44 protein-coding genes, 2 rRNA genes and 2 pseudogenes (1 of these 48 running past the window's edge) are annotated in these 51493 nt (G+C 54.0%); 24 read left to right on the forward strand and 24 right to left on the reverse strand.

From position 1 onward, the window contains the following. Positions 1-117 precede the first annotated feature (117 nt). Both ACHHV8_RS29940 and ACHHV8_RS29945 read left to right on the forward strand, forming a co-directional pair. On the forward strand, positions 118-633 hold the full coding sequence (locus tag ACHHV8_RS29940; protein WP_395162921.1) for a hypothetical protein: 516 nt from the start codon (positions 118-120) through the stop codon (positions 631-633). 116 nt (positions 634-749) lie between these two features. Continuing rightward, complete coding sequence (locus ACHHV8_RS29945; RefSeq protein ID WP_395162922.1) at positions 750-1052, forward strand: hypothetical protein; 303 nt, start codon at positions 750-752, stop codon at positions 1050-1052. Between the two features lie 38 nt (positions 1053-1090). On the opposite strand, the gene ACHHV8_RS29950 is transcribed toward ACHHV8_RS29945, so the two are convergent. Further along, a complete protein-coding gene (locus ACHHV8_RS29950; RefSeq protein WP_395162923.1) occupies positions 1091-2941 on the reverse strand; it encodes an ABC transporter substrate-binding protein in 1851 nt (616 codons plus the stop codon). A gap of 161 nt (positions 2942-3102) precedes the next feature. Between ACHHV8_RS29950 and ACHHV8_RS29955 the strand changes: the two genes are divergently transcribed. Beyond that, a complete protein-coding gene (locus ACHHV8_RS29955; protein ID WP_395162924.1) occupies positions 3103-4452 on the forward strand; it encodes an MFS transporter in 1350 nt (449 codons plus the stop codon). 131 nt (positions 4453-4583) lie between these two features. Here the strand turns inward: ACHHV8_RS29955 and ACHHV8_RS29960 are convergent, their stop codons facing one another. Both ACHHV8_RS29960 and ACHHV8_RS29965 read right to left on the reverse strand, forming a co-directional pair. Beyond that, the gene (locus tag ACHHV8_RS29960; RefSeq protein ID WP_395162925.1) at positions 4584-4787 is read right to left on the reverse strand and encodes a winged helix-turn-helix transcriptional regulator; all 204 of its coding nucleotides are present in this window, start codon (positions 4785-4787) and stop codon (positions 4584-4586) included. Between the two features lie 186 nt (positions 4788-4973). Further along, a complete protein-coding gene (locus tag ACHHV8_RS29965; protein ID WP_395162926.1) occupies positions 4974-6002 on the reverse strand; it encodes a Gfo/Idh/MocA family protein in 1029 nt (342 codons plus the stop codon). 252 nt (positions 6003-6254) lie between these two features. Between ACHHV8_RS29965 and ACHHV8_RS29970 the strand changes: the two genes are divergently transcribed. Beyond that, the gene (locus ACHHV8_RS29970; RefSeq protein ID WP_395162927.1) at positions 6255-6941 is read left to right on the forward strand and encodes an FAD-dependent oxidoreductase; all 687 of its coding nucleotides are present in this window, start codon (positions 6255-6257) and stop codon (positions 6939-6941) included. 49 nt (positions 6942-6990) lie between these two features. Then, entirely contained in the window at positions 6991-7899 is a 909-nt protein-coding gene (locus ACHHV8_RS29975; RefSeq protein WP_395162928.1) for an FAD-dependent oxidoreductase, read from the forward strand. A 393-nt stretch (positions 7900-8292) separates the two neighbouring features. Here ACHHV8_RS29975 and ACHHV8_RS29980 read toward each other — a convergent pair whose 3' ends face one another. The 3 genes from ACHHV8_RS29980 to ACHHV8_RS29990 form a co-directional block, all read right to left on the reverse strand. Continuing rightward, on the reverse strand, positions 8293-9330 hold the full coding sequence (locus ACHHV8_RS29980) for a HoxN/HupN/NixA family nickel/cobalt transporter (protein WP_395162929.1): 1038 nt from the start codon (positions 9328-9330) through the stop codon (positions 8293-8295). A gap of 277 nt (positions 9331-9607) precedes the next feature. Then, positions 9608-10132, reverse strand: coding sequence for a YfiT family bacillithiol transferase (locus ACHHV8_RS29985; RefSeq protein WP_395163663.1), 525 nt, complete (start codon positions 10130-10132; stop codon positions 9608-9610). A gap of 86 nt (positions 10133-10218) precedes the next feature. Next, positions 10219-10566 (reverse strand): hypothetical protein, encoded by a 348-nt coding sequence (locus ACHHV8_RS29990; RefSeq protein WP_395162930.1) that lies wholly within the window; start codon positions 10564-10566, stop codon positions 10219-10221. 312 nt (positions 10567-10878) lie between these two features. Between ACHHV8_RS29990 and ACHHV8_RS29995 the strand changes: the two genes are divergently transcribed. Then, positions 10879-11328, forward strand: a complete 450-nt coding sequence (locus tag ACHHV8_RS29995; RefSeq protein WP_395163664.1) for a GNAT family N-acetyltransferase — start codon at positions 10879-10881, stop codon at positions 11326-11328. Positions 11329-11590: 262 nt separating this feature from the next. Here the strand turns inward: ACHHV8_RS29995 and ACHHV8_RS30000 are convergent, their stop codons facing one another. Further along, complete coding sequence (locus ACHHV8_RS30000) at positions 11591-12535, reverse strand: helix-turn-helix domain-containing protein (protein ID WP_395162931.1); 945 nt, start codon at positions 12533-12535, stop codon at positions 11591-11593. Between the two features lie 242 nt (positions 12536-12777). Here ACHHV8_RS30000 and ACHHV8_RS30005 point away from each other — a divergent pair. Continuing rightward, positions 12778-15029 (forward strand): annotated as a pseudogene (locus ACHHV8_RS30005) (FAD-dependent oxidoreductase). A gap of 157 nt (positions 15030-15186) precedes the next feature. On the opposite strand, the gene ACHHV8_RS30010 reads toward ACHHV8_RS30005, so the two are convergent. Beyond that, on the reverse strand, positions 15187-16254 hold the full coding sequence (locus ACHHV8_RS30010) for a PfkB family carbohydrate kinase (RefSeq protein ID WP_395162932.1): 1068 nt from the start codon (positions 16252-16254) through the stop codon (positions 15187-15189). Further along, entirely contained in the window at positions 16218-16823 is a 606-nt protein-coding gene (locus ACHHV8_RS36840) for a PadR family transcriptional regulator (RefSeq protein WP_483874892.1), read from the reverse strand. Before ACHHV8_RS36840 ends, ACHHV8_RS30010 begins: the two co-directional genes overlap by 37 nt. A 190-nt stretch (positions 16824-17013) precedes the next feature. On the opposite strand from ACHHV8_RS36840, the gene ACHHV8_RS30025 reads away from it, so the two are divergent. Further along, entirely contained in the window at positions 17014-17352 is a 339-nt protein-coding gene (locus tag ACHHV8_RS30025; RefSeq protein ID WP_395162933.1) for a DUF1904 family protein, read from the forward strand. Positions 17353-17549: 197 nt separating this feature from the next. On the opposite strand, the gene ACHHV8_RS30030 is transcribed toward ACHHV8_RS30025, so the two are convergent. The 9 genes from ACHHV8_RS30030 to ACHHV8_RS30070 form a co-directional block, all read right to left on the reverse strand. Next, positions 17550-17750, reverse strand: coding sequence for a hypothetical protein (locus ACHHV8_RS30030; protein WP_395162934.1), 201 nt, complete (start codon positions 17748-17750; stop codon positions 17550-17552). A 302-nt stretch (positions 17751-18052) separates the two neighbouring features. Next, complete coding sequence (locus ACHHV8_RS30035; RefSeq protein WP_395163666.1) at positions 18053-18889, reverse strand: HAMP domain-containing sensor histidine kinase; 837 nt, start codon at positions 18887-18889, stop codon at positions 18053-18055. After that, on the reverse strand, positions 18772-20247 hold the full coding sequence (locus tag ACHHV8_RS30040) for a hypothetical protein (RefSeq protein ID WP_395162935.1): 1476 nt from the start codon (positions 20245-20247) through the stop codon (positions 18772-18774). The genes ACHHV8_RS30035 and ACHHV8_RS30040 overlap by 118 nt, the downstream gene beginning before the upstream one ends. Further along, a complete protein-coding gene (locus ACHHV8_RS30045; protein ID WP_395162936.1) occupies positions 20225-20917 on the reverse strand; it encodes a response regulator transcription factor in 693 nt (230 codons plus the stop codon). The genes ACHHV8_RS30040 and ACHHV8_RS30045 overlap by 23 nt, the downstream gene beginning before the upstream one ends. A gap of 366 nt (positions 20918-21283) precedes the next feature. After that, positions 21284-21646: a response regulator gene (locus tag ACHHV8_RS30050; RefSeq protein ID WP_395162937.1), complete on the reverse strand. Its 363-nt coding sequence runs from the start codon at positions 21644-21646 to the stop codon at positions 21284-21286. 350 nt (positions 21647-21996) lie between these two features. Beyond that, entirely contained in the window at positions 21997-22593 is a 597-nt protein-coding gene (locus ACHHV8_RS30055) for a spore coat protein (RefSeq protein WP_395162938.1), read from the reverse strand. A gap of 512 nt (positions 22594-23105) precedes the next feature. Beyond that, entirely contained in the window at positions 23106-23420 is a 315-nt protein-coding gene (locus ACHHV8_RS30060) for a heavy metal-binding domain-containing protein (RefSeq protein WP_395162939.1), read from the reverse strand. Between the two features lie 291 nt (positions 23421-23711). Then, positions 23712-24560, reverse strand: a complete 849-nt coding sequence (locus tag ACHHV8_RS30065) for an alpha/beta hydrolase (protein ID WP_395162940.1) — start codon at positions 24558-24560, stop codon at positions 23712-23714. 227 nt (positions 24561-24787) lie between these two features. Next, the gene (locus tag ACHHV8_RS30070) at positions 24788-26434 is read right to left on the reverse strand and encodes a helix-turn-helix domain-containing protein (protein ID WP_395162941.1); all 1647 of its coding nucleotides are present in this window, start codon (positions 26432-26434) and stop codon (positions 24788-24790) included. Between the two features lie 259 nt (positions 26435-26693). Here ACHHV8_RS30070 and ACHHV8_RS30075 point away from each other — a divergent pair, with 259 nt between their 5' ends. From ACHHV8_RS30075 to ACHHV8_RS30105, 7 genes and pseudogenes are all read left to right on the forward strand, one after another. Further along, entirely contained in the window at positions 26694-27695 is a 1002-nt protein-coding gene (locus ACHHV8_RS30075) for an ABC transporter substrate-binding protein (protein ID WP_395162942.1), read from the forward strand. A gap of 20 nt (positions 27696-27715) precedes the next feature. Beyond that, positions 27716-28719 (forward strand): annotated as a pseudogene (locus ACHHV8_RS30080) (FecCD family ABC transporter permease). Continuing rightward, positions 28712-29743: a FecCD family ABC transporter permease gene (locus ACHHV8_RS30085; protein WP_395162943.1), complete on the forward strand. Its 1032-nt coding sequence runs from the start codon at positions 28712-28714 to the stop codon at positions 29741-29743. The pseudogene ACHHV8_RS30080 and the gene ACHHV8_RS30085 overlap by 8 nt, the downstream one beginning before the upstream one ends. Positions 29744-29882: 139 nt before the next feature. Then, positions 29883-30503 carry an S-layer homology domain-containing protein gene (locus tag ACHHV8_RS30090; protein ID WP_395162944.1) on the forward strand — a complete coding sequence of 207 codons (621 nt, stop codon included), beginning with the start codon at positions 29883-29885 and terminating at the stop codon, positions 30501-30503. Further along, positions 30454-33027 carry a hypothetical protein gene (locus tag ACHHV8_RS30095; RefSeq protein ID WP_395162945.1) on the forward strand — a complete coding sequence of 858 codons (2574 nt, stop codon included), beginning with the start codon at positions 30454-30456 and terminating at the stop codon, positions 33025-33027. Before ACHHV8_RS30090 ends, ACHHV8_RS30095 begins: the two co-directional genes overlap by 50 nt. A 133-nt stretch (positions 33028-33160) precedes the next feature. Continuing rightward, positions 33161-33982, forward strand: a complete 822-nt coding sequence (locus ACHHV8_RS30100; RefSeq protein WP_395162946.1) for a class I SAM-dependent methyltransferase — start codon at positions 33161-33163, stop codon at positions 33980-33982. Positions 33983-34302: 320 nt separating this feature from the next. Then, the gene (locus tag ACHHV8_RS30105; RefSeq protein ID WP_395162947.1) at positions 34303-35694 is read left to right on the forward strand and encodes a hypothetical protein; all 1392 of its coding nucleotides are present in this window, start codon (positions 34303-34305) and stop codon (positions 35692-35694) included. A gap of 194 nt (positions 35695-35888) precedes the next feature. Here the strand turns inward: ACHHV8_RS30105 and ACHHV8_RS30110 are convergent, their stop codons facing one another. Further along, the gene (locus ACHHV8_RS30110; RefSeq protein ID WP_395162948.1) at positions 35889-37172 is read right to left on the reverse strand and encodes a cation:dicarboxylate symporter family transporter; all 1284 of its coding nucleotides are present in this window, start codon (positions 37170-37172) and stop codon (positions 35889-35891) included. A 242-nt stretch (positions 37173-37414) separates the two neighbouring features. Between ACHHV8_RS30110 and ACHHV8_RS30115 the strand changes: the two genes are divergently transcribed. The 3 genes from ACHHV8_RS30115 to ACHHV8_RS30125 all read left to right on the forward strand — a co-directional run bounded on the left by ACHHV8_RS30115 (position 37415) and on the right by ACHHV8_RS30125 (position 40725). After that, positions 37415-38707 carry a sensor histidine kinase gene (locus ACHHV8_RS30115; protein ID WP_395162949.1) on the forward strand — a complete coding sequence of 431 codons (1293 nt, stop codon included), beginning with the start codon at positions 37415-37417 and terminating at the stop codon, positions 38705-38707. Between the two features lie 4 nt (positions 38708-38711). Further along, on the forward strand, positions 38712-39635 hold the full coding sequence (locus ACHHV8_RS30120) for a DNA-binding domain-containing protein (protein ID WP_395162950.1): 924 nt from the start codon (positions 38712-38714) through the stop codon (positions 39633-39635). Between the two features lie 298 nt (positions 39636-39933). Further along, positions 39934-40725, forward strand: coding sequence for an MBL fold metallo-hydrolase (locus ACHHV8_RS30125; RefSeq protein WP_395162951.1), 792 nt, complete (start codon positions 39934-39936; stop codon positions 40723-40725). Positions 40726-40737: 12 nt separating this feature from the next. Here ACHHV8_RS30125 and ACHHV8_RS30130 read toward each other — a convergent pair whose 3' ends face one another. After that, positions 40738-41343: a pentapeptide repeat-containing protein gene (locus ACHHV8_RS30130; protein WP_395162952.1), complete on the reverse strand. Its 606-nt coding sequence runs from the start codon at positions 41341-41343 to the stop codon at positions 40738-40740. 587 nt (positions 41344-41930) lie between these two features. Here ACHHV8_RS30130 and ACHHV8_RS30135 point away from each other — a divergent pair. Beyond that, a complete protein-coding gene (locus tag ACHHV8_RS30135; RefSeq protein WP_395162953.1) occupies positions 41931-42263 on the forward strand; it encodes an ArsR/SmtB family transcription factor in 333 nt (110 codons plus the stop codon). A 75-nt stretch (positions 42264-42338) separates the two neighbouring features. After that, positions 42339-44924 (forward strand): cation-translocating P-type ATPase, encoded by a 2586-nt coding sequence (locus tag ACHHV8_RS30140; protein WP_395162954.1) that lies wholly within the window; start codon positions 42339-42341, stop codon positions 44922-44924. 75 nt (positions 44925-44999) lie between these two features. Here the strand turns inward: ACHHV8_RS30140 and ACHHV8_RS30145 are convergent, their stop codons facing one another. Next, a complete protein-coding gene (locus tag ACHHV8_RS30145; protein WP_395162955.1) occupies positions 45000-45878 on the reverse strand; it encodes a hypothetical protein in 879 nt (292 codons plus the stop codon). A 219-nt stretch (positions 45879-46097) separates the two neighbouring features. On the opposite strand from ACHHV8_RS30145, the gene ACHHV8_RS30150 reads away from it, so the two are divergent. The 4 genes from ACHHV8_RS30150 (at position 46098) to ACHHV8_RS30165 (ending at position 49444) form a co-directional block, all read left to right on the forward strand. Continuing rightward, complete coding sequence (locus ACHHV8_RS30150) at positions 46098-46625, forward strand: DNA topology modulation protein (RefSeq protein ID WP_395162956.1); 528 nt, start codon at positions 46098-46100, stop codon at positions 46623-46625. A 270-nt stretch (positions 46626-46895) separates the two neighbouring features. Then, positions 46896-47582 (forward strand): HAD family hydrolase, encoded by a 687-nt coding sequence (locus tag ACHHV8_RS30155; RefSeq protein WP_395162957.1) that lies wholly within the window; start codon positions 46896-46898, stop codon positions 47580-47582. A gap of 501 nt (positions 47583-48083) precedes the next feature. Next, entirely contained in the window at positions 48084-49190 is a 1107-nt protein-coding gene (locus tag ACHHV8_RS30160) for a TrkH family potassium uptake protein (RefSeq protein ID WP_395162958.1), read from the forward strand. Beyond that, complete coding sequence (locus ACHHV8_RS30165) at positions 49139-49444, forward strand: potassium transporter TrkG (protein ID WP_395162959.1); 306 nt, start codon at positions 49139-49141, stop codon at positions 49442-49444. The genes ACHHV8_RS30160 and ACHHV8_RS30165 overlap by 52 nt, the downstream gene beginning before the upstream one ends. Positions 49445-49487: 43 nt before the next feature. Here ACHHV8_RS30165 and ACHHV8_RS30170 read toward each other — a convergent pair whose 3' ends face one another. The 3 genes from ACHHV8_RS30170 to ACHHV8_RS30180 form a co-directional block, all read right to left on the reverse strand. Then, on the reverse strand, positions 49488-50159 hold the full coding sequence (locus ACHHV8_RS30170; RefSeq protein ID WP_395162960.1) for an MgtC/SapB family protein: 672 nt from the start codon (positions 50157-50159) through the stop codon (positions 49488-49490). 196 nt (positions 50160-50355) lie between these two features. Beyond that, positions 50356-50472, reverse strand: a 5S ribosomal RNA gene (gene rrf, locus ACHHV8_RS30175). A 179-nt stretch (positions 50473-50651) separates the two neighbouring features. Continuing rightward, positions 50652-51493: ribosomal RNA gene (locus ACHHV8_RS30180) — 23S ribosomal RNA — on the reverse strand (it continues 2107 nt past the right edge of the window).

The raw sequence follows: 51493 nt of genomic DNA on the forward strand, positions 1-51493 counted from the left end.
CGCTGCTGCGCTTCGTCCTTTTTTATTGGGCAATGGCGGAGTCAACAGGAGGAGGCGTAACCAAAGGGTTCCTGCCGGCATACGATGTAACAACAGTCCTTGAAGGCGGTGAATCGCATGTTCGGCACAGACTGGAGGTACAAGCTCGGCATATTAACCTATTTGATCGTTTGGTTTATAGGCTGCTTCTGGATGATGGGAGCCATCCGCAGCGGCATTCTCGTTGAGGTGCTCGGTATAAGAATCAGCGCGGTAGAGGACTACGCTTACTATGGCCTGGCAGGCTCGATCGGCGGCACCTTGTATGCGCTCAGGCTGTTCCACGACTATTACCACAAGCTTACCGAACGGTGGCTGTTCTGGTATTTGCTTCGGCCCATCAAGTGCGGCGGTGCGGCAATCATCACGATTATTTTATTCGAAAGCGGCATTCTGCTGCTGCAAACGGGCGATTCGCTGACGAGTAAAATCGCGATTTCTTTTCTGATCGGCTTCGGCTACGGCAAGGTGATGGAAAAGCTGCAGTCTTTAACGGAAACCTTGTTCAACGGGAACAAGAACAAGCCGTCTGTACCCGGTCAAGCTTCCCCCATTCAGCCGGAAACCTCTGACGATAATACGCCCAAAGGCTGACTGGCGGCCGGAGCGCCCCGTTAAAATATTAATTTGTAAAATATTGACTAAGAACAAATGTTTGGTATAATAGAGATAAGAACAAACGTTCCTATTATTTGAGAGGGGTGCAGACCATGACTACGAATGCGGTGAAAGCCAGATTTATCGAACGGGATTTCTATAAGCAAAGGATGCTCGATAACAGCGAGTTTTTGACGGAGACTCAAATTGATAAAATTCTCGATACGGCAGGCGTAGTCTGGGTCGATCTTACCTTCAAATTTTACGATAACGGGACCATGTCGATTATTGATAACGATACGGAGCTGCCCGTCGAGCTGAAGGAGCTCAAGGGCGCCGCATATGATTTTTACGTCAAAGAACGAATCCGGATGATTCGCGGGAATTTGCTGGATAAGATTCTGCAATCCGCTTAGACAAGCTATCGGCCTGCCGGGATGGCTCCCTCAGGCCTTTATTCTTTAAACCATACATACTTATAATTGACCCAGCCGAGAGGACCGATCTTAACTCCCTGCATTGCTGCCGGAAATGAGGCCATTTGCCGCCAGCGATACCATAATACGACGTCCCGGTCATCCAGCAGCTCTCGCTCCAGCCTGATCAGCCCCCGCAAGCGTTCGGTCCGCTGCGGCTCTATAGCCAGCCGCTCGAGCCCAAGGTTCAGCCGCTGCAGAGTTTCCGGCATCAGGCAGCTTCTCAGCGGACTCTGGTCACTGCCCAGAATAGACCACATCGCGGCTTCTTCGTCGGCGTCCACAGGCTGTTCAAGCAGGAGCAAATCGGCTTCCGCAGCAATATCCGGATGAAGGAGCCGCTCATACTCAACCATCCGGACAATTAACGGAATGCCGTGCTTCACCAGCTCCCTTTGAAGCCAGGCGGCGTCCCGCTCATGGCCGGCTCCTGCATAAGTGACGAGCTGTAACGGCCGGATGAATCCCTTGTCTCCATCAGGATCGAACGGGATGGGAGTCTCGATCGCTGCGTAATTCTTATCTTCAAACCGCCAAGAGGCTTCTGCCAGTCCCCTCACAAGGCTGTCAGCGCGCTCTCCCCGGTTCCCCCCCAGCTCCTCCATGGCGTTCCCTTCGCGAATGATCCGGTACAGCAAATCCCTCCACACCTTATGTTGAAGAAGTCCCTCCTTTGTCTGGTTCATAAGCACATACTTACAGCCTCGGTTCATACATTCCACCCGTTCCCAGGAAGCGTCCGTCTGCTGCCCGCCCCAGTAATGCCAGAAGTTCATTCCTTCGACCTCCTGCACTTCGACAGCTTCACGACCATCCTGCTCGTAAATCTCAGGCAAGCACCACATTTCAACCAGATCCAGATTAGCCGGCCTTTTATAATAGAAGGGATTTGCTTTGAGCTGCACCGAGCGCTCTTCCCGGCGCGACAGTACGAAAGGCCCTGTCCCTGCAGGCTTCCAAGACCAATCGTTGGACAAGCCTGCAGGGACAATACTGGCTGCGGGCAGCGTCAGCAAAGCAAGACAGGGATAGCAGCCGCTGTGCCAACGGATCTCGACGGCATGCTCGTGCAGTACCTTCACCTGCGCTATCCCTGCGAATAATTTCCGGTAAGGAGCCGGAATTCCCCGCTTTTCTTCCGGTCCTGGCAGCATCAGCCTTTCCAGCGTAAACCGGACATCCTCCGCGGTAAATACGGCTCCGTTATGAAATTGAACCTGCTTTTGCAAATAAAAGCGCCACCGGCTCGCTGTGCTGTCGCATTCCCAGCTATGGGCCAAGCCTGGACAATAAGCCTGCCGCTCGGCATCATACCTTACCAGCGTATCAAACAGCTGCCGGATCCAGTGCAGCTCAGTACGTCGGGATGCATAGGCAGGGTCCAGCGAGCCCAGCTGACGGTAAGAAGGAAACCGGAGCGCGCTGCGCGGCCCGCCATCCTCTCCTTGGCCTTGATGAAGAGGGCCGAACGATTGCCGGATCGTCTGAAGCAGCTGCGCCTTTCCCTCCTCGGTTAGAAACGAGGTGTGCAGCAGCTGCACCGCTCCTTGGATGTCGCCCGAATGCAGCAGCCCGCGGGCTTGCTCGGCCAGGAGCATATCTGGGACGGCTCGGCAGCACATCTGAGACCGGTGGCCCCTCCCCCTGCCCGGCTGCCAGTCCAGCCATCCTTGTCGCAGCATGGCCTTGACGAGCAGCTTAGCGTTTCGTTCCGTACAATGGAGCCACGCGGAGAGCTCGGGCACCGACACCTCCACGTAGGAAAGCCGGCCTTCGGTCCGCTTCATCCACAAATCATAAAGCCGGGCATAATGCTCCAACAACTGCATAGAATCTAAGCCTCCTTGTTCGTCTGCTCCTCGGAGCGGCATCCCTTTCTTCGCTCTCCATAAAAGGGGAAATGACTCATATTGAGATTACACTTTTTATTCCCCTTTATCTATCTACAATTAGGAAGAAAAGGATGTCTGAAATCCAAAGGAGCGCCATAATGAAAACCTCCACCGCCGGATCGGCAGCCGAACCGTCCCAGCTTGACCGTCACCGTACCTCGATGGAAGCCAAAAAGTCCGTCCGCATCGTCGCATGGATTACGGCCGTCAGTTTACTGGGGGACTCTATGCTGTATATTGTGCTGCCGGTTTACTGGCAGCAGTTCGGGCTTCAATCGTTATGGCAGGTCGGATTCCTGCTGTCCGTCAACCGGTTCGTCCGCCTGCCGTTGAATCCGCTGATCGGATGGCTCTACGGGCGGATCTCCAAGCGTGCCGGCATTGTGCTGGCCGTGGGTCTGGCTGTACTCACGACCCTCGCTTACGGGAGCCTGTCCGGCTTTACTCTGCTGCTCATAGCCCGAACACTGTGGGGAGCCGCCTGGTCGCTGCTGCGTATCGGCGGTTACCTGACCGTGTTGGAGGCTTCCCGTCCCACGAACCGCGGAAGCCTGCTCGGCAGCTACAACGGCATTATCGGCATAGGCAGCCTCATCGGCATGCTGGCCGGCGGGCTGCTGGCCGAGCTGATCGGCGCCCGCTATGTCGCGCTCGTCTTGGGTGTCGCCACAGCGGCTGGCCTGCCGCTCGCCTGGCGTTTCCTTCCGGTATCGCCCACCGGGCAAGCATCGGCAGAGACGGGGGAGAAAGCAGGGCTTGATGCGAAGGAGACGGGAGCGGCATCGGCTGCGCCGAAGCAAGCAACAATGGCCTCCAGCAGGCTCGCGGGTCTGAAATCACTCACAGCCGAAGGCTGGCTCGTGCTCGCCTCCGGTCTGATTACGGGCGTTATCTTCTTCGGCGTTTATCTTGGCACGATGAGCCCTTTGATCGAAGCTCACATGCCTGCATCCGGGACGATTCTGCTGATGGGGGCCGCCTGGGGAGCGGCCTCCGTCGCCGGGATCGTGCAGGCCGTCCGCTGGGCCTGGTCGCCGTTCCTGTCCCCGCGGATCGGGGCCTGGTCCGACGGCCCCCGCGGCAGGCTGCCGGTCTACGGCGCCAGCCTAGCGCTTGCAGCGGCGGCTTTCCTGCTGCTGCCGCTGCAGCCGCCTTTTGCCGCATGGCTGGCCATCCTGATGGCCGCCCAGCTGGCGAATACGGCGATCGTCACGCTCACCGATGCGCTTGCCGCCGATACGGCCGGCGGGAGCTCCCGGGTCGCCTACATGACGACCTATACGACGGTCGTCGATGTAGGCGCGGCCCTCGGACCGCTGCTCGGCTTCGCCGCACTCGGCGCGCTTGGTCTCGGCACGCTGTACGCCGGCTGCGCGCTGCTGCTTATGCTGCTTGGAGCAGCCTGGGCGCTCTATGCCGCAAGCCGCAAGCGCAAGCGGATAAGCTGAACGGCCCGCAGCGAATGCCAAAAATGCCCCAAGGCAAAGAAGGGAGTCCGGCTCCTTTGCCTTGGGGCATTGCTTTATTGTTCTTCTCGCCTGCGCCGTCACTCGGCGCAGGATTATTTTTCCTGAACGCGCTATCGGCCGACCAGCTCGTTCACCTGGTTTAAAGACAGGCCGGTTTCTCTGGCCAGATCGATCACCGTTGCTCCGGGATGAGCCTGAAGAAATGCTTTGATCCGGCTGCTTTGTTCCAAATGCAGCTTAAAGCAATCCGCGCACAGCACATGCGCCCGCTGCAGATGCAGCTTGCCGCAGCCGCGGCAATTCGATAAATTCATCAGAAATCGACCCGCCCGTCATCTCGTATTCGACAGCCTGTCAGAACCTGTCATTTTGAGGATGCTAAACGGATTCGAAGCGCGTCGATATTTTGCGGGGGTCGCCGGTACAAAAGCTTCGTTTGTTCTCTTGGATAAAAGAACATGCGTCGTAGGCTGATGATGTCCGCAAGCTTGCGACTTGATTTACATCAGCTCGGCCAGCTGAATTTTGCGCCCTTCCTTTGCGCTTTGCAGCGCGCCATATACCATCGCCATGCTTTTAATATTGTCCGTGCAGTTCGTCTCCGGCTTCCGTCCTTCCGACAATGCGGCAAACATCTCATCCAAACACCCGTGATGCCCCTGCTTGCCCTGCCAGCTCAAATCGGCTTCAATCCGCTCGAAGGTGCGGGTAAAGGCCGGCTCCTGCTGCGGTACCGCCACTTCGGCAAAAGGCGGAGAGGCTCCATCCCAAATCGCCGTCCCTTGGCTGCCGTTCACCCGCCACTGCGATTCCCAGGACGTAGGACTGCCCTCAGCGCACCAGGAGCCCCGGTAGCAAAACACGCCGCCGTTATCATATTCGAATAGGCAGACGGCCGCTGCATTGCCCGCATACCAGGAGCCCGCCGGATTAAACTCGTGGCAGTAAACCGATACCGGATCTTGGCCTGTAATCAGCCGGGCCTGATCAAACGTATGAATGGCCATATCGAGGATCAGCGGGCTCGCCATCGCATCGCGGAAGCCGCCGAAATGCGGTCCGAGGAAGAAATCCGCATTTACAAATCCGATCTCGCCGATCCCGGCCGTATGCACCAGCTCGCGGAACGCGCGAATTTGCGTGAGGTAACGCCGGTTCTGCATAATGGCGTAAGTGCGGTTCTTCTGCTCCGCCAAGTCGACAAGACGTCTCGCTTCCGCCATTGAGACCGTCATCGGCTTTTCTCCCAGCACATCGCATCCAAGCTCCATGGCCATAGTAGCCACCGCCGCATGACTCTCGGGAATGGTCACATCGAACACGAGGTTTGCCCCCGATTCGGTAATCGCCTGTCTTACATCATCGTAGATGCCGCACTGGATACCATAGCGCTCCGCCATCGCGGCAGCGCTTTCTTTTCGCAGATCCACCAGAGCTGCAATCTCCGTATCCTCCCTCTGCAGCGCATATTCGATCCACGATTTGGACATGCCTCCGCAGCCGATAACGGCGATATGGAATTTGGTCATGTAACTTCCTCCCCTGCCTTGTGGGCTTAATTATCATCCTACGGCTATCATACCGAACGGCGGACCGTTTTGTCTTTACTCCATCCTGTTCAATTGCTGTTTTATTCTGGTTTTATAGGGCCCCTCCCTCTTCGATTCTTAGATTAGGTCTAATTGTCTAATTTTGTCGAAACAAATTGATTTTATTAGTCGAAAAGTCATGGTATAAATAGATTATATTTTATAACAATTTATGACAGGGGAGGAAATGAAATGACGAAAAAAGTAGCCGTTCTCGGCGGCGGCGTTGCCGGAATGAGCGCGGCTCACGAGCTGGCGGAACGGGGATTCGACGTAGCGGTTTATGAGATGAAGCGCATTCCGGGGGGCAAGGCCCGGTCGATGCCGGTTCCCGACAGCGGGGTTCATGGCCGGAAGGACTTGCCCGGCGAGCATGGCTTCCGTTTTTTCCCGAGATTTTACAAGCACGTCATCGACACGATGGAACGGATTCCGTACGGTGCGAATAAGCGCGGGGTTGCCGACAATCTTGTCGAAGGAACCCGATTGGGGCTGGCAAGAACCGACGATGTGCCTGTCGAATTCGTTACCGAATTTCCGACATCGCTTACAGATATAAAGGCGCTCCTGCGCTCCTTATTCGACAATCATCTCGGCCTGTCGGAGGAAGAAGTCGAACATTACCTGGAACGCTGCTGGCAGGTTATGACAAGCTGCAACGACCGCAGGGAAGAGGAATACCAGAACATTGCCTGGTGGAATTTCATCGATGCGGATGCGCAGTCGGCCAACTTCAAGCGGGTGTTTACAGGGATGACGCGGATTCTTGTCGCAGCCAAAGCGCGGGAAGCGAATACGGCGACGATCGGTACGGTCGGCTCGCAGATTATGCTCGATATGACAATGCCGGGCGGAAGCGCCGACCGGCTGCTGAACTGAACCGACCAATGAGGTATGGATTTATCCTTGGCTGGAGCATCTTCGCCAATTGGGCGTCGATTATCATCTGGAGGCAAAGGTGGAGCAGATCCACTGCAGCAACGGAGTCATTACCGGCGCCACCGTTACGGAAAAAGGTGCGACATTCGAGGTGCAGGCGGATTATTACGTGGCAGCGTTCCCGGTGGAGGTCATGGCGCAATTCATCACGGACGAGCTGCTGGAGGGAGACCGGACCTTGGCGAACATCAAGGAGCTGGCCGAAAGCGTCGACTGGATGAACGGGATTCAGTTTTACTTGAAGGAAGACGTGCCTATCATTCACGGCCATATGATTTATATGGATTCGACTTGGGCGCTGACGTCGGTGTCCCAGAAGCAGTTTTGGCCCGATGTCGATCTAAGCGAATACGGCGACGGTCAAGTCAAAGGCATTCTGTCGGTCGATATTTCCGATTGGGAGACGCCGGGCACCTTGTTCGGCAAGAGCGCACGTCAATGCTCCAGAGAGGAAGTTATGCAGGAGGTGTGGGCGCAGCTGAAGGCCAGCTTGAACGTCGACGGACGTGTAGTGCTGGAGGACAGCAACATTCATTCCTGGTTCCTCGACGAGGATGTGCATCTGCCGAATCCCGAGGGCGTCGCTATCAATCTTGAGCCGCTGCTGGTCAACAAGGTCCATACGTGGGCGCTTCGCCCGCACGCTTATACCGATATTCCGAATCTGTTCCTCGCCTCCGACTATGTTAAAACGAACACGGACCTCGCCACCATGGAGGGAGCGAATGAGGCGGCCCGCCGTGCCGTCAATGCGATTCTCAAAGCTTCCGGCTCGAAAGCCAAGCCTTGCGAAATATGGGATATGTATCAGTTCAGCGTTCTCATGCTTCAGCGTTGGCACGATGAGGTTCGCTTCCGCAAGGGTATGCCTTGGGATGGAGGACTTTTACCGGTCTAATTCATTTTTTTCAAAAAAAAGCCTGTACCGTCCCTGCCCGCTTGAAGCGGAGTCTGTGACGTACAGGCTTGTTCTTTTTTTGTAGTGAAGCTGTATGTATTCCTTATACAGGGTGGCAGTGTTGGATTGAGAGCCGCCGGCAGCCGGTAAAAATCTCCATCCGCTGTGCACTGCGAAGCCACTGAAAAAGTCATCGCTGCGAGTATGGAACCTTCTTCCGATCGCTGTTACCCCTGTATTTCTTTGATTATCTTCCGCTTGTAGCGGTTGAAATCCAGGGATAACGGCGAACGCTTTCGCTTCTACAGAACGATTCCGCACTCTCCGCTAGTTTATCGGCGGCATCCCCGCTGCCTGCCCGTTTTGGCGGTATGCTTCCCTTCCCGCTTCAGCCTAGCCCTGCTTCATGCCGATACCGCCCGCAGGCTTCTCGACCTTCAACCATTTCCATGCCAGCAGGGAAATCGCCCAAGCGGCCAGGAACAGCGCAACCAGCACATAGCCGAGAACGCCAAAGTCCAAATCCTGCAGCCACTTAAAGAATGGCGCCTGCGCATCCAGCTTCTCGCTCAGCACCTGCGTCAGTTCTACCATGCCGATCAGCAGAGCCGCAATGACCGAGAGCAGGGTGACGGTCAAGTTATAATACAGCTTGCGCAGAGGTGTCTTGAACGCCCAGCGGTAAGCCGATGTCATCACCATGCCGTCGGCCGTATCCAGCAGGCTCATCCCGGCTGCAAACAACAGCGGCAGCGAAATGATCCCGAATACGGAGATAGACGTCTTCGCAGCGCCCGCCGAAATGGCCAGCAAGCCGACCTCGGTAGCCGTATCAAACCCGAGCCCGAACAGGAAGCCGAGCGGGTACACATGCCAGCTTTTTTTGATAAATCCGTAAAAAGGACGAATCAGTCGGGCGAAGAAGCCTCTATTGTGCAGCAAGTGCTCCACATGCTCGTGGTTGTGCTCACCCCGGCGCCACTGCTGAAATACTTTGAACAGCTGAACAAGTATAACCAGGTTAACCAGACCGATGATCAGCAGGAACAAGCCCGAGACGGAAGCCCCGATGACGCCGCCAATGTCCTGCATTTCCGGCATGTGATTCTGAATCCAATGTATGGAAAAGGCAATGGCCAGCACCATCAGAAAGACGACCGTGGAATGGCCGAGCGAGAAAAAGAAGCCCAGCCCGAGCGGATTGCGCTTCTGCTCCACCAGCTTGCGCACCGTATTATCGATGGCGGCGATATGGTCCACGTCGAAGGCATGCCGGAGGCCGAACGTGTAGGCCAGCAAACCTAAGCCCCAGAAGGCCGGATTGACGGAAGCGGCTGAAATTAAGCCCCAGATTCCGAGAAGATGCAGGATCACGATAACAATTGCGTAGCCTTGCCATTGACGGCGGCTGGCCAATACGGTTTTTAACACAGAAAACCCTCCCTACCGGAATACGGAACTGTTTTACTTGAATTGAAAACGGAAACTTGTATAACAACAAGCTCTAACCCGTGTTACTTTTTCGCTAATTTGTATCACAAAATGTAGTTTAGCACACAATATTTCATTCAACAAGAAATATGTTAGATTTGTTCACACCTTTCTGAGTCCATGAATAAAAAAGGAACCGCTCCCGGCGTCATAAATGACCCAAGCCCAGTCCCTTATCGATCTGACATTTTTCCTGCCGCTGAAACACACAACAGACTTACCAGTTCATCCGCGTCCTCAGGCTTGTAATATGAGCTGTATGATGACGCCCGTGCCAAGCATAAATGCCCAAGTTGACGTCCAACCGGACCACGCCCGATTCCGGATGAATGAAGGTGCGTCCCCATTGTTCCTCCCCCAATGAACGGAACAGGAGTCCCCACCGGGCATGCAGCTGATCCAGCAGCGCTAACGATAATGAAATATCCGCCTGGCTGCCGTCGGCAAGCTCCGCCCACCGCGCTTCATCATAAGGCTTGATCGTCGGCTGTTCTTCGGTCAGCGCCAGCTTGAAGCGAACCAGGCTGTTCATATGGCTGTCAGCCAAATGATGAACCACCTGACGGACAGTCCAGCCCTGCGGACGGTAAGGGGTATCCAGCTGCTGCGGGCTCAAGCCATCCACGGCTTTTCTTAGCAGCTCCGGAGCCTCTTCAATCTCCTGAATCCAGCGAAGCCGCTGCTCCCCGGAAATTGCCCCGTTCCATGAAAATTGCCCTATCGGATATTTCAATGTCTCCAAATCGGATGCTGTCATACGAACCTCTCCTTATCAAGTGACTTGCCTTTATATCCCTCATCCCGTACGGACACGGACGGCTTCGATGCTCAATCGCTTCCGCCGCCGCTGTCTCCCCCGCCACCGCTATCGCCGCCGGATGAGCTGTCCGAGGATCCGCTTGAGCTGTTGTCGCTAGAGTGGCTGTCATGATGCCCGCTGTGATGGTGACCGTGCTGGTGATCGTGATGATGCGAATGATGATGATGGTGGTGACGATGGTTCGAGTCCTCATTGTCATAAGTACTGCTGTCCACAAAGCCCGAGGATGCGCCGTTATGATTCTGGTAACCGCTCCGATCGTAACGGCGGCGGCCGCCCTGCCTTGAATTATTCACCGCCCGTGTAATAATCGAAATAACAATGAAAACAAATATGACAAAAATAATGATACCCATTCCCTCACTCCTGACCTGGATTATTCGTCTCTTCAAGAAAAAACCAACTTCTAACCTTATAGACGCAAGCAAGCCGCTAACGGTTTCGCCGGTCATAAGAAAATCCAAATCAGCAGCCGCTGAAAAATGATTGCTGCGAGCCCGGATGCTGCTCCCGGCCGACCGATGTCCCGGGTTCCTTGGATTTATCCTACAAGCGAATTTGACCAACGGTCATCATTTCAATTTGACGCCGGGCGTTTTTTGGAGTATTCATAAAAGTAGACTTATTGTCATTTGAACTAACATCCCTGCCACAGCAAAGGAGAATGAATCGTGAAGCGAATCGTACTTGTGACCAATAAAGAGCAGCTCCAGCAATGCCTCGATATTCGTATGGAGGTATTCGTTAGAGAACAGCAGGTCGACGCCAGCCTGGAGGTTGATGAATTCGATCAAAGCCCGGAGGCCTGCACCCATATGCTGCTGCTGGTAGATGGACAGCCTGCGGCTACGGGCAGAATGCGGCCCTATGAAAATGCAAACTCGACCATGAAGCTCCAACGCATTGCCGTGCTGAAGCCTATGCGGGGAACGGGCGCCGGCAAAGCGATCGTGCTGGGCTTAGAGGAGCAGGCCAAAAAGCTTGGCTTTGCCTACACGCTGCTCGATGCCCAATGTCAGGCGGAGGTGTTCTACCAGAAGCTGGGCTACGTCACCATCTCGCCGGAAACGTTCCTGGATGCAGGAATTCCGCATGTGAGAATGAAGAAGCAGCTTTAAGCAACGGATTCTTCGTATCATTCATCAGTCAAGCCTACCGGAGCTGCTCCGGCCGGCTTTTTCACATGACTTGCTTCCCACGGTGTTGCCAGCTCACTCTCCGGCACTATGCCAACGCTCTCCCAAGCCCTCTGCCAAAAATTAGTCGGCTCCCCGGCGAATGGGCTGCTGCCTACTGCCGTCCCCCTGTACCCGCATCGTTTGCCGCTTGCGGCATTGGTGTCTAGGCGCCTGTTCTTGCTATCCTGCAGGCTCTCCCCTGTCAAAGCCGGTGCATGCTGCGGTATCGGGAAGGACTGACCTTCATCGTCTTGGAGAACATCCGGCTTAAATAAAAGCCGTTCTCGTAGCCGCACTGTTCGGCGATCTGCTCCAGCGTCATATCGGTTTCGAGCAGCAGCGCCTTTGCCTTCTGAATTCTTAATGAGGTTAAATAATCCATTGGCGTCGCGCCGCAGGCCGCGTGAAATTGCCGCGTCAGCTGCACCGGGCTCAAGCCAAGCCGGGCGCTGAGCTCCTTTAAAAGAATCGGCCCGAACGCCTGCTGCCGCAGCCAACGCTCCGCTTCCTGCATCAACGGATCCTGCTCCTGCTGCTCTCTCGTCTGCCTGGCCACCTCCTGCTCCATCCCGTATAACTGCCATAAATCATGCAGGAAATGATTCCACTGTGCCCGTTTCGGCTCACCGGGACGAAGCCGGGCCAGCTGCTCCATATAGAAGTACGTGCTCGACAGCCGGTTATGGTCTAGCCAGCTTAAATGAACGGGCATCATCTTGGAAGAAAAAACCAATTCCGATGTACTCTCCGCCACTGATAGCTCATCAGGCTGCATGTCACCGCCGGAGCCTCTCAGCCCTCGGGCAGCTCCCGCCGACTCCTTCAGCTTCACCTCTGCGGCACTGTCCCCGGCTCCGCGGCTTAGTTCCACCGCTTCCTCCATGGAGCGTTCCCAGCCGATGGTATAAAAATGAAACGTCACCGGTTCGATAACCTCCCGCTCGAACGCCACCCCCGGCGGGCAGAGCACCGCATCGCCGAAGCCTGCCTCGCCTGAAGCCTCGCCGATCCGGTAACGAAAAGAGCCTGCCTGCACGGCAAACAGCACCCAGTCGGCGTACGTGTCCTCTTTCAGCTGAAATGCCTTTTTCCGGTACCAGAATACGTGACTGATAACGGAGGGAATCCAGAACCTCCATGGTTCCATGCTGCATCTCCTTTCCTATGGTTACAGAAAAAACCTCTATTTTCCACGGACACAGCACACTGCATTCGTTATCCCATGGATTCAGAATGCATCGGTGGAAGCCTGCGCAGGGCACCCGCCTTCGACAAATATATTCACGAAATTTTGTATATGTATGATGTTAATTCAATGCATGTGAAAAGTAAAGTTCCGTATATATAATGAAATTACGGATACAAACTTTATAAATGAGGTGAATCCACATGAAAAATGAAACGGTACAAACCGATATAACCGTCATCGGCGGCGGGTTGGCCGGCCTGAATGCGGCGATTGCCGCAGCCAGACTTGGCAGAACGGTTGCCCTCGTTCAGAACCGGCCTGTGCTTGGCGGAAACTCCAGCAGTGAGGTCCGCGTCTGGGTATGCGGCGCCACCGCGCATGGCACGAACCGCTATGCCAGAGAAACCGGTATTATGGGCGAGCTGTTCGTCGACAACCAATACCGCAATCCGGAGGGCAATCCGTATTTCTGGGATTTGACCCTGCTTGAGGCCGTACGTGCGGAAAGCAACATTCAACTGTTTCTGAACACGGATGTGCATGAGGTCGAGGCGGCAGGCAATGCGGAATGACCGCAAAATCATTTCGGTCACAGGCTGGATGATGGGCTCGGAGCGGAGAATCCGTTTTGAAAGCGCTATGTTTCTGGATTGCACGGGCGACGGTCTGGTCGGCTTCCTGGCCGGGGCCAAATACCGCATCGGACGCGAGGCGCGTCATGAATATAATGAAGACTGGGCGCCCGAGGCAGCCGATGACATTACGCTCGGCAGCACCCTCCTGTTCTATACGAGGGATGCCGGCCATCCGGTCAAGTACGTCGCCCCGAGCTTTGCCAAGGACATCACTCAAACGACGATTCCAATGAAGCGCGTTATTCGCAGCGGCGATTCCGGCTGTCATTATTGGTGGATCGAATGGGGCGGCGAGCTGGACACCGTTCATGCGAATGAGCAAATCCGCGATGAGCTGTGGTCCGTCATCTACGGCATTTGGGACTATATCAAAAATTCCGGTCAGTTCCAGGCCGATAACATGACGCTGGAATGGGTCGGCGCCCTGCCCGGCAAAAGGGAGTTCCGCCGCTTCATCGGGGATTACGTGCTGAACCAGAACGATATTATGGCCCAGCGGGCCTTCGAGGACCCGCGTCGCCTTCGGCGGCTGGTCGATCGACCTTCATCCGCCTCAAGGGATGTATTCGACCGAGAGCGGCTCGAAGCATCTGCATGCGGATGGCATCTACCATATTCCGTTCCGCTCCCTGTACTCGGTCAACGTCTCGAACCTGCTGTTTGCGGGGCGCAACATCAGCGCCTCGCACGTAGCCTTCGGCACGACGCGCGTCATGGCCACCTGCGCGGTCATCGGCGAGGCCGCGGGTACCGGCGCGGCCCTGGCGGTTCAGCACGGCGTGACGCCGCGCGACGTGTACCGCCGGCACCTGGCGCAGCTGCAGCAGACGATGCTGCGCCAGGATGCCTCCATCATCGGGCTGCGCAGCACCGATGAGCGGGATCTTGCACGCCGTGCGTCCGTCACGGCGTCGAGCGAGCTGCGGCGGCTCTCGGTCGAGCAGGCCGCCGAGCCGTTTGCGCTGGCCCAGGACGCGGGCCTGCTCGTGCCGGTGGCGCCGGGGCTGGAGCTGCTGGAGCTGCTGCTCGATGCGTCGGCGCCGGCGACGCTCGAGGTCGAGCTGTGGAGCACCGGCCGCGGAGAGAACTACGTGCCGCACCGGCTCGAGGTCAGCGGCAGTGCGGAGGTTGCGGCAGGCGAGCGGCAGTGGGTGCGCGTGCCGCTCGAGTGGAGGCCCTCTGAGCCGCAGCACGCATTCATCGTCGTGAAGGCGAACGCCAGCCTTACGCTGCACTTGTCACATGAGCCGCAGACCGGCGTGCTCTCTTTTATCAAGGGCCAGAGGCCGGTCGTCTCCAAGGATCTGGAGGATCACCAGCCCGATCAGCCGGTCGTTCAGTGGAGCATGAAGAAGCTGGTGCGCAGGCCGTTCTGCTTCCGGCTTTATCCCGAAACTTCCGCTTTCACCGCCGACAAGGCTATTGACGGCTATCTCCGGCCCTACGAGCAGCCGCACCTGTGGATATCGGAGGCGCTGAAACCCGGTGAGACCGCAGCCCTGGAGCTGAAATGGGAGCAGGCCGAGACCTTCCGCGAGGTTCAGCTCGTCTTTAACGACGATGTGAACGAGGACTTGATTAACCTGCACCATCACAGCACACCGTTCGCGGTTATTCCAGAGCTGGTGCGTGATTACCGGTTGGAAGCTCGGCTCGACGGAAGGTGGACAGTAATTCACGAAGAGAAATCCAACCGTAAGCGCAAGCGCGTGCATACCTTCGCGGCGTCTGTAACAGCCGATCGTCTTCGTCTGGTCGTGGAAGCGACGAACGGCAGTCCCTGCGCCGAAGTCATTGAAATCCGCGTCTATGAATGAGCGGCTTGGCAGGTTTTCCCGCCTGAACTTTAGCTTTGCGCACAATCTCCGATGGACCGCGTAAAATAAAACGCCCGGGCCCCCTTCTTGTTCAAGAGCGGGGCCACGGGCGTTTTTATGGAATTTATCTTCCTGCTAGGTAAATGGGTGAACGAAGCTAGGATTCCTTAGGATGGGAGGCAAAGGGGAATCCGCCTTCTTTGAACAAGCCCTCCAGCTTGTCCAGCTCCTCGATCCCCTCCGCTTCCGTTTCTTCCGTTTCTTCGATCCCCAGCACCTCGGCCATCGTCGGCAGGGCCGGAATGGCTCCCCTGCGCGTCGTTGTAATGGCACCGACCTGATTGGCGAACGAGAACATTTCCTTCACCTTCGCGTCGTCGGAAAAAGCGGACTCAATGCCATCGGCTTCAATGCCCTGCTCTGCAAGCTGGAACAGCATGGCCCCGACAAAGCTGTCGCCCGCTCCGGTCGTATCCACCGCTTTAACCCGTACGCCCGGCACAAGCGTCATCGCATTACGCGTCACGACGCAGCACCCTTCTTCGCCCCGGGTAACGACCACAGCCTTAGCGCCAAGTTCCAGCAGTTGCTGAACGCTTTCCGCCGGGTCCAATCCGGTCAGAAAGGCCGCTTCCTCTTCGCTCACCTTCACGATGTCGGCCAGCCCGATATGCGCCAGCACCTCCTGGCGCATCGTCTCTTCATCCGGCCACAGCGCGGGGCGCAGGTTCGGATCGTAGGAGATCACTCCGCCGGAGGCTTTGACCCGGCGGGCCGCCTCCAGCGTAGCCGTGCGGCACGGCTCGCTGATCAGCGATACCGAGCCGAAGTGATAGACGGCGGCATCGCGCAGCCAGGCGTCGTCTACTTCCGACGCTTCCAGCAGCATATCCGCGGAGGGTCCGCGGTAGAACAAGAAGTCCCGCTCCCCGTCCTCGCGCAGCGATACAAAGGCAAGGCCCGTCCTCGCCGCGTCCGTTTCGACGAGCGCCGTATCCACTCCCGCGGCTTCCAGCGTACCGCGCAAAAAGCGGCCGAACGCATCGCGCCCGATCTTCCCGATAAAACGGGAAGATCCTCCGAGCTTCGCTACCGCAGCAGCTACATTGGCCGGCGCGCCGCCCGCCGCCCGCTGAAAAGCAGGGACCTCTTCAAGTGCCTGACCGTTCTGCTCCGGCACAAAATCAATCAATAGTTCCCCCAAGCATACAATTGTCCCCGCCATCTTACTTCTCCACGCTCCCTATGTGATTCAGATGAATTAACTCCAGCACCCAGCGGCACCAATCCAAATCGGATTGCGCGTTTGCGACTGCCCGTTTCAATAAAATATAACTGCCGAAGCAGGGGTGTTCGATATGTCCTTCCGTAACCGCCGTCTCCGTCTCGCTGCCCAACTCTTCGATCATCCGCCGGTACTTTTCCAGTTTGCCGCGATACATCTGGATGCTGGCCCTCGAACAGCCGGCGAGCCTGATCGGACCCGATCAGCCCGATGCAGTAGGTTTTTAACAGCATCTCATCCCGCTTGACCGGTTCCCCGGTCGGCTCGGGCACCCATTCGCGCAGGGCATCCAGCCCTTCGCCGGTAATCGAGTATACTTTTTTATCAGGCTTGTCCTTCTGTGCAACAGGCACATAATGTACAAATCCTCGCTTCTCCATCGAGGCCAGCAGGGGATAAATCTGACTATGCTTGGCCTGCCAGATCGGTTGAATTTGCTGCATTAATTCGTAGCCTGAACGCGGACCGCGCGTTAACAAGGCGAGCAAACCGTAGGAAAGAGTATTCATTCACGCCTCCATTCACGTCTTTTCCAGATGATTGACATATGAATTGAACCGTAGTACGATGTTCACAAGCTATTATATGTAAATTTGTACATATAAGCTAGTCCCGCAGGTTGGATTAAACCCGTTTGGCACATCCTAGAGGATGCGTCTATTCAGACCTTCTCTATTTCTTATAAGGGAGACAGACATCATGCCTTATTTGCGTTTCAAAGGTTTTCCCCGAGATTTTCTGCATTCCATCGCCCCCAGGGTCGTGGAGGAATTCGCAGCGATTGTACAAATTCCGAAAGAAAAGGTGAAGATCGAGCTGCTGCTGACCGAAGCGATCACCCAGGTTCCGCTCAGCGTCGAGATTCTTATGTTTCCAAGAAAGCAGGAAATTCACGACGCCGTAGCAGCTATGCTCAACCGGATGCTGCTGGAGGCCGATTATCCGAACGCTCATCTCTTCTTCATTATACTGAGTCCGTCGCTCTACTACAAAAATGGGGAGCCTCTGACTGCAGGACAGCCTTACCCGCCGGAGTAACCCGGCTTTTCACAGAATGACCTGATTGTAATTGTATCTTAAAACCCGCTTCCCGCCAAATAACATTTGACCAAAAAATCTGACATCGGTCAGTTTTTGTGCGCAGCCGGCCCCTTCCGTTTGAATGCGTCATGAATTACCCGGCCGGGGGCCATCGATGCACCGGACGGATGAACGCCCGTAAGCCCGAGGACACCCTACAAGGTGTCCTCTTTTTCGTTCCCGGCCCTAAGCTTCAGCTCGTGACGCAGCTGCTGAAGCTCTCTTTTTACCTCCGTCAGCTCTCCTGTCAGCCGGGATGTATTAATCGCATACCGGATCACGAAGACGGCGATGCCTGCAATAATAACCCACGACACCAGCAGCGTGAATATGCCTATCGGATTCCATGCACCCATGTGTATCTCTCCTTCCTCAGCCTATTGTACTGACGCGCATTCTATCCAGTTTGTTCCAGTTTAAAGCAAAAAAAAGACCCCGCTATAGGGAGGCCACTGAAAAAGTCATCGCTATGAGTACGGAACATTCCTACGATCGCTGTTGTCTCTGTATTTCTTTGATTATATGCCGCTTGCAGCGGTTGAAATCCAGGGACAAAGGCGAACATTTTCGCTTCTACAGAACGATTCCGCATACTCCGCAAGTTTTTTCATGGCTTCCTTATAGGGGGGGCCGCTAACAAGCGCCGGTTCACACCGGGCTATTTCGGAAACTGAATCTTTACTTTAAACTGATCGCCGTCGATTTCGATCGTCAGCCGGCCGCCCTGCAGCTCGACAATATTTTTCGCGATAGCCAGACCCAGACCGGAGCCTTCGGTATGGCGCGACTGATCACCCCGCTTAAAACGCTCGAACAGCTCCTCCACCTCAAAATCGATTTCGTAAGCCGACACGTTCTGCATCCGGATTTCGATATGCTCCGGCTGCTCCGTCATGGTGATGTATACCCTGGTATTCGGCAGCGAATACTTCACGGCATTGCTGATGAGGTTCTCGAAGACACGCCAGGTCTTCATGCCGTCCAGCCGGGCATACAAATGCGAAGCGCTCGCATTGACCCGGAAGGTCAGCTTGGCCTCCTCGACCTTCTCGCTGCATTCAGCCAGTGCCTGATGCATGAGCGCCGCAACATCCACTTTCTCATAGTTCAGCTCGACAGCCCCGCTGGCCATTTTGGACGCTTCGAACAAGTCGTCGATCAGCACCTTCAGCCTGTCGGTTTTGCGGTCCAGCACCTCAATATACTGATGCGCTTCCTCGGGCGACGTCCCTTCCCGCTTCAATAGATGAACATAGTTAATAATCGAAGTCAGCGGCGTCTTCAAATCGTGCGATACGTTCGTAATCAGCTCCGACTTCATCCGCTCGCTTTTCATCCGGCCCTCCAACGCCTGCTGAAAGCTGTCCCGCATATGGTTCAGATGATGGGCCAGCACCGACAGCTGTCCGCTGCTCTTGGCCGGTATCCGGGTCTCAAAATTTCCAGCGGCCAGTTGCTCGGTCCCTTCATGATCCGATTCAGAGCAACGATAAATTGCAGCAGGAACGGAACGACCACAAGCATATAGATCACCGCGTAAAGCAGCGTCACCACAACGAATTCATTGGGCTGACCCGAATCCTCCAGCATGAGGCCAAGCAGCAGCCCCAGCACAACCGTGAGCGCCAGTAGGCACAATAGCTTGAACAGCAGGCTCTTATGCTGCCAGCTTTCACGGCCCATCCGGATCAGCGTAGAGCAGAAGCCCTGTTCCCATTCCGTACGAAGCACCTCCCGGTGCCGGGCCTGGAGCAATCGGAACGCTCCTCCCAGCTGTACCAGCACCAAGCCAAGGGCTGCCGCGCTCAGCGTCAGCTGCACGGCCTGATCTGCCCGTACCGGCATATAAAACAGACTGTCCGATAACCCGTTCAGCAGCGGAAGGAAAACGGCGAAAAAGCAAATTGCAGCGCGGATGTCCACAGGAACCTTTCGTTTCACCCAGACGCGGGCTTCCGGATACAAATCAAATCCCCCGTCGCGTCTCCTTAGGACTGCATAAAGGCCAATACCGGCAGCCAGACAGACCGCGCCCAGGACGACCTCCTTCCACAGCCGTTCGCGAATACTGAGAAAGTAGGTGTAGTCCGCTTGAAACCGGCTGATCCCCTTCGCATCGCTTGGAATGACCAGCACCCCCTCCAGCTGGCTGCGTCCGAACGACTGGCTGACGAATTGCAGCGCGCGGAACTTCGCTGAAGCAGCCGGAAGCTCGATTTGAGCCAGCGCATTGCGGTAAGCATCCGTTTGCTGCAGTGCTTCCTCATTTGCCGGAACCGGGCTTACATTCGTATACACCTCGCCTGTTTTGGCATTCCGCACATAGTACAGAATGCTGCTCCTGCGGATATCCAGGCTGCGCTGCAGCTCTCTATATTCCTCATCCTTAACGGCCGCCAGCTTTTGCAGCGACGCTTCAAAGGACTCCTCATTCTGCTTGCGCGCTTGAGCCATACTCTTATCCCGCTCCTCCGTCCATCGGGCGAGGGCGTTCGTATCGGCCGCACGTACGGCCGCATCGATTTTATCGGCATAGCTTTGGTTTAGGCTGCTTTCCTTCTCCTTCCAGCTTTGCTCGGATTTGCTCTTCAGCTCGTTATACCGCTGCGAACCGATCTTCTCCTGCGGCGTTTTTTCCATATAAGGCTTGTCGTCTATGTAATAGGATAAGAACAGCTTGCTGAACAGCTCGATCTCATTGACGAAGGCGGAGCTGCGGAAATATTCGTCCCGGTTAAAATACTTTTTATGCTGAAATATATCGGCCGCCGCATAAAGCGCCACTGTCCATAGATACAGCATGATTACGGTGAGAATAAGGGCCGATCTTTTATTTCTCAATCTTATATCCAATCCCCCACACCACCTTCAAATATTTCGGCTCCTTCGGATTAATTTCGATCTTCTCGCGGATACGCCGTACATGGACGGCAACCGTGTTCTCGGAGTTGAAAGCCGTATCGCCCCATACCTTCTCATAAATCTCATCGATCGAGAACACTCTTCCCTTATGCTCCATCAGCAGCTCCAAAATTTTGTACTCTGTGGGCGTCGCCTTGACCGGCTCTCCATCCACCGTTACGGTCTTCGCCTTTTTGTCGAGCACAAGCCCGCGCACCCGAATCTCTTCCTTATTCGCCGCATAATGACCCAGATTCGTGTAACGCCGCAGCTGCGATTTCACTCTCGCAATCAGCTCCAGCGGATTGAACGGCTTGGTCATATAATCGTCGGCGCCAACATTCAGACCGAGGATTTTGTCGGTGTCTTCCGTCTTCGCAGACAGCATCAGAATCGGGATGTTGTTGCTTTCCCTAAGCTTGAACGTCGTTTGAATCCCGTCGAGCTGCGGCATCATGACATCCAGGATCATCAGATGCACGTCCTTCTCCTCTACCGTCTTCAAAGCCTCCACACCGTTTTCCGCCTTCAAGACGGAAATCTCTTCACTCTTCAAATAAATTTCGATAGCCTCCCGGATATCGGGATCGTCATCAACAACGAGTATATTGTACTTGGACAAGCCTTTGCTCCCCTCTGGGTATACCTGACTGCAGCCAGCCCCCTTTTTTCTCTGTTTTCGCTGCAGCCCCCTTATTGTACCAGCCTTTTTTTACAAACAAGCTTTATAAATCCTTACAAATTTCTTAAGAAAAGAAACTGCCCGGCTTTGTAGACGTTTCCCGGAGACCGGATGTTGCTCTCTGCCGCCGCCCGCTATGCATGCCCCGAAATATTTCATGTCGTTAAAAGCACACTTCGTCCACAATGAGCACCTGCGCCACTTTTCCTAAATCAAGCGCAAAAACCCCCTTCACCCCGGCAAAACGGAGAAAAGGAGGTTTGGTTTACATGTTTACGGCCAACAAGCCGCGCTATAACGAGGCACTTAAACGCCCAAAACCTTGTTTACGGACTCGACCACCCGGTCCTTCTGAAACGGCTTGACCACAAAGTCCTTGGCACCCGCCGAAATGGCATCGATGACCATGGCTTTCTGCCCCATGGCGGAGCACATAATAATTTTAGCCGCGGGATCGTGCTTTCTAATCTCTTTCACCGCGCCTACACCGTCCAGCTCGGGCATTGTAATATCCATTGTGACGATATCCGGCTTGGCCGATATGTACGCTTGAATAGCCTCCCGTCCGTTCGACGCCTCAGCCACCACTTCATGTCCTTCTTCAACCAGCATCGCCTTCAGCATCGTCCGCATAAAAGCCGCGTCGTCCACCACCATAATTCTTGCCATCCCGTTCTCCCCCAATACGACCTTGCATCTTCTGCATAGGCCCATTATCGCAAACCGGCTTCAGAAAAATACAAGGTAAACGCTAATCGCGGATTAAGATTTCTGACACTTCCCTAACAATCTCGACAAAAAAAGGACAGCCCGTAACGATAGTGGCCACTGAAAAAGGCATCGCTCCGAGTACGGAACATTCTTCCGATCGCTGTTGTCCCTGGATTTCTTCGATTATATCCCGCTTGTAGCGGTTGAAATCCAAGGACATAGGCGAACGCATTCGCTTCTACAGAACGATTCCGTACTCTCCGCTAGTTTTTCAGTGGCCTGTAACGATACAGGCTATCCTTCTTGACTCAATGATTAAAATGCGTTTCATACGGCTGCTGCGGCTGCGCTTGTCCGCCCATCCCTTGCAGCATCGTATTCATCGTATGGTCGGCAAGCTGCGGCGCTTGGTAATAACCGCGGTAGTTCATATACTGGAACATTTCCCAGGCCATTTCCTGACAAATATTCGCTGAAGTGGCGTGATACATGCGGAACGGCTGGTTGACACATTCGTTGGCCCAGAGCATGCTGATCGCGGAGCCCGACTTGTGCATGCTTAAGGCGATCGTGCCGATCGATGCATCCGACAGCTGAGTCGCGTTCGGGTTCGGAGGCTGCATCTGAGGCTCACGCAAGCCGACCTGAGGCTGCTCATACATCCGCAGCTCCGGCGTATGCGGAGGCGGGGTTGGTACCTGGATACCGTGCCCTTGAAGCAGCTGAACTCCATAGTCGTAGCCTTCAATCATGCGCCGCTGCTGGTTAAATAAAATATCTTTCAAATGCGGATCCTGCGCCATAGAGAAAAGGACGCCGTACAGCTCAATATGCGCCGCTTTCGTGCGGACGGCCTCCTGGGTTTCCAAAAACTCATGTGCAGCCAAACGTTGCTGTGTATGCATAATAGCCTCCTGATTTTTTCATTTTCATGGATAAAGCACATTTTGAAACAAACAAATATAGAGTATCCAGGACTGCCCATGGTCATGTATGCAGGGAAGCATTTTTTAGTGACAGCGTTTTCTTGAAATGCAATAGAGGTTTGTGACAACTTTATGAAAATTATTTATGTAAATTTAAGCTTCGCTTAAGCTTTCTTGCGGTTTGGAGGAATATAATACATACATACTTCAATGATTAAACAATTGAAAAATAAACTATTTGGAGGGATTCCGATGGAATACGTAAAATCATTTTTTAAAGGCTTCTTCTACAGCTTTATCGCTATTGCCGCACTGCCCATCCTACTCGTACAAAGCTTGATTGATCTATAACATGCACTTATCGTTCTTCCTTCGTCCTTTAGGTAAATCCACTGTTGCTCAGCTTAAATAAGGCAGCCGACCGGAATATTCCGCCGCGCTGCCTTTGTTTTTGTTTCCTTAACTCCCGATTTCGTCGTGACAGTCAGCCGCTAACCGACCTTAACCGCCGTTCCGCTCACGGCCACCATCAGCATGCCTTCCCTGATCACCTCGTAATCGATATCGACGCCGACGATGGCGTTGGCTCCCAATCTCGCGGCATGGTTCTCCATTTCGTGAAACGCGACATCCCGGGCTTCCTTCAGCTTGCTCTCATAAGCCCCTGAGCGGCCTCCGACGATATCCGTAATTGATGCGAAAATATCCCGTACGATATTCGCCCCCATGATGGCCTCGCCCGTCACGATAGATACATATTCCGTAATTTCCTTGCCTTGAATAGTCGGTGTTGTACTCAGAATCATGGTTATGTCCTCCTTTTCGATTGAAGAATAATTAAAATTGCTCTGCTTCTCCTGCTGCCTTATCCGCCGCTGCTTATCTGTGTTTAGCATGTGAATAAGGTCTTGCTTTCATACCTATGTTTACCCGCTTCTGAAGGATGACCCTTCCTTTTTTAAAAATGCGCTGCGGAAATCATCTCAAAAAAATAACCCCGGTCATCAGAATCGGCTTCTGACGATCGGGGCTCCGTTAGCTAAAGGCAGAACGTGCAAGTGTGACGATCTGCGTCTTTATAAGGCTAATGTTTCACCTTATGAAAGAAAAAATCGAAGAGCTCTGCTGATTAACCCGGGAAGCACGGATACATGTCCTTCCCCTTCGAATTCCTTGTACTCGGCGCGTATTCCGCGGTCTGATAAACTGGACAGGCGCTCTGCCATTTCGAAGGCGCTTTCGGTCATCCGTCTTTCATGGCCCTGCTCCAGCTGGCCTGCCGCCAGCAGGATACCGAGCTGCCGGATCTCCAGCTGCATCCGGGCAGTGAACTGCCGTTCCTCTTCAAGAAGGGCCCGCTTGTTCCAATGAATCGACGGACTGCCGGCAATGTACGTGCTGAAAGCCTCCGGCTTGGAGAACAGCGCATGCAGCACGAAAAGTCCGCCAAGCGAATGGCCCATAATGGCCTGCCTGCTTGTATCGATGCTGCATCTGCTCTCGATCACCGGCTTCAGCTCTTTCTCAATGAAGGATAAGAAAGCCTCCGCTCCGCCCTGCACCGGCCACTCGATTCCGTCCGGATGCACCGGAAGCTCCGAGGCCGGTACAGGAAGCGTGAAATCGTAAAACCGGTCGGGGACGAACGGCATATCCGCAGGATAGCCGATCCCGACAACAACGGCGGGGGAAACGCCGGTCTTCTCCGGACGCCGTCCTTGCACCCGTACCGCCTCCACGGCAGTCGCGAATACGGCGTTCGCATCCAGCAAATAAAATACCGGAAATCCGGCGGCAGGCGGCTCTGATAACGGAACGTATACGAAGATTCGGTAGGCCCGGCCGGATTTGGAATGTATATCGAATTGCTTGGCTCCGGGAATGCCGAACGGCTGCCATTCCTTCTTCGAGCCCGCAAATAAAGTCTGTTCTAGCTCAGGCGTCACTGTACGGATCCTCCTCTTTTGATAGATTCCAGGCTTGCTTCTTGAAAATCATGATCAATAAAAGATTATAACGAATCCGCTGTGTGACAGCCATGGACGATATCCGGAACTCCTTTTCACTATTTCCATAAGAAGCCGTCGTTCCCGATAAGATAAACCGAAGGCCCTTCCTCGCATGCGGGAGGAAGGGCCGGCGCTCGCGGGTGATGACTGAATCAGCCGCCTCTCTACAGAAGAGGGAGCGACTCCGAAGAAGATGCGGCGGCATCCGCTCCGCACAGAAGCCTCAGAAGGTCGTCTATCATCCGGCCGCTGGCATGGGCAGAATATTCCCGCCAAGGGTCGGAAGTAATCGGATAGACCCGATTGCTGCGAACCGCCCTCAAATCCAGCCACTGCGGGGAGGTCTCCAGCGACTGCCAATACCGCAGCGTCTCTTCTTCCTGGCATACGTTAAGCAGGATCCGGTCAGCATCCAGCTCGGCCAGCCGCTCTACCGGTACAGCCATATTGTACTGGTCCGGGTTCAGTCCTTGCGGCGGAGGAAGCTCCAGATCGGCATAGAGCACATCTCTCATGCCCCGAACCGGGCTGATCCGGCACTGCTGCTTGTGAATGCTGACCGCAAGCACCGTCTCCCCGCCAAGCAGCCGGTGAAGCTGCTCCTTGGCTTGGCTCACCTTCCTATCGTAGCCGGCAAGCCAGTCATGGGCTTCCTGTACTGCGTCCAGCTGCTGTGCCATCAAAAGCAGATGATCCCGCCAGGTCTGGTCATTCCAGGGAAGGACGATCACCGGAGCGATCTGCTCAAGCCGCTCCCGCTCCAGCGGATGTAAGCTGTCGTCGCGGCTGATGACGATATCGGGACTCGCTTGCGCAAGCGCATGGATATTCGCTTCCCAATCCTGGTTCGCCCGATAGGCGCTCAGGTGAAGAATAATATCGGCCTTGTACAATTTATAGTAATAAGCCGTCCATTTCGGATGCAGCGGCGCTGCATACGGGATCATCTTGAGCGCCAATAATTGCCCCAGCACATGCGGGGAATAAGCGGCAATCCGCCTTTTGCGGTTTTTCATATACGCCGTGGGAGACATGCCGACCTCCTTCTTGAATTTGCGGCTGAAATAAAATTCATCATTATATCCTACTTGATGAGCGATATCGCGCAGGCGGGCTCCGGAATGAACCATCAGCTGCTTGGCCCGGTTCACCCGCACTTCTGTCAAATAATCGATTGCGCTTTTGCCGTACGTCTTTTTAAACAAATCGACATAATATTTCGGACTGATCTGGGCGATACGGGCCAGCTGCTCGATCGTCAGATTGTCGTAGTAATAATTCTCGATAAAAGTCCGCGAGGTTTCGAGCCCCGACCGCGAGTTCATCTCCGGCTCCAGACGGATATTTTTAATCAGCTCGTACATCAGCTCATGAAAAGCCGATTGCCCGCGAAAGCGCTCCAGCCCGCTCTCATGACGCCAGCAGCCGTACATCAAGTCACATAAAAAAACCATCTGGCTCTCGGGATAGACCGGAATCTCCCCTTGATGAGGCGGCTTTATTTCCCCCGCCCCGTCTCTGAACAGATCGAAGGAAACCACATACAGCTCCAGCTCTGCGCCCGATTCCGTCAAGACTCCCATGGTCTGTCCGGGAAGGGCGATATGTACGGCCTCTTTCCTTAACCGATATTCCTGCAGATCTATTGTCAGGCAGCCGGTACCTTGTTTTACGAGAAACAGAACATGCGAATTCGTCATCTGCTGCTCCATATTACTGTTGTATAGCCACTCTACGCTGCGAAGCTTAAACCACAGATGATCCAAACAACCAGGCGTTTGCAACTCCGTATCCGATGGTGTAGTATGCATAATGCCCTCCTATATATGATAATGATTCTCATTATCATATATAAATTTATCATAGAAGCCCCGTTTCGGCAAGCTTCCACGGCGGCCAAGAATTGAATAAAGCTGCAGGCGCGCCTTTTGCCTCCGGGCATTCCTCATTTTTCCAACTGGAGATTGTCCATTATAAATTTCGGATATCGTACATGGTTCGCTCTGTAACGATCATCTATAATGAGCGATGAAAATCATTATCAATAGACGAAAAGGAGCAGCACTAAACATGAGAACATCCCGTTTTCTTCCACTGTTGAGCATACTGGTAGTATTAGCTCTGACCGCCTGCGGCGCCAAAGCACCCGCCGCCGGAGGAACGGCTGCCGGGAATACTGCGCCGGGGAGCGCAGCTGAAGCTTCAAAGCAGACGCCTCCGGCCAATGCGGAGCCCAAGTCGATCACTTATTTGAACAAAACTTACACCGTGAAGGCGCCGACCGATAAAATCGCTATCGCAGGCGCGATGGAAGCCATGGAGGATGCGCTGGTTCTGGGCGTTCAGCCTATCGGCGCCATTACTACAGGCGGAAAATTCCCCGAGCTGTTCAAGCCGGTCACCGGCTCCTCCCAATCCATCGGTGAAAAAATGCAGCCGAATATGGAAGCGATCCTGAAGCTGAAGCCGGATGTCATTCTCGGCTCGACCAAGTTTCCTGCGGAAGTATCGGACAAGCTGGCGAAGCTAGCCCCGATGATTCCCGTTTCCCATATTGCGACGAACTGGGAAGATAATCTGCGGCTGATGGGCGAGCTGACCGGCAAGCAGGCGCAGGCCGACCAGATTTTGAAGCAGTATAAAGAAGATGTCAGTGCCGCGAAAACGAAGATCGGCGAGAAATGGAAAGGCAAGAAGATTGTCACCGTCCGCATCCGCACCGGTTCGCTCTCTATCTACCCGGCTGACGTTTTCTTCAATCCGACGATTTACAGCGAGCTTGGATTCCCTGTCCCCGACGAGATCAAAGCCGCCAAATCGCAGCAAACCATATCGCTGGAGCAGTTCAGCGCCATGAATCCCGACGCCGTCTTCCTGCAGTTCTCTGAGGATGAGAATAAGGACCATTTGAAGACGCTGGAAGAGCTGCAAAAAAATCCGATCTGGCAGAGCACGAATGCGGCAAAAAATAACAAGGTGTTCGTCAATGTCGTCGATCCGCTGGCGCAAGGCGGAACCTCTTGGAGTAAAATCAACTTTCTCAAGGCGGCTGTAGACAAGCTGGGGAACTGAAAGGAGCCTTTCCATCCATGATGCAACGGAACAACTTCACACCGCTTTTATTGGGAATTGCCCCCGTTGCGCTCTTCTGCTCTTTGCCGTCTCCATCCGATACGGAGCCAAGCCGATTGCCCCCTCAACGGTATGGGACGCCCTCCTGCATTTCGATGCAGGGAACGCCGATCATCAGATCATCCGGCATTCCAGGCTTCCCCGCGCGCTGGGCTCGTTCATGATCGGAGCTTTTCTCGCCGTCTCCGGAGCGTTGATGCAGGGAATGACGCGCAACTATCTGGCATCGCCGTCCATCATGGGGGTGACTGACGGGCCGCGTTCGCCATCACCCTCGGGATGATTTTTCTTCCCGGCGCTTCCTCGCTGGAGATGATCCTGTATTCCTTGGTCGGCTCCTTGTTCGGCGTGCTGCTTGTATTCGGAGCGGCCGCTCTGCTGCCGGGAGGCATGTCCCCCGTCCGAATGGCTATTCTCGGCACGATTATCGGGCACCTTTATGAGCAGCGCTTCCGCAGCGTTTGCAGCTTATTTTCAAGTGTCGCAAAATGTCAGCTTCTGGTACAGCTCCAGGCTTCACCAGCTCGAGCCGGCGCTCATTCAGCTGGCTCTGCCGTTCGCCGTCATCGGCCTTGGCATCGCCCTGCTCGTCTCCCGCCAGATCACCATTCTGTCGCTGGGAGATGAAGTATCGCAGGGCCTTGGCATGCGGGGCTGGCTTGTCAAAGCGGCAGCCATGGGCGCTGTCGTGCTGCTGACCGGCATTTCCGTCGCATTGGCGGGTAAAATCGCCTTCGTGGGGCTGATCGTTCCCCACATCGCCCGCTTCTTTGTCGGCGTCGATTACCGGAGGATCATTCCCTGCGCCGGATGGCTCGGCGGCCTGTTCCTTATGCTGTGCGACATTCTGGCGCGGTTCCTTAACTATCCGTTCGAGCTGCCCGTCGGCGTCGTCACTTCGCTGTTCGGCGTGCCCGTGTTCCTCTACCTGATCCGAAAGAAAGGCGGTGGCAAGCATGCCTGAACGCTCGTCCAAAGCAGTGCGGCGCGTGCTGCTCGCAGGCTTCGCCCTCCTTCTGGTGTCCGTCTACATCTATTTGACGAAGGGAGAATTCGAGCTCTCCGTCCGGGACGTCGTGCAGACGCTGCTCCGCATCCACCCGCAACCCGATAACGACTTGATCGTGTTCGAGTTCCGCCTGCCCAGGCTGGTCATCGCCGCTTTAGTCGGCTTCGGCCTTGCCATAGCGGGGGCGGCCGTACAGGGCGTCACCCGCAACGGGCTGGCGGATCCCGGGATTCTGGGCATCCATGCCGGAGCCGGCGCGGCCATCGTGCTGTATATGTATGCCTTCCAGGGACAAGTCATCCGCACGGGCTGGACGGCGATTATGATGATGCCGCTCTTCGGTCTGGCCGGAGGCGCTGCCGCTGCCGCTCTGCTTTTCGCGTTTGCCTGGCAGAACGGGCGGCTTGACGCCCAGCGGATGATCTTGACGGGCATTGCGATCAGCTCGGGCTTCGGCGCCTTCACCCTGTTTCTTTCTTTGCGGATGAATGCCAAAGATTTTGAAATGGCGGCGGTCTGGCTTACCGGCAGCATCTGGAATGCGAACTGGATCTATATCCTCTCGATGCTGCCCTGGTTTATCCTGCTTACGCCCTTGCTTCTGCGGAGGACGCGGACGCTGGACTTGTTCCAGCTGGACGAAAGTATGGTACGTAGCCTCGGCCTGGGGTACGGGCGCGAGCTCGTCATTTTGCTGCTGTGCAGCATCGGACTGGTCAGCGCATGCGTTTCCGTATCCGGCAGCATCAGCTTCGTCGGCCTGCTGGCTCCGCATATCACCAGGAGGCTGGTCGGGCCCCGGCACAGGCACTTGATGCCTGTCTGCGGCTTGATCGGCGTGCTGCTGGTCGTCATCTCCGACCTGATTGCCAAGAGTGTATTTGCCCCCGCCGAGCTGCCGGTAGGCATTGTCATTTCGCTTGTTGGCGTGCCTTACTTCCTGCTGCTGCTGTATAAATCAAGGTCGGTCGGCTCTTAAGCCCGGCCTTGATCCGGCGGTCATTCTTTGGCCGTTACGAAGACTGCCGCCCTGATCATATTAGCTTTTCCATGCGTCACCCTATATTTTTTTGAAGATTCATTGAGAATGATTTTCATTATCTGGGAGGATTTTATACGTGAACAGATTGGCTGCTCTTCTACTAAGTATGATCATGACCTTAATGCTGCTGGCCCCTGCCGCCGGCTGGGTCGAATCGGAAGCCGCTCCTGCAGCGCCTGATGCAGCGAAGCAGTTCGAAGCTTTACGCCAGAAAGGCATCCTGGACGGCGTCGAGGACGGTTCTGCCGGCTTGCACCGTCAGATGACCCGCGCCGAGCTGAGCGCTGTCCTGGTCCGCTTGCTTAAACTCAAGCCGCGCAGCAGTGCGCCATCCTACGAGGACACAGGCTCCCACTGGGCGCATGAGCAAGGCTACATCGAAGCCGTGACGGCATCGAAGCTCATGGAGGGCGTCGCCAGCCGCCAGTTTGACCCGGATGGCAAGGTAACGCTGGAGCAATTGGCGGCTACCCTCGTTCGCGCGCTCGGCCTGCCTGCCGAGACAGACCCTCAATTGACCGGCAAAGTATCCGGCTGGGCCGCAGGCTTCGTAGCTACCGCGCGTAACGCCAAGCTGCTGAGCGAGCACCCGGACTATACGCAAGCCGCGACGCGAGACATTTTGACGATGGCGCTGACGGCTGCCGATGCACGCTTGGCTGTCCCGGCCCTATCGGCCGGACCGGCTGGCGATTGATGAATTCAAGGCGGCCGGAGCACGCAAGCTGCAGGTCACCCTGAACCAGCCCGTAGAGGCGGACAAAGTAACCTTTGAAGTAAAACAGGGCGATACGGTGCTGGACAGCCAGCCGTCCTTCCAGGAGATGCGCAATGTCGCCGATCTCGTATTCGCCTCGCCGCTCAAGGAAGGCGAGTACACCGTAACGGTGCAAAGCTCCGATGCAGCCGCCGCTTCGCTGACGGCCCGTACCGTTGTAGAGAAAGAACGGCTGGAGCGTATTGAATTTGCCGCCGCTTCCGACATGCTGCCAAGAAGCAAACAGGTTTACTTGGAATTTAATGCCATGAATCAATATGGCGAGAAAGGAACCTGGAGCGCCTCACAGTTTGATATTCAAACAGGCCGTATCCCGTTTGCCAACGTAAGCGGCAAGCAGGCGATCAAGCTGAACCTGGAGGAAGAAGATCAAGATGCGGCCGTTTCCCTCTCCATCCGTCATTCCGAGTCAGGACTTTCCGCTCAAAAAACGTTTACGGTCGGCGACCTTCCGATGGTTTCCAAAATAGAGATCGGCGAGCTGCTGTTCTCCGGTACGATCAAAAAGCTGGTTTCGGGAGGCACCGCTTATCTGAAAGTCAAAGCTTTGGACCAATATGGTTATCCGGTTATGGCTATTGATGCGAAGAACCCGGACGGCAAAGAGTACGGCCTGAACAGCTCCAGCGGCGTACGCGCGTTGGTGAAGGACAGCTCCGTGCTGACACTCGAGGATCAGCCTTGGTTCGATTACGATAATGACGATTTCCCGGAATTGAAACTTATCGGCGGTACCGAAGCCGATCAGGTGCGGGAATCGGAGATCACACTATATGCTTTCGGCTCCAGCCAATCGGTGACCCAATCGATTCCTTTGACCGTAATTAAAGCTCCCTTCTCCGTGCAGTTCGGCGGCTTCACCAAGACCGTCGCTGTCGGCGACAAGGATGTGGTGCTGCCTCTGATCGTCAAGGACGACCAGGGAGCCGTGCTGTCCTCGAACGAGGTAGCTGACGGCATCGACCAATTGAACGTGCACAGCACGCTCGGCGGCGCCGCCGATGTCCGGCTCGAAGCGCAGGGCGCAAACCGCGGTCTGCTGGTCATCACGGGTCTAAAGGAGCGTAGCGGTACCGTGACCGTGGACATTTCAGGCACAACTAAGAAAGCTTCACTGTCTCTAAACATCCAAGAAGAGCGCTATCCGGCGAAGCTGACGGTCAAGACCGTTATCCCTTCCTATTTTATCCGGGATGCGGAGAACGACTACGTCATTTTGATCAAAGACCAGTACGGAGAGCTGATCCGTAATGCGAGCAATGAGTACATTTCCGTTCTCGCAGACGCAGCGGACGCCACCAAGGTTCGCTCGGATGCCGAGTACAAAATTCACGCCCAGTTCAAAAACATCGGACCCGCCGACGGAAACGGCGCCCTTTACCCGACCTTGGGCCCGATCAAAACAGCCATGGATTACCTGGGCACAGGGCGCAGTGCTTCCTCGGACACCCGGGAGGAATTAACGGTAGACGAGAACTTCAACCAAGCTGCCGCAGGAAACCTGAATGGCTTTAGCATCGGCAATATGTATAACGCCAAAATGACGTTCAAGGGCGATGCCGCCAAAACAGGCACGTACCAGATCGCCTTATCGCTCGTGAAAGTAACGAATAACAACGGGAAAACCGAAGTGGAGGAGCTTGATAAGCTCACCAAAAATATTGAAATCATCGATGGAACCGATTCCGGCATCACATACCAGGTCGTTCTGGATACCGCCGTCAACAATACTCTCTATGCGGCTGTAGATGCCTATCGGGACGGAGAAGTGGCCGATGCGACCGTTACGGCGAGCGCCTACGGATTAGTGAAAGACCGCATCAAACTGGCCAAGGAAGTTATCCTTTCAGCGAAAAAATCCGGACAGGATGTCAGGGTTCCGCTCTCTTGGCTGCATGGTTCGGCAGGTACGATCACGTCTTCCAATCCATCGGTTGCCAGCGCCGTATACACCAATACCGGAACGGCGGCAGCTCCCATCTACAAATATTTTGTAATCGGAGATGAGGAAGGCGCTTCGACCTTAACGTTCATTTACCGGACCGCCAAAGGCGTCGGCACTTCCAAGATCGATATGAAAACAAAGGGCGACCGTCCTGAAATTGTGAGAACCTCGGGCGGCAAGCCTTACGCTGCCATCGAATACAACAAAATTTCGGGCAAAAAAATGTGGGACTATGCTCTGATGGGTGAGGTTTCACTGGCCGACCAGTATGGGGGCGCCTATAAGAATGATGTTATGGCTGCGCATGTGAACGTTCTTGGCCTGATCTTCTATGTTACGGACATCGTTCATACGACGCCGGCCGGCGACGATACGATCTCGGTAGATCCCGCCACCGCTGCCTTGACCTACACGGGCGACGGAGATATTGCCAGCTTCACGCTGGTCATCGAAGCGCCGAACGGGAAAAAGGTACAAACCGTGGTTAATGTGAAGTAAATTGTAAAAAGCGTACTTTCCTTAGAGGGAGAGTGCGCTTTTTTTCAAAACAACATCAAAAAAAGGATATCCCGCCCTAAAAAACGAACTAGTTAACTATAACCTTAACCAATGAATGGAGGATTACTGCCGTATGATACCCGAAGGAGTTAACAAGAATAACGTGGACCGCTTCCTTGGATTTGAGGATGAATATGACCGTCACCGTCCCGAAGCGCCGTCCATGATGGTTGATCTGCTGAGCCACTACTTAGGTAGAAAGCCGGAGCTCGTCGTCGATCTTGGCAGCGGAACCGGTCTCTCCTCCTTTGTATGGAAGCATCACGCCGCCCAAATTATCGGAGTGGAGCCCAATGATGACATGCGGGGCAAAGCTCTGGACAAAAAAAACCGCCAGTCCGACGCCGGCGCGGTCACGTTCATTCCCGGCTATTCGAACCAGCTTGATCTGGAGGATAGCTCGGCGGATATCATCACCTGCTCCCAGTCGTTTCACTGGATGGAGCCGGTCAGCACGCTGCGAGAGGCTTCCCGTGTGCTTAGAGAAGGCGGCGTTTTCGCCGCTTACGATTGCGATTGGCCGCCCATCGCCTCTTGGGAGGTCGAGGAAGCCTTCACCTCGCTGCACCAAAAGGCCGATGAAATCATCGCCCGGCATACCGCTCCCGAAGAGCGTGCCAACAAGCGGAATAAAGAGGAGCATCTGCGCTACCTGCGGGAAAGCGGACAGTTCCGTTTCACCAAAGAGGTCGTTTTTCACCATAAAGAAACGTGCGATGCGGCCAGATACATCGGGCTGGCTTTAAGCCAAGGCGGGGTACGTACCGTCATGAAGCTGGGCTCGGATGAATTGAACGGGCATATCGAGCAGCTGCACAACCGCGCCGAAGCCTACTTTAAAGATCATGCCAACGAGGTTATTTTCTGCTACCGTATGCGGCTCGGTATTAAGTAGACACCTTCCCCCTGCTAGCGGCTTGTATTTATACTTAAGCCCTGCCTTTCCGGTTCCTTGTCTTTTTGTCCAGGCAGCCGGAGATTTTTTTTCCTGTTCTCCTTAAAACGCAATTTCATTCAACGCATAACCGGTCATCCTCCTCTTTTTTATTCCGGATGGATCATTATAAAGTCACCTCTCACCTTTTCTACTGAAGGCCCCTGCATAAATTAGCTTCAAAACCATTGACAATCAAAGCGGACTAGAGGTATGATCCTCCTTAATTAACTAGTTATTCTATCGGAATAATATAATTTTATTGCAAAGGAGTTTTTTGAATGAATGTCCACTTTCCTGTAATGAAGAAGCATTCCAGGAGACTTGTCTCCCTCTCTCTCGGCACCGCCTTCCTGCTGACCGCCTGGTTGTCCTCGACACCGGCGTACGCGGAAGAGCAGCACGGCGCTTCCCAGCCGTCCGTCTCAGAATACCGTCAGTATCTGCAGGATAACTATGCGATCACCCTGCCCTCTACATTAACGAGAGGCGATTTCATTCAGGACGTGGCTAAGACGCTGCGCCTAGAGCCCGCTGCAGCCGATGGCAAGTTCGACGATCTCCAGCCAGGCGAACCGCTGTATGCCGCTGCTTTGGCTTTAAATCAACGGGGGATTCTGACAAGCTCCTCCGTCGCAGCATCGCAGCCGCTCACCGAGGAAGCCGCCGTCTTTATCGCCTTGAAGGCCGCAGACCTTAAGGAACTGGCTTATACATACCCGGAAGCTAAAGCTGCTTCGGCCTTGACCAAGCTTCATATCGATTATCCCAACGGTAATGGCCATGCCCTTACTCTCCAAGCGGCACAGGAGCTGGCAGCGGCCGTGGATACCGGTCTGCTTCCGGCGGCGTACTACGACGGCTTCCGGCTGGGCCAGCCGGCTTCGGACGAGTTCTCTGCCGTCCTGCTCGGACAGCTGCTGTCCTTCAAGGGCGAATACAAGAATTATCTCGGCTCCGTGAATGATGCCGATATTTATTCCAAGCTGTACAAGGCTTACAAGGCTGAAAATCTCATTCAGGTGTCGGAGCTGCAGTCCGTCGTCGACGAGGCGCTCAAGCAAAATCTTGTGACGGGCTACAATCTGAAGGATTCCCGCTTCAGCGCCAACTTCGACGCCAAGCTGTCGCTTACCTACGGCCACGATGACATTACCCATGCCGTTCAGCTGATCGGTCTGCTGCGGAGCGAAGGCATTGAGGCCAAGGTGCAGCTTGAGCCCAAAACGTCCGCCTTCATCTACTTGAAAGAATGGGGCGAACCGAAGCAGACGGACAGCTATAAGGTCGTCCAGATCGAGAACGGCAACTTTATCGCCTATGCGAAGGAATACGACATCGCCTTCGAGTTCAATACGTCGGAGCAGAAAGCCAAGTTCCAGGAGCTCGTTTTCCAATATGCCAAAAAGAACAGCGAGGACGCCCCCGGCCTCATCGCAAGCTCCTGGTGGCAGCCGCTTTACTACTCGCTGACCGAGATACAGGATTACAAGGAAATCGCGAACAACAAAATAACGAAAGGGCCTTATTACGCCCAGTCGTTCTCGCTTCCGAACCAGACGGAGACTATCGCGGCAGGGCTGAAAAAGCTGAGTCCGGACGTACAGGTGGAATCGTACCGCTTCTGGGTCGATACCCCTTTCTATAACTACCTGCTTGGAGATTACAAGTAAGGATAACGCCTTTTGCACGAACAAGCCTCCCACGCCGCTTTAGCTTCAGTGAACCGCATCCCCGACTGTGGACTATTTCTAACAGTTGGGGGCGCTTCTCTTTTTAGCTTCAGCGGAGCTGGAGGCTTGCTTGGTATCATTTGCCGATGACGAAACGGCGTATCCGTCCGTTAACGTTAAGTTTAAATTTCAGGTTAAGCTTGAGCCGCTTCCTGTACGGTCCCCTGCTTAACGGCGGATGCGTACTCGCGCCCCTTCGCCTTGTCATATTGTCCTTCCCATTTGGACATGACGACAGCAGCCAGAGAGTTGCCGAGTACATTGACAACCGTACGGGCCATATCCAGCAGACGGTCGATCCCGGCGATGAAGGCCAGTCCTTCAATCGGAATATTGACCGAGCCCAGCGTCGCAAGCAGCACGACGAAGCTGACGCCCGGCACGCCGGCGATTCCTTTGGAGGAAACCATCAGCACAAGCAGAAGGGTGATCTGGGTGCTGATCGGCAGATCGATGCCGTACATCTGTGCAATAAAAATGGCGGCCAATGCCTGATACAGGGTAGATCCGTCGAGGTTGAACGAATAGCCCGTCGGAATTACAAAGGAAGTAATCGCCTTGGGACAGCCGAATTTCTCCATCTTCTCCATAATCTTAGGCAGCACGCTTTCCGAGCTGGCCGTCGAATAGGCGAGCAGCAGCTCGCTTTTCAATATTTTGATCAGCGTCAGGATGCTCGTGCCGCACATTTTGGCGATAATCCCGAATACGACAAGAATGAAGAACAGCATAGCTCCGTACACCGAAAGCACCAGCTTACCGAGCGGAATCAGCGATGTGACGCCGAACTTGGATACCGTGACGCCAATCAGCGCGAAGACACCGATCGGAGCAAAATTCATAATTTTATTCGTCACCCAGAACATCGCATCGGCGACGCCCTCGAAGAAATGAATGACCGGCTTACCTTTCTCTCCGATAGCTGCAACTCCCAAACCGAACATCACCGCAAAGAAGATAATCGCCAGCATATCTCCCGCGGCAAGAGATTGAACGATGTTCGTCGGCACAATATTGACGATCGTATCAATGAAATTATGCCCGACTTTATCGGTTGTCTCCACATACGTGTGGATATCGCTTTTGGCCAGGTGCGTCATATCGACTCCCTTACCGGGCTTCAGCAGATTGGCTGCAAGCAGTCCGACAATAATGGCTATCGTGGTGACGATTTCAAAATATAAGATCGACTTGCCGCCGAGCTTCCCCAGCTTCTTCATATCGCCGACGCCCGCGACGCCCACGATCAGAGTAGAAATAACAATTGGCACGACGATCATTTTAATTAACCGTATAAAAATATCGCCGGCAGGCTTGAAGTAGGTAGCTATAGCCGGATTCCCGTAAAACAAGGCGCCGACAAGAATACCCAAGGCCAGTCCGATAAAAATTTGCGCTGCCAGCCCGATCTTTCTCATATCTATGCCCTCCTTTAAGTTTCGGTAGATTTTCATTTGTTTAACCTATTGTAAAGTCCACCCTACGAAAATCGACAAAAATCTACGGGCCTTGTTTAAAATCGCCTTAAGATACGGAATCTATGAAAAGCTCGGATTAGGAAGCAGCGTCCTCTCTGCATGACGCGGCGTATTTTCACAAATCAAAAACTTCGGTACAATACTATACAGCTTGATGACTCATAGCTTGGGAAGTGCTGTTCATGAACGAACGTTTTGCCGCCTTTTTCCTCATGCTGCTTGCGGTTCCTTTAGCGGGCGAAGTCAAATTTTACCCGTTTCAGGATGACTTTCGCATCAGCCTGGGAACGCCTGTTTTTTTCTTTTTTCTGCTGTGGATCCGCAAGGTGCCGCCCTATTTATCCGGGTTTGCCGCCGGGGCGGGCGTCGTGCTCTTCCGCATCGTCTGGGATTTGCTGCTTTATCCCACCGGGCTTTCGCAGCTCGAGCTGTTCCGGCTGCATGCGCCGGTGTTCTTTTACTATTTCGCCTATGCCTGCTTGTTCCAGCTGCTGCAGCTGAACCGCGAGCCCTACCGCCCGCTCCGGGTCGGCGCTCTGGACATTGTGATCGAAACCATTGCAAGCTTTACCGAGCTGTCCGTCCGCCATTCGGTCGCCGAGGAGTGGGCGCGGCTGGCCTCTTACAGCGAAATCATGCTGATCGCTTTGATCCGCAGCTTTTTCGTGCTGGGCTTTTACAATATGATCCGGCTGCGCCAGGCCGTGCTGAGTGAAGAACAGCAGCGCGCACAGAAGGAACAGGTGCTTGTGCTCATTTCCAATCTGTACGAGGAAACCGTTCAGCTCAAAAAAACGCTGGGCGACGCGGAAGCCATCACAAGGGACGGCTACGAATTGTACCGCGAGCTGCAAAATACAGGGCCAGCCGACGAGCTTCGTATTTGCGAAATGGCGCAAAAAGCGCTGCGCATCTCCGGTCAGGTCCATGAGATCAAAAAGGACAATCAGCGCATTTATGCGGGCTTGTCCAAGCTGATTCATGAGGAAAATGCGGGAGATTACATGGAAGCCGCGGCCATCGGGCAGCTGATCGTGCGAACGAACCGCAACTATGCCGCCGGCCTCGGCAAATCTATCGAGTTTCGATTAACCGTAGATGAGAGCCTGCCCCCGCTGCATATTTTCACCATGCTGTCTTTGGTCAACAACCTTACAGCCAATGCGGTAGAGGCTATCCGGGAGCAGGGCATCATTTGGATTGAGGCTTATCTTGAGGAGGAATGGCTGCGGGTCCGCGTATCCGATAACGGCCCCGGCATTCCGGCCAAGCGCCGGGACCGTATTTTCACACCGGGCTATACGACCAAATATGACACGCTTGGTCAGCCCTCGACCGGCATGGGTTTATATTATATTCAACAGGTAGCTAAGGAGCTTGGAGGCCGCGTCATCGTCGAGGACGGCGGCAATGATGGCGCTACGACAGCGTTGACGATCCAGCTCCCCCTCAGCCCGTTAACGAAGAAAGGATAATCGCATGCGTTTTTTTATTGTGGATGACGACCGTGGGGTCCGCTCCATGCTTGCCGACCTGATTGAAGATGAAGCCTTGGGTGAGATCGTCGGCGAAGCGGAGGACGGTTCTCAAGTAGATTACGAGTGGCTTAATCTGAAGAAAATCGATATTCTGCTAATCGATTTGCTAATGCCTGTCAGAGACGGCATTCAGACCGTACGGGAGATCGCCCCGCATTTTACGGGAAAGATTATCATGATCTCCCAGATCGAAACAAAAGATATGATTGGCGAGGCCTACTCGCTGGGTATCGAATATTACATAGCCAAGCCGATCAACCGGCTGGAGGTACTCGCGGTGATCCGTAAAGTCGAGGAACGGCTCCGCCTGCAAAAATCGATTCATACGATCCAGAAAACGCTGCAGGTACTCGACTTCAGCCAACCGCAGGCCCGGCTTGAGCCTGCTTATTCGGAGCCAGGGATCGTGGCGGCCGGGAGGTCCCTGCTGTCCGAGCTCGGCATGCTCGGGGAGAGCGGGAGCAAGGACCTGCTGCATCTGCTGGAGCGTTTATACCAGTACGATATGCAGAACGATATGCCTCATGCGTTCCCGCCGCTGAAGGATCTGTTTCGCAGCGCAGCGGTCAAGCAGCTTGGAGCGGATGCTGCTGAAACGGAGATCAGCAAGGAGATTAAGGCAGCCGAGCAGCGGGTCCGCAGAGCGATCCTGCACACCTTGAACCATGTAGCTTCCTTGGGTTTGACCGATTACTCGAATCCCAAGTTCGAAAATTATGCGTCCAAATATTTCGAGTTTACCGAGGTCCGCAAAAAAATGCTCGAGCTCCAGCATGCCGCGGAGCCGGCCCTGTCGCCGACGCGTATCAATACGAAAAAGTTCGTGCAAGTATTATATTTGGAGGCCAAGCGGCTGATGCATTAGCTGACGCTGCCCGCAGACACGCTTACTAGTGGAAGAAGCCTCACTCCGTGCAAAGGCACCCTTCTTTTGCCCGCGTGATGTGACCGGAGAGAAAAGATTAAGCAGCGAATTTCCAGCGGCGCTTACTTGTGAATTTATCCACTTGTGGATATGTGAATAAATAGTTGAAAAGGGCAGCAATATCAAGGTCTATAGGCTGTTGGTAATGTGCATAACACTGTGGATAAACGGGCGTAACCTTGTCCGCATCCGGCAATGCTGGTATGCTCTTATTACCATAGAAGGAAAGGTGAACCAGATGAATGATACTTTGATGTTCTGGGGGACAGGCGATTCCATGGGGGTTCCGAGGGTGTACTGCTCCTGCCTTATTTGCGAGGAAGCAAGAACGACAGGGAGCAATCGGCGCTATCGTTCCTCCGTCAGCGTGAGTTCCACAGCCGGCGAGCTGCTTATCGACTGCGGTCCGGACTGGCGGAGCCAGATGGAGCGAATCGGCCGGCACGATCTCGATCAGGTGCTGATCACCCATGCTCACTTTGACCATATCGGCGGCCTTCCCGAATGGGCGGATGCTTGCCGCTGGCAAAAAAAGAAGGGGCTTGTGTATGCCCCAGCCGATGTTTTGCAGACATTGCGCGGCCAATTTCCGTGGCTTGAGCAACATATCCTTTACCGGGACTGCAGCGAAGGCATCCAGTGGGGGAATTGGCATATCCGCCCCTGGCGGGTGTGCCATGGCAAAAACGGCTACGCCTATGCCTACCGTTTTGACCGTACTGCAGGCACACCGTATGCCTGGGCCTACTGCTCCGACGCCATTCAGCTTCAGGAAGAGGAAAAAGCCCCTCTATACGGGCTGAAGCTGGCCATCCTGGGGACTAATTTTTATAAGGAGGATGCTCCGCTGGCTACCCGCTCCGTGTATGATATGACGGAGGCTTTGCAGCTGATTGAGGAAACGGCGCCGGAACGCGCTATTTTCACTCATATGTCCCACGGAGTGGACATTCGTTCGGACAGGAACGGCTACAGCCTTCCTGCAGCCGTTACCTTGGCGGAGACCGGAATGAAGGTCGAGCTAACCTGACGCCCAGTCGGATTACTCCACTTTGGCGCCGTAGGAGCGGAGAAAGGCAACCGCCTGGCCTGCATCCATGCGGGCTCCTTTTACATCGAACGATTTAAAGTTGACCCCGTCCATCACGGCCCCGCGCAGGTCCGCACCATGCAGCCTAACTCTGCTAAGCTGCGCGCGGCTGAGGTCGGCGTCCCGCAAATCGCACTTCTCCAAATTGCAATCATACAGATCCGCCTCGACGAACCTGACGCCGCGCATCGACTGCTTGGACAGGTTCGCCTGTCTCAAGCTGGTGTACGACCAGTCTCCTTTTTCAATCGTAACCCCATCCATCGACGCTTCCGTAAAGTCGGAGCCGACCATCTTGCATTCCTCGAACTTCGCCACAAACAGATTGGCGCCTTGGAACCGGCAGTTCGTAAAAGCTGAACGGTTATGTACGGATGCGTTCATAAGCGCCCCCGAAAAATCGCATTCAATAAATTGACAGCCCATCGTCCATGCTTCCTCCAGACGGGCTCCCCGAAACCGGCAGCGTGTAAATACACAATTGCGAAGCTCCCCGTCCCTTAAATCCTTATGGCTGAAATCGACTTCCGAATACTGTTGATCCACGTATTGATACATGATGCTACAGCTCCTTCTTCTTCCCGTTCGTCTCGTCATGCTATCAGCCTCTGTTAGCTGCGTTAACTGCCTAGGCCGATGTATATCTCCTTTTATTATGAGCCTCATCCGACTGGAACTGCAAGCCGTATGATGAATATGGTAAAGTTATGGACCATTGGGAAAGCTACTCTCCAAACGCGCTCGTATTTGATTAGGCCCAGCCTAGAGGCTGGCGGGTGCTAACAGCTTGATCGCACCTCGCAGATACCTGCATGGGGCTACACCATAATGTCTCTATACAGAAAGCAGCAGGAGATTCGAGAAATGTTTCTCAGGCATCGTCTCTTTAGATCATGAGCATGCCTCTGTGGCGGCATCGTCTCTATAGACCGTGAGCATTGCCTCTGTGCTGGCAATGTCTCCTGACCGTGAGCATTGCCTCTGTGTCGGCATCGTCTCTATAGACCGTGAGCATCGCCTCTGCCGGTGTCGTCAGCTTGACCGAGAATAAAAATTCAGCATCCGACTCATTGACAACATAAGACATTACGGATTAATATATGAACATATACTCATATATTCATAAGGATGGAGGTTTCATTCCGATGGAATCGAACGATTTTCCGCAGCCCCCCGATACCAGCGTACGATCGCTGGATGAGGAATCGCTGTTTATGGTTTCCCAAACCTTCAAGGCGTTATCGGATACAACCCGGATACGCATTTTATTTTTATTATCGCAAAAAGAATGCTCCGTCAATGAGATCGCCGAAGAATTGTCGCTTCTGCAATCGACCGTCTCGCATCAGCTTCGGTTTCTTAAGAACCTGCGCCTGGTTAAGTTCCGCCGCGCTGGCACAACGCTTTATTACTCGCATGACGACGAGCATGTAATGGATTTATTGACCCAGGCGATTCATCACGCCAACCATGATTAGCTTAAGCTTTTACGAACCGCATTAACGTACCCTTGCCGTTCCATCGTTAGGCAGGCCGGGAAAGAGGAGAGGCATATGCAGGAATACCGCGTGAAAGGACTGAGCTGCGCCAATTGTACCCGTGAGCTGGAAGAGCAGATTCAGAAGCTCGAGCACGGGGAGAACGCAACCTTAAGCTATAACAGCGGAAAGCTTCGGGTCGATTCGAGAGTACCGCTTTCCCATATCCGGGATATTCTGAAAGGGGACGGGGCCTACATCGCTTCCCCTCCAGCCAAAATCCGCCGTGCGTCAAGCGATCAGGGAGAGCGTGCCGGACAGCAGAACAACCCGGAAGTGGCAGCCGGGCTGGAACAGCCGATAGGCGGAACCGGCCTCGCCTTCCGTTCGCCGTCTGCCACAGACAAGAGGCCGCTAATGGCACATTCCCATGAGACGCATGAAGAAGAAAGTCATTCTCATCATGGTCATGAGTCGCAAGCCCTGCACACAGCTAATCAGCATGGCCAGGAGAATCGTGGTGTGCAGGGCACCGCCGCGCCTCATGCCGATCACGATGACGTTAATGCAAGGCATACTCCTAGTCACCATGGTCCTGACGATCATGCTGGCCACACTCACAGTCATCACGGTCCTGACGACCATTCCGGGCATACTCACAGTCATCATGGCCATGGCGATCATGCTGAGCACACTCACAGTCACCATGGCTCTGACGATTCTATGCATGAGCACGGTCATGCGGATGACGGTCACGGTCATGACCATGACCATGAGCACGGAGGTGCTGGCCAGACCCGGCAGCTGATCTTCTCTGCCGTGCTGTATGCAACGGCCCTGCTGCTGCAGGATCGGGTGCCTGTGCCCATCAGCATTATTCTCTATTTGGCAGCGATCGCCTTAAGCGGCTACAGTACGTTTATCAAGGGCTTAAAACGGCTGGTAAAGCTGCAATTTAATATGGATACGCTGATGACTGTCGCGCTGCTTGGCGCCATTGGCATCGGAGAGTGGAAGGAAGCGACGCTCGTCGCGATCCTGTTCGGCATTAATGAAAAGCTTGAGGGCATGGGCATGGAAAAAGCCCGCAAAAGCATGGAAACCTTGCTCCAGGTCGCACCGAAGCAGGCAATTCTTCTGGAGGGCGGCAGGGAAGCCGTTGTTCCTATCGAGTCGCTTCAGGCCGGAGATCTGGTATTGGTACGCGCCGGAGAAAAAATTCCTTCCGACGGCCTCGTCGCCGAAGGCTCCTCTTCCGTCAATGAAGCTGCGATTACAGGCGAATCCCTGCCCATCGGTAAAACGACGGGGGATCCGGTATTTGGAGGAAGCATCAACCAGGACGGGATTTTAAAGATACGGATCGAGAAGGCATATGAGGATTCCTCCCTGGCCCGCATTCTGCACCTTGTACAGGAAGCCCAGGAAACGAAAACGCCGACGGAGCTTTTTATTAACCGGTTCGCTAAATATTATACGCCCGCCATCATGATCATCGCCTTGCTTGTTGTCGTTATTCCGCCTTTGTTATTTCATGGGGATTGGATGCATTGGTTTTATCAAGGGCTCGCCGTCCTCATCGTAGGCTGCCCCTGCGCCCTGATTCTAGCCTCTCCCATTGCCATCGTTGCCGGAATCACACGCAATGCCCGTCAAGGGATTCTGATCAAGGGCGGTGTCTTTCTGGAGCAGCTCGGACGCATCGATACGTTAGCGTTCGATAAAACCGGGACGCTGACACTCGGCGAGCCTCATGTTGAGCGGACTGCCATATATGCTGATGATAAGGAACTGTTTTACCGGGTGGCCGGCGCAATTGAACAATCGTCTACACATCCGCTCGCGAAAGCGATCCGAAAGGAGCTGGCGCTCAAAGGACTTCCAGCGGAAGCGGCACTGCCGGCGCAGGACATCGTCGCCGCCTCGGGACGCGGAATCGAAGCCGTTATCGGCGGCAAGCGGTATTGGCTTGGCAATGAAGCCCATTTGGAGCATCTCATCCTGCCGCAAGCCGTTCGCAGCGACGTGGAGCAGTTCAAAGCCGACGGCCTGACGCTCGTGCTCGTTGCCGACAGCGAAGCCGTGCTTGGCGTATTCGGCATCGCCGATGAAATCCGTCCCGAGAGCCGCTCTGTTATCGCGGCTCTGCATGCGAGCGGCCGCATTCGCCGCACGGTCATGCTCACAGGCGACCACCCGCAGACCGCGGAGAAGGTTGCCCGGGCCGTAGGGGTCACCTCCTACTTCGGAGGCCTGCTTCCGCAAGATAAGGTCGCCAAGATACGCGGGCTGATGCAGGAAGGACGCGTCGCCATGATCGGCGACGGGATCAACGATGCGCCCGCTCTGGCGGCAGCCGAGCTCGGCATCGCCATGGGCAAGGGCACCGACAGCGCCATTGAAACGGCGGACATCGTGCTGATGCAGGACCATCTGGGCAAGCTGCCCGAAGCCATCCGGATCGCCCGCCGGGTAAACCGGACGATCCGTTGGAATCTCGGCATCGCCATGGGCCTGAAGCTGGCCGCGCTGCTGCTCACCATCCCCGGCTTGCTGACGCTCTGGTTCGCCATCCTGTCGGATATGGGCGCGACGATTTTAATTACTTTAATCAGCTTGACGCTGCTTATCGAGCGTAAAGCACCGGAAGTCCAGGTGTAACCTACCTGCCTCCCAACAGCCAGCTAAGCCCTCCCGCTTTTTATCAGTGGGAGGGCTTAGTTATTTTATATGGAATTAGTTAGCTGCCTGTGGCAGATGCTCTCCACGCTGCTGCTCCATCTGTGCCTTCAGTTCGTCCACAGTGATCCCTTTCTCTGCAGCTGCCGCCTCCAGCTTCGCTTGACGCTCCTGCTCCATCTGTGCCTCCAACTCATCCACAGTGATCCCTTTCTCTGCAGCCGCTGCCTCCAGCTTCGCTTGGCGCTCCTGCTCCATTTGCGCCTTCAGCTCATCCACCGTTATGCCTTTCTCCGCGGCCAGCTGTTCCAGATTCATACCGCCCTTTCTTCCGTCTTCTCCTTTCCCGCGCTGCTGCTCCATCTGCGCCTTCAACTCATCCACAGTGATCCCTTTCTCAGCTGCGGCTGCCTCCAGCTTCGCTTGACGCTCTTGTTCCATCTGCGCCTTCAGCTCGTCCACCGTAATGCCTTTCTCCGCGGCCAGCTGTTCCAGATTCGTACCGCCCTTTCTTCCGTCCTCTCCTTTTCCACGCTGCTGCTCCATCTGTGCCTTCAACTCATCCACAGTGATCCCTTTCTCAGCTGCGGCTGCCTCCAGCTTCGCTTGACGCTCTTGTTCCATCTGCGCCTTCAGCTCGTCCACCGTAATGCCTTTCTCCGCGGCCAGCTTCTCCAGACTGAAGTCATCGCGGGTTCTTCCTTCGTTTCCTCGTCCTTGCTTCATCTGAGCCTTCAGCTCATCCGTCGTTACGCCTTTGCTAGCCGCAAGCTGGGTCAGATCGAAATTACCGCCTTTTTTTCCAGTCAAATACTTTGCCTGTCCCTGGCTCGGGTTAGCTATCGTCGGTACTTCCGCTGCAAAAGCAGAACCCATCGCACTAAATACGAACACCGCTCCTAAAGTGGCTGCAACTACTTTTTTATTCATTTTCATATTCAATTCCTCCCAAGCTTGTTTTCATTTGTGTGTGTTCCTTACCTACAACCTTATCCTAAAACATCCAGCTGAATTGCCCCTGAATGACAACTGTAAGCTTTCTTAAAAAGACATTCAGTTTCCACTCCCAAGGAATCATATTCACGCCACCCATTTTATGGTAGGATGAAAAAACAAAGTTATCCTAACGATGCTCACAGTAAGGAGTGATAGCTTGTGCAATGGAACAAAGTGGCCGTTATCGGTTCTCCGGGCTCAGGTAAATCTACCTTCTCCCAACAGCTGGGACGGCAGGTCAGACTCCCCGTCTACCACTTGGACGCCCTTTACTGGAAACCAGGGTGGGTCCCGACGCCAAAGGAAGCGTGGGATGCGTTTCAGCACCAGCTTGTACAGCAAAAGCAATGGATTATTGACGGGCATTATGCCAGAACGCTGGACATTCGGCTGGAAGCAGCGGATACGGTCATTTGGCTTGATATGCCCACCTCTCTGTGTCTATATCGCGCTATAAAACGAACGCTCTTTTACCGCGGCAAAAGCAGGCCCGATTTAACCGAGGGATGCCCCGAGCGGTTCCAGCTGCAATTTCTTCAGTGGATTTGGCATTTTCGTCACAAACAGCGCCCTGCCCTGCTGCGCCGGCTTGCCGCACTGGATGGCTCCAAAACCGTCCTCGTTCTGCGGGTCCCTCGCGAAGTCGAGCATTTTATACAGAAGCTTCCCTCCGCTCAAACTCACTAAATCCGAGAACGATCCGTCCCTCACGACCGTCTTTTCCACAACATGCACACAAAAGCTGTCCAACACCTGCATCGCAATCAGGCATCATGCGTATGTGAACAAGTCATATTTTCACTGTTCGATGTCCCCATGAGGATAAGTCAAAAGAAGAACCGCGCCCATTTATCCTGTTGATAAGAAACAGCGGCAGTTTAAACGGAAAGAACCGCCCAGCAGATCCGGACAAGCAGATTAAATGAGTAATTGTGAAAAAAGAGGAGGCTCAATATAATGAAAGCCGTATGTTTTGATCTGTTTGAAACGTTAATCACTGAATATGAAGGAGGGCGCCGCAAAGCCCCACGATTATCGGTGCTGGACGAAGGCTGGGGAGTAAGTCTGCCGGAATATAACGAGGCCTGGAGCGCACGCGTGAAGCAGAGGATGGACGGGACCTTCGAGGATTTTCCTGCTGTGCTCCGCGACATATGGGCCAGCAAGGGCAAAACATTGGACGAGAAGCATATCCAAACCATGTATCAGGCTCGGCTGAATGCCAAAGCGTTGGCCTATCAACCAATTAATCCGGAAATACTTTATCTGCTTAAACAATTGAAAAGCCGCGGTTACCGTCTAGGTCTCATCAGCAATTGTACGGAGGAGGAGGTACAGGCGTGGAGCTCCTGTCCGCTGTCCCCCTACTTTGACGCAGTTCTATTTTCTTATCAGCAAGGATGCGCTAAACCGGAGCCTCTCCTCTACAAGCAGGCCTGTATACAGCTGAACGTTGCCCCGGAGGAAGCCGTTTTCGTTGGTGACGGCGGTTCTCAGGAGCTGGAAGGAGCCTCTCTGGCCGGACTTCTCCCCTATCATGCGGTTTGGTTTCTCCCTTCCCGTTATTGGGATCGAGTCACCGGGTTCCCAAAACTGCAGCGTCCCCATGAGCTGTTAAACCATTTGCTCCCCGATGGATGGTGAGATTTTGTATAGCCTTGGCGCAACGGCGCAAGATACCCGATGGTGCACCGTCGACGCTCCTTATACCGATAATCGACATACAAATTCATGCTGCCTGAACGGAAAAGCGTACCTGACAAATACTGCCTCTCGGCCCCGGGAGCCGTTAGAGCTGTATATGCAAAATTAGACTGGCTTCACAGACAGCCCGTCGTCCCGAAGAAATTGTATTTCATTAAAGGTACAGGCTGCCCGAATTGGGCATAAACCGGCTTCTTTACTCTGACATGCTTGAACACCTGCTGTGTTCATCTTGATAACTTCTGTTCGGGGTGTGTAACATCATCGGCTGCGATAGGATAACATGGCTGACTAACTGCATATAACCGGGCTGCCGTAGAAAACAATAACATATAAGGGGCGATATGACGTCCAGAGCTCGCTTGTTTCTACCGTGGTGACTATACTTAGATCATTCGGATGCAATCCGACGCCTAACTTATAAGAAAGAGGATATTCATCATGCGAAAGAAGTCTAAGGCGCGCTTGTCCGCGGCTAGATGGATCGTTATTTTTTATTTTTCAGCGATCCTGCTCATTACTGTATTGCTAATGCTTCCGATCAGCGTAAAGCCCGGAGCTCGCATATCTTGGATCGACGGCTTTTTTACAGCTGCCAGCACTGTAAGCGTAACCGGCTTGACTACCGTGAGCACTGCAGACACATTCAGCCGATTCGGCGCAGTAGTTCTTATGATAGGGTTCCAATTGGGCGGGTTAGGGATTATGGCGATGGGCAGTTTTTATTGGCTTTTGATGGGACAGTCTATCGGCTTATGGCAAAGAAAACTGCTGATGATCGACCAAAATCGGTATAATTTATCCGGCATTGTTTATTTAATCCGAATCATAATAGGCCTGACACTGCTCATGGAAGGGTTAAGCGGAGTGATATTCGGCATTTATTTTTATTTGGATGGCAAGGCTGCCACCCTAGGCTCAGCGTTTTACTACGGTTTATTTCATTCCGTCTCTTCATATACCAATGCCGGATTTGATTTATTCGGAAATTCCATGCTGGATTTCTCCCAAAATTATGCCGTACAGACGCTAACTATGGTATTGATCGTACTTGGAGGAATCGGATTTCCCGTACTGGTGGAGTTTCTTACTTTTCTTAAGCAATATAAGCAGAAGCCCCGATTTCGTTTTTCCTTGTACACCAAAGTCACTACCGTCACCTTCGGTTGTCTGCTAGTCGCCGGTATGCTTGGACTCTTGGGATTGGAGGCTAATCATGCCTTTGCCGATCAAAGCTGGCATGATGCCTTGTTCTCTTCTTTATTTGCCTCTGTCTCCGCACGGAGCGCGGGGCTCGCAACCTTTGATTTCGCCGGGCTTACCGAAGCCAGCAAGCTGCTTCTTGCCCTGCTGATGTTTATTGGAGCGAGTCCTTCCAGTATGGGAGGAGGAGTTCGTACGACGACGGTTGCGGTAATCGTATTATCCGTTATTACTTTTGCCCGCGGCGGAACGGAGATAAGGGTGTTCAAAAGCTGCCCGTTCGTCAGGATGATATGTTCCGCTGCTTTATATTCTGTACAACTGCGGCCGCTTTGGTCTTACTAGGCACGTTCGCCATTTTAACGGCCGAAGGGCACCGCTTTGATCTAGTATCCGTACTATTCGAAATTTGCTCGGCATTCGGTACATGCGGACTTAGTAGCGGCATAACCAGCGAGCTTTCCACTCCAAGTAAACTGACCCTTATCATCCTCATGTTTATTGGCCGCATCGGCATGCTCCTCTTCCTGACCTCCATCATGTCGGGCAAGCCTCAAGCAGAGATTCGTTATCCGGAAGAACGTTTAATTATAGGTTAAAAAACAAAAGCCACCCTAAGGTGGCTTTCCTCCAATGTAAGCGCTAACGCATTTCCACAGACTTGACTGCCGGGATGGCTTGTATCAGCATTAGCAGCCTATCCTTGCCGTAGTTTCCCGGGAGCTTTACATCCAAGCTCAGTTCGATTTCAGACATCGTGCTCTCGTTTTTCTCAGCATGAAAACCAAGAATAGCAACGTTTCTTTCCGCAAAAGTTTTCTGAATTTCATCCAAAATTCCCTGTTCATCCGCAACACGTATCATAATGTGTTCGAATTTAGGGCTTACCAGCCAGCGAACCCGGCCATGCAGCAGCATTTGTCCTGCTAAAATAATTACCGTCACACCTAGTCCTACCCAATACAGCCCCGAGCCTACGGCTAAACCCATTCCAGCCGTTGCCCATATGCCTGCAGCGGTGGTCAAGCCTTTGACCGTCTGCTTCTGCAAAAAAATCATACCGGCCCCAAGGAAGCTTACCCCGCTTACCACTTGAGCCGCGATACGGGACGGATCAATGGCCATACTGTCATGGCCGATTTCATCCTGAAATCCGTACTTGGATACGATCATCATTAAGGCTGCTCCAACAGCTACTACAAAATGAGTGCGAATGCCCGCCTCTTTCATGCGGTTTTTTCTTTCATAGCCGATCATGACACCGCAGACTCCGGCAACAACCAGCCTTAGTAAAAATGCTACCTGCAGGTGCATATTATCACCCCTTCAAAATTAGTCACTCTATGAGTTTATTCATTAAACAGAAATCCATGAGGCTGCTCATCCTGCCGCCTTATATGAAACTATACCATAAAAAAGAAATATCCCTCAAATATACAGCATACAAACTATTTACATAATAAAAACAAAAAACACCTTCGGACTTTAGATCCAAAGGTGTTTCTACTGTGCTTGGCGACGTCCTACTCTCCCGGAACCCTTCGGTTCAAGTACCATCGGCGCTGGAGGGCTTAACGGTCGTGTTCGAGATGGGAACGCGTGGTTCCCCTCCGCCATCATCACCAAACGATGTGCTTTCGTTAGAAAGCTGGCTTCGTAAGCCTGGGATTTTTCGAAGCGTTACTTCTTCGAAAACGCTGTGAGAAAATATCCATCCCTATAAAGGACATGCAGCTTTTTGTTCAAGGTTGTTCCCCTGAAAACTAGATACGAAACAAGCATACATCCTTCTTCTTTGCTGTTCTCTTGGATAAGCCCTCGACCGATTAGTATTCGTCAGCTCCATACCTTGCGGCACTTCCACCCCGAACCTATCTACCTCGTCGTCTTCAAGGGGTCTTACTTTACTGGGAAATCTCATCTTGAGGGGGGCTTCACGCTTAGATGCTTTCAGCGCTTATCCCGTCCGTACGTAGCTATCCAGCCGTGCTCCTGGCGGAACAACTGGTACACCAGCGGTACGTCCATCCCGGTCCTCTCGTACTAAGGACAGCTCCTCTCAAATTTCCTGCGCCCACGACAGATAGGGACCGAACTGTCTCACGACGTTCTGAACCCAGCTCGCGTACCGCTTTAATGGGCGAACAGCCCAACCCTTGGGACCTACTTCAGCCCCAGGATGCGATGAGCCGACATCGAGGTGCCAAACCTCCCCGTCGATGTGGACTCTTGGGGGAGATAAGCCTGTTATCCCCAGGGTAGCTTTTATCCGTTGAGCGATGGCCCTTCCATGCGGTACCACCGGATCACTAAGCCCGACTTTCGTCCCTGCTCGACCTGTTTGTCTCGCAGTCAAGCTCCCTTATGCCTTTGCACTCTTCGAATGATTTCCAACCATTCTGAGGGAACCTTGGGGCGCCTCCGTTACTTTTTAGGAGGCGACCGCCCCAGTCAAACTGCCCACCTGACACTGTCCCCATACCGGCTTACGGTACCAGGTTAGAACTCCGATACGATCAGGGTGGTATCCCAACGTCGCCTCCACCCAAGCTGGCGCTCAGGCTTCTCAGGCTCCCACCTATCCTGTACAGATCGTACCAAAGTCCAATATCAAGCTGCAGTAAAGCTCCATGGGGTCTTTCCGTCTT

The organism is Paenibacillus sp. TAB_01 (assembly GCF_043945595.1).
Taxonomy (GTDB): domain Bacteria; phylum Bacillota; class Bacilli; order Paenibacillales; family NBRC-103111; genus Paenibacillus_S.

Excerpts from the sequence above, each read along its gene's own strand:
- ACHHV8_RS30085 (WP_395162943.1), top strand. The coding sequence starts at position 28,712 with ATGCCTGAACGCTCGTCCAAAGCAGTGCGGCGCGTGCTGCTCGCAGGC.
- ACHHV8_RS30060 (WP_395162939.1), bottom strand. The coding sequence starts at position 23,420 with ATGATTCTGAGTACAACACCGACTATTCAAGGCAAGGAAATTACGGAA.
- ACHHV8_RS30000 (WP_395162931.1), bottom strand. The coding sequence starts at position 12,535 with ATGGAACCATGGAGGTTCTGGATTCCCTCCGTTATCAGTCACGTATTC.
- ACHHV8_RS30115 (WP_395162949.1), top strand. The coding sequence starts at position 37,415 with ATGAACGAACGTTTTGCCGCCTTTTTCCTCATGCTGCTTGCGGTTCCT.
- ACHHV8_RS30120 (WP_395162950.1), top strand. The coding sequence starts at position 38,712 with ATGCGTTTTTTTATTGTGGATGACGACCGTGGGGTCCGCTCCATGCTT.
- ACHHV8_RS30135 (WP_395162953.1), top strand. The coding sequence starts at position 41,931 with ATGGAATCGAACGATTTTCCGCAGCCCCCCGATACCAGCGTACGATCG.
- ACHHV8_RS29950 (WP_395162923.1), bottom strand. The coding sequence starts at position 2,941 with ATGCAGTTGTTGGAGCATTATGCCCGGCTTTATGATTTGTGGATGAAG.
- ACHHV8_RS30130 (WP_395162952.1), bottom strand. The coding sequence starts at position 41,343 with ATGTATCAATACGTGGATCAACAGTATTCGGAAGTCGATTTCAGCCAT.
- ACHHV8_RS29940 (WP_395162921.1), top strand. The coding sequence starts at position 118 with ATGTTCGGCACAGACTGGAGGTACAAGCTCGGCATATTAACCTATTTG.
- ACHHV8_RS30165 (WP_395162959.1), top strand. The coding sequence starts at position 49,139 with ATGTTCCGCTGCTTTATATTCTGTACAACTGCGGCCGCTTTGGTCTTA.
- ACHHV8_RS30055 (WP_395162938.1), bottom strand. The coding sequence starts at position 22,593 with ATGCATACACAGCAACGTTTGGCTGCACATGAGTTTTTGGAAACCCAG.
- ACHHV8_RS30010 (WP_395162932.1), bottom strand. The coding sequence starts at position 16,254 with ATGGCGGGGACAATTGTATGCTTGGGGGAACTATTGATTGATTTTGTG.
- ACHHV8_RS30155 (WP_395162957.1), top strand. The coding sequence starts at position 46,896 with ATGAAAGCCGTATGTTTTGATCTGTTTGAAACGTTAATCACTGAATAT.
- ACHHV8_RS30160 (WP_395162958.1), top strand. The coding sequence starts at position 48,084 with ATGCGAAAGAAGTCTAAGGCGCGCTTGTCCGCGGCTAGATGGATCGTT.
- ACHHV8_RS30025 (WP_395162933.1), top strand. The coding sequence starts at position 17,014 with ATGCCTTATTTGCGTTTCAAAGGTTTTCCCCGAGATTTTCTGCATTCC.
- ACHHV8_RS30030 (WP_395162934.1), bottom strand. The coding sequence starts at position 17,750 with ATGGGTGCATGGAATCCGATAGGCATATTCACGCTGCTGGTGTCGTGG.
- ACHHV8_RS30140 (WP_395162954.1), top strand. The coding sequence starts at position 42,339 with ATGCAGGAATACCGCGTGAAAGGACTGAGCTGCGCCAATTGTACCCGT.
- ACHHV8_RS30170 (WP_395162960.1), bottom strand. The coding sequence starts at position 50,159 with ATGCACCTGCAGGTAGCATTTTTACTAAGGCTGGTTGTTGCCGGAGTC.
- ACHHV8_RS29970 (WP_395162927.1), top strand. The coding sequence starts at position 6,255 with ATGACGAAAAAAGTAGCCGTTCTCGGCGGCGGCGTTGCCGGAATGAGC.
- ACHHV8_RS30145 (WP_395162955.1), bottom strand. The coding sequence starts at position 45,878 with ATGAAAATGAATAAAAAAGTAGTTGCAGCCACTTTAGGAGCGGTGTTC.
- ACHHV8_RS30125 (WP_395162951.1), top strand. The coding sequence starts at position 39,934 with ATGAATGATACTTTGATGTTCTGGGGGACAGGCGATTCCATGGGGGTT.
- ACHHV8_RS30075 (WP_395162942.1), top strand. The coding sequence starts at position 26,694 with ATGAGAACATCCCGTTTTCTTCCACTGTTGAGCATACTGGTAGTATTA.
- ACHHV8_RS30110 (WP_395162948.1), bottom strand. The coding sequence starts at position 37,172 with ATGAGAAAGATCGGGCTGGCAGCGCAAATTTTTATCGGACTGGCCTTG.
- ACHHV8_RS29945 (WP_395162922.1), top strand. The coding sequence starts at position 750 with ATGACTACGAATGCGGTGAAAGCCAGATTTATCGAACGGGATTTCTAT.
- ACHHV8_RS30100 (WP_395162946.1), top strand. The coding sequence starts at position 33,161 with ATGATACCCGAAGGAGTTAACAAGAATAACGTGGACCGCTTCCTTGGA.
- ACHHV8_RS30050 (WP_395162937.1), bottom strand. The coding sequence starts at position 21,646 with ATGGCAAGAATTATGGTGGTGGACGACGCGGCTTTTATGCGGACGATG.
- ACHHV8_RS36840 (WP_483874892.1), bottom strand. The coding sequence starts at position 16,823 with ATGAATACTCTTTCCTACGGTTTGCTCGCCTTGTTAACGCGCGGTCCG.
- ACHHV8_RS30070 (WP_395162941.1), bottom strand. The coding sequence starts at position 26,434 with ATGCATACTACACCATCGGATACGGAGTTGCAAACGCCTGGTTGTTTG.
- ACHHV8_RS30105 (WP_395162947.1), top strand. The coding sequence starts at position 34,303 with ATGAATGTCCACTTTCCTGTAATGAAGAAGCATTCCAGGAGACTTGTC.
- ACHHV8_RS30095 (WP_395162945.1), top strand. The coding sequence starts at position 30,454 with ATGCACGCTTGGCTGTCCCGGCCCTATCGGCCGGACCGGCTGGCGATT.
- ACHHV8_RS29955 (WP_395162924.1), top strand. The coding sequence starts at position 3,103 with ATGAAAACCTCCACCGCCGGATCGGCAGCCGAACCGTCCCAGCTTGAC.
- ACHHV8_RS29990 (WP_395162930.1), bottom strand. The coding sequence starts at position 10,566 with ATGGGTATCATTATTTTTGTCATATTTGTTTTCATTGTTATTTCGATT.
- ACHHV8_RS29960 (WP_395162925.1), bottom strand. The coding sequence starts at position 4,787 with ATGAATTTATCGAATTGCCGCGGCTGCGGCAAGCTGCATCTGCAGCGG.
- ACHHV8_RS29965 (WP_395162926.1), bottom strand. The coding sequence starts at position 6,002 with ATGACCAAATTCCATATCGCCGTTATCGGCTGCGGAGGCATGTCCAAA.